Genomic DNA, 57,671 nt, shown 5'->3' on the forward strand with positions numbered 1-57,671 from the left:
CTATCCAATGACTGGAACTACAACGGCACAAATGATCAGGACGAAGACTGGGATGGCGACGGCGTCACCAATCTCCAGGACTCCCACCCAAACTCGAACACGCTCTGGTGTGACTGGAACGGCAACGGCGTGAACGATGACAGCGAAGGCGGCACGGCTGACAACGACGGTGACACTCACGCCGACAACTCCGACTCACATCCTTTTAACAACAGCCTCTGGGAGGACTGGAACAGCAACGGTGTCAATGACAGCCAGGAGCAGAACAACGCCGACGGCGATCCCGTGCCCGACTTCCAGGACTCTCACCCGAATGACTTCAATCTCTGGGAGGACTGGAATGGCAACGGCATCAATGACAGCCAGGAAGCGCCCCCAGATTTTGACCTCGATGATGATGGCTACAACGATACCAACGACTCCGATCCAGACAACAACACCCTTTGGAACGACTGGAACCGCAACGGCATTAACGACGATCAGGAGCCGCCGCCGATGGACAGCGATGGCGACGGCTACCCCGACGCCAGCGATTCTGATCCCAGCCTTTCCAGCCTCTGGGAAGACTGGAACCGCAACGGGTACAACGACAGCACGGAAGACCAGTTCCTCGACAACGATGGCGACGGCACCGCCAACGCTCACGACACGCATCCGAACGACAGCGCGCTCTGGAATGATCACAACGGCAACAACATCAACGACCAGGACGAGATCATCGTCACCGACCGTGATGGGGACGGCTACAATGATAATCTCGACACCCACCCGGATGACAACACCCTCTGGAACGACCACGATGGCAGCGGCGTCAACGACGAGCTGGAGGCTCCATTGGACAGCGATGGGGACGGCATCTCGGATCAAGACGATGAGTTCCCCGACGACCGCGACAATGACGGGCTCACGGACATCGAGGAAATCACCGCTGGAACTCTTTTCGACAACCCCGATAGCGATGGCGACGGCCTGCGCGACGGCGAGGAAACCTACGCTGGCACGAACCCACTGCATGTGGACACTGACGGCGATGGCCTGACGGATTTCGAGGAGGTGCGCGGCTCTTTCACGGACCCTTTGGTCTTCACTGAAACCGTGGCCGCTGAGGCGGACAACAGCGGGTCAGACCAGGGCGGACAGGGTTCTCCCTCAGGCCCGCCGCAAGATCCTGCCGACCCTGAAATCGAGTTGGAGGAGTCGCTCAATGGAGCCGTCAATTCGGGTTATTTCATTCCTGACGGGGCTACCACGGCCTTTCCCAGCAAGAGCATCAATGCCGGTGATCTGGTCAAGACCTACACGGTTCGTAACCGGGGCGGCCTTCCGCTCACCAACCTGACGGTCGCTTTGAACGGAACGCACAAAGCTAATTACATCCTCACCGGTCTGGGGACCAACACTCTGGCCGCAGGAGAAAGCACGATTTTCACGGTGACTTTCACCGCCCCTGCCGCCTATGTGGGCTCCAGCCGGGTCGCCGCCGTGCTTTTGACGAGCAATGATGCGGATGAATCCAGCTTCGACATCCAGTTGAAGAGTGTTTCCGGCTTCTGGTATCAAAACAATGGCTGCCTGCATTTTTTCGCCAATTTGCACGATGAAGATATGGACGGGTTGCCCGATTTGGTGGAGGCCCTGTATGCATCTCCAGCATGGAGCGAGGCCACTGCAAAGACATTCTTGACTGCTGATGGGGATCTCGATGGTGATGGCATCAGCAACTACCAGGAATACCTGTCAGGCACGAATCTCCGAGGGACAGTGAACAGCGACTTTGATCAGGACGGTCTGACTAACACGGTCGAGGACAACTGGGCGAAGGTATATCCCACATTCATCAGCAAGTTCCGCCCAGGAGACGCCTATGAAGATCCCGATGAGGACGGCCTGCTGACCATTGAAGAGCTCGATAAGCTGTGGGGTCCAGAAAAAGAAGCAGGGGCTGTAGCCACCCACCCCTTTAACATGGCCTCTGGGCCGAACAGCTCCACAGGAAGCACATACAATGTGACCACCCGCGCCCATCCCTTGAGTTCTGCTGCGGCGTACGAGTGGGCCAGACGCGAGAGCACCTATAAAGCCTGGATGACGGACGCGCTTCTGCGGCAGGCGGTTCGTGACCAAATCGGCTCTGGCGCGATGACGGCGACGGCATTCTTTGTCAGCAAATACAAATACCAAGTAGCACCGACTTCGACTGGCGAGGTGTGTGGCTACGATCACTTGCCAGCGGGTTATTTGCAGTGGCTGCGGTCTGAAGGCGTGGTTTTTGCCACAGACACAGATGCTGCTACGGGTGTGCTGCCCTCTCCCTCGGCCACGCAGGCGGCAGTCATCGCTCAGCTCCAGGCACAGTACATGGTCGATGGACCAGATCGGGATCACGATCTTTTTGCCTGACGACTGGGAGATCTTCCATGGACTGAGTTGGCGGCAGGCCTTCCCGGCAGACATTCCAGCAGCCCAGGCACAATTGGATCAGAAAGTGGCGGGACCGCCGGACCCTCACGGTATCAAAAGCATTTATGCTGCGGTCGGCTACATGGAATACGCTGGCCCGAACGGCATCATCAACGAATACCCGCTATCACCGCCTCCAGAGCCGACCGTCGCCGCCAATCCCACGCCCACCCAGGTAGCCGAGTATCACACAATAAACGCCACATTGCTGAGGTGGACCACCCTCAACGGCATGGACCCTGATCATGATGGCCTGAGCAACCACCGGGAGATGGCGGAGGGAAAGAACCCCACCGTGCCCGACTACGCCCCCACGGGAGACCGCGACACGGACGCAGATGGCTTTTCAGATGCCGCAGAGTATCTGGCAGGCACCAACTCCCAGGACAAAAATTCAACCCCTGCAATGAAAATCAGCCTCAGCGGCGGCGGGCAGGGTACGCCTGCGCATAATCGCAGCGGCAGCGACCTCGTGCTCAAGTCTGTGTATGACGGCCCCTCCAGACAAAACCTCGTTAAGGGCGCGCCACTGCCGGGGGTCACAGTCAAGATCAGCGCCCCAGACAACTTCACCCTCGTGGCTAAATCAGTCGGCTCGAATGAACCCGACTGGCAGCCCAAGACCTTCCAGATCACCACCGGGGCGGACGGGCAGGCCAGTGTGGCTGTCAAAGTGCCGCACAAGACAGGGAACTTCACCATCAGCGCCGCCGGAGTGTTCAGGACCGCCATCACCTCCTCTGCCACGCTGACCGTCACGGGCCTCGCGGGAGATACCGACAACGACGGTATGCCAGATGCCTGGGAGGATGCGGCCAATCTGCATGGCCCCGCCAGTCTGCAAATGCTCTACAAATCTATACCCCATGATGCAAAACCCAGCCCCCTGCACTTCGGCTACCACCGTGACACCCCCTTGAGCCGTCTGCCCGAAAACGCCAGACGCGTGCTGGAGGGGCTGCGTAGCTTGGATGGCTTTTTGATCGACTACCCCACCACCGCCTCGATCACCGCCTTCACTCCGTTGGTAGTTCCAACCACCGAAGCGGCCATCGTCACCGCTAGAAACAAAATCCTCGCCTTCACCGACCCCGACCATGACGGCTGGAGCAGCCTGGAGGAATATCAGCGTCTGAGTGGCAGTCTGCCGGGTGATAAAAGTGGTCCCAGGTATCCCGACAACCCTTACACCGCCGGGCGGGACTTGGACGCTGACGGCTTTACCAATGGCGCGGAGAACCTCTTGGAGACGGACCCCAGAGATCCCCTAAGTCACCCCACCTTCGAGCTAGAAATAGCTGGTGGAGATGAGCAGGTGGTGCCCGGTAACAAGCTCTTCCCCGCACCTCTCGTCGTCCGGGCTATGTGCGAAGGCTGGCCGGTGGCAGGAGCTGAGGTGGAGTTCGCCACAGAAACTAGCGGCCTTCTATTCCGTGTCGCCGAGCATCCCTCTTCTCAGACAATGGCCGCACCGCTTAAGCTGCGCACAGGCGCGGACGGCTGCGCCCGCGTCGTTGCCCTGGCACCAGGCGGGACGCAAGATTTCAACGCCAGCATCACATGCGGCGCGGTCCATCAGCAGGCCACTTTGACCAGCTTCTTAGCCAGGATCCTCGCTACAGGCACACCTGTCGTTAATTTTTACACAATGAAACATCTCAAGGGCAGTCCGCAGACAGGCTATGCAGGCAGGCTTTTGCATGATCGTCTAGCCGTGCAGATCTCACACAGCATCCAAACACTTTCCGGGGTCATTCCGTTGCCAGCCGCAGGCTTGCCCGTCACCTTTGCCTGCCCCACAGGTGGCAGCGTCCTGGATTCAAGTGGAAAGGCGGTACCGCTGCCCTACACCCTGAACACGGACCACACAGGCACCGCTGCTGTGCGCCTGCTGGCACCTGCCACAGCAGGGGCACACATCATCACCGCCACCTTCCAGGCGGAGCAGACAAACCTGAACACCAGTTTCCAGATAATCTCCGTGGCCGCTCCTGGCACTGGCACTGGCACTGGCGAGGCCAATCCTCCTTTTGTAATCGCTTGGCAGGCACCGTATCATAGTGCCCATGTGAATGGGTCCTTTACCGGCAAGCATCACTATCACTTCGTCAATTATAAGATAAGCACGATGGAGACCAACCCCACTCCTGTAAGCTTCTTGAAGCCGCCTGATAACGAACAAACCCATTACCAACTGGAAGGCTTGCGGCTTGATGGCACCGGCAAATACTCTTACTGCAGTTATGACCCGGAGTTTGCCATGCTCCCAGACGTGTCGTCCGGGGCGCTGAGCTGGCAGCAGAAGGTCAGCGATTCCGCAGCTCCCCATGCTGGAAATCTAGCCTCCTACGGGAGTGTCCCCAGCTTCAGTACACAGGACAAAGATCTGGTGGTCGGCGGCTTTCTTGAACTAGCCTCAGGAATGTACCAGAAAACGGAGGAACAAGATCCCAACAACCCACCGAAGACGGTTACCTATACGCAAACGCATGAAACCATCCGCAAAGCTCGCTTGGTCGCCCTGGCACCCGGCACCCAACAGCGGGTGTCCCTCCCTCAGGGTGTGACTATGTCCTTTTTGCCTGTGGCCATCACTCATGAAACCAACACCTCCCCACCTCAATCTTGGACCGAAGTCCTGGGACAAGGCACCATCACCGTCACCATCCCTCCGGGAGCCAGTGATTCGGGCTTCGATATAATCACCGCCCACATGCTCGCAGACTGTCCCCTCCCTGCCGCAGAAAACCGCAGTGTCAGCATTCGCCTCCTCCCGATGGAGTTAGCGCCTGAAAAACTCACTTCAAATGGTGACTTTGACGAGGGTGACACTGGAGGAACAGCAGCACAAGAAACCGGAGCCATCGCGGATAACCGCAATCATACACTCATCGCTGAGCGTGCTAGTGTTGATGGTCGTGTAAGTGCTGGAGACGTTGTCACGGATGATCTTCACCAGGGATGGTTCGGCCTTCGCCCAGGAGTCATGCCGGACGACTTCTTCAACGGTGCCACCGTGACCATTACGAAGAAGAACAAAACCGATCCTGACACTGGCAAACGAGAGCCAGGGCAGGTGCGGTTCTTCGCCACATGGGGAACCAATCAGGAACTCATGATCCAGCCTGATGATCCCTTCATGGATGGTGATCTCGCCAACAACCCAGCCCCAAGAAATCTGGTGGGGAAAGTGTATGGCATCAACAAGACAGTGCCGTCAGGAGCCACGTTCTGGATTGAAGGTATAGCCCCTGGGAAAATCACCCTTGAATATCGTATTCAGAAAGGCAGCACGGATATCAAGCACGAACAGACCTTTGAAGTCCGCACCGAATGGACCAAGGCTCAGTGGCTAGCGGTGGTTCGTGATGAAATCTACCTCGACAGCTTCACGAGCAGCAGCGGTGCGGGCAAGAATGGGTTCAACAACACCGGCATCGACATGAATCAATATGTCGTCGCCAACGACTTCCTGCTCAACCGACCCTATATCTATTCGGTTTACGAGTATTACGCCAAGCTGCACGATAAAGAGCGCGACAAGTTCCTCTGGGCTGGTCTGGCCAAGCTGGCTGGGGCGCCGATTTATGCAGGAATGAGTGATGCTCAATATGGGAAGGAGGGAGCAGCGATACCGCGTGGTGTTGGCATAATCGCTGCAAATGCTCTGCAAAGCATCCAAGACCTTCTCATTGATGCCAACATCAACATCTACAATGACCTTGCTTACCAGTTCGTTGCTTTCAGGACTGGAGGAATTAAGTCGATGAAATATCTCAAAGATCAGGGAACCATAGATGGCCCAGTTTACGATGCTTGGAAGCAGCTTGATGAGGACGGCGATGTATCATCCGCTAACCAGACATTGCTGCAACGTGAGCAACGGGACATTCTGCGAATCACATACCTAAACTTGGACGCGATGCTTGATGGTTGGGTAAGCTGGTTGTTTTCGATTATGACGAATAATCCGATACCGGGAGGCCCATCTTTCCAGACGGTAATACCCAACGGAAACATCGCGATTTACAACGACCGCTGGGCGTGGATTACAGACGCACAGCAAGGCATGTGGCCTCTTTGGGTAAGCAAGCCCAACACTCAACGTCAGGGTCTCGCCAATCAAAACCTCAGAAGCAACGCGGCAGGCTTCTCGTTCTGGTTGAATCTACTTCCGCTACGATGAACGCTTTCAACTGGCTCAAACACTTCGCTGTCTGGATATTGGCATTTGCAATGGTGCCAATAGTCGCAAGAGCGCAGACTTATTTAAATTTGGCAGACGGTCATTATCTAGAATCCGTTCTGGCAACCGGCCTAAAATACAAAGAGAGCAGCCGTGGAGACAAGCGAAGACACTTTTCGCTGGAGCCTCAGAATCTTGCTATTGCCCTACCCGGTGGAGCAACAATCCGGTCCAAAATCGACATTGGTTCCATGACTTCCCAGAACGGGAAATTGTTGTTCATCGAGATCACCGGGGGAGTACTGCCAGATGATGAAGCTTATCAAGTAGCACTCACCGTTCATAAGGCTTTCAGCATCCCTGTAGATCGTCTCAACGAGTGGAGGGACGCCATCAAAGGTAAGGGTCGAGATGCCCCTACGTTCTCAAACGCGCAGAACGGCAACTATCCCAACGTCTTCATTGAGATCCTTAGCAGTATGAACACGAAGTATCCTTGGATGATACACATGAGCTTCAGTTGGAATGTTGATGACGATGACAAGCGCGATGAATCATGGGGCAAGAGCAATAATCCAAAGCCGCCCTCCGGATTAATGCTGGTGTCATTGGACTCACCAACCGGGAAAATCTATGAGCTAAAGGATGCCTACGCACACTTGATCAAAGAGCAGGAGGAGCTTGATCGCCGCCTTGGTCAGGTTCGCGGTGCAGACGGCCAACTTATCAACCCGCCAACCCCATCGAAGCCAACTGATGCAAAGCTCCGCCCACCGTCAAGCGAGGAACCGACCACATCAACACCGTGGAGCATCATCGTTGTGTTGATCGTGGCGGCAACTGGCCTGCTGTTGTTGCTGGTGAAGAACCGCAAGTGATGCAGCCTGCAACGTGCATCGAGCCAACACCAGCGCTTCGCAAAGCTCGCGGCTCCGCCCATTGCCCACCACCGAAGTGCTCCGCCCGCTCCCGCCCCCTGCCGCAACGAACAGTGCGGCTTTCCGTAACGCCGCAGGTTGACTCGTTCGCTGCGCTCATCTCGCCCTTCAGGCTGCTCGTCCCTCGCAGTCTATCTCGGCTCGTTCCTCGCCTCCGATTCGCACCCGTTGAACCAACCGCCGTTCAGTGTGGCTCGCGCAACTCGCCAGCTCCGCACCCTGGACGGTAACCACGACACAATGCGGAGTAGTGTGCAGTAGGCCGCCACCCGCTCAAAGCAGCGGGACCTGCGGCCTACGGTGCGCTCGCAAAGCCTCGCCACACTACAGCGCATTGTGTGTAGTGACCTCCCTCCTGGTATCAGGCTGCTCTGTTCGTGCCTTACAGTGCAGCGGCGAGGCTCAGGCCGCATGACAGCCAGGCAGGCGAGATCCCAAATGCACGGGCTGCCGCTGAAGGGCGGGGCGTGAGAGGGAATGATGAAATCTGAATGACGAATGGCGAATCCTGAGGGAACCGTGGGCATGATGAAGAATGACCCGATCCACGCCGGTGCCGACTCTGGAGATTTCGTCATTCGTCCTTCGTCATTCGGATTTTCTCCTGACTGGGCGCGTCTCTATCCTGACGCCGACTACCGCCTGAGCATGGGCTTACGACCTGGTGATGCTGCACGTTTTTGGAGCACATGGGATGTATCGGGTCGTTTGATCCAGGAGCGTCAGCGGTGGCTCAGCGAGTCGCCTGAGTGCTATGAGGCTTGTCTTCCCGAGGGCGCTGAAGCGCGTGATGAGGCTCGGGCCTGGATGCGCGGATTCTCCGCCCAGCCTGAGCCGGACTGGGTGGTCATGTCTGCGGGGGTGGAGGCGGAGCCCATCGCGCTCGCTGGTGAGGTGGTGTTTCCCTCGGTGTGGTCTTTGCCGGAGAAGCTGGGCCTGCCGATGAGTGCGGTCCATGCCCCGGTGCCTGGCTTGCAAACGCAGATCGGCGGTGGCATCCACACCTTCCTTTCACGGCTGGATGTCGGTGCCGCCTGGGAGCGGGAGAACTGGGGGCTGGCGGCAGATGACGAGCTGAACCATCACCCCTCACGTGCTTTGCCCAAGCTGACTGCGGCGGCGCGGCCTGAAGGGACGTGGATCCGCCTGGAGCATCAATACCTCACCCGGCTCTCTGTGAGCCGCTGCATCCTCTTCGGCATCCGCGTGATTTGCCACCGGCTGGATGAGGTGGCCGCGCTGCCCGGCATGAGTGCCCGCATCGCCCGTGCTTTGAAGACGATGCCTGAGCCCGTGGCGCGCTACAAAGGCATCCTGGTGGCGCGTGATTCCCTGGTGGCTGCGCTGACATAAAAAGAGGGCGGACTCGCGTCCGCCCTCTCGAAGGTTCTTTGATGCTTGCCTGGATCAGATCTCTTCACCCACGGCGTAGCGCACGAAGCGGCGGACGACGAGGTTTTCACCGAGTTCGGCGATCTTGCTCTTCACAAAGTCGGCGATGGTGATGTCGGGATTCTTGATGAAGGCCTGCTCATAGAGGCACTGCTCGGAGAAGATCTTGTCGATCTTGCCCTGAACGATCTTCTCGGCGATGGCCTCGGGCTTGCCCTTGACCTGGTCGAGCGCGATTTCACGCTCGGTGGCGAGGAGTGATTCCGGGATCTCTTCACGACCGAGGAACCTGGGGTTCGCGGCGGCGATGTGGAGGGAGATGTCGCGGACGAAGGCCTGGAAGATTTCATTGCGGGCGACGAAGTCGGTCTCGCAGTTCACTTCGATGAGCACGCCGATGCGGCCTGCCATGTGGATGTAGGAGGCGATGATGCCTTCCTTCGTCTGACGGTCAGCTTTCTTCTCGGCCTTGATGGTGCCTTTTTTGCGGAGGATGACTTCGGCCTTTTCCAGGTCGCCATCGGCTTCCTTGAGTGCGGCTTTGCATTCCATCATGGCTGCGTTGGTCTTTTCACGCAGGGCCATGACTGTTTTAGCGGTGATTTCTGCCATAGGTCTATGAATGGGGGAAAGGGTTACTTCTTCAGCTCAGTAGTGGCGGTGATGACGGGGTCGATCAGCTTCTGCAGAATGATGCGGATGGAGCGGATGGCGTCGTCATTCGCGGCGATCGGGTAGTCGATCTTGTCCGGGTCGGCGTTCGTGTCCACGAGGGCCACGATCGGGATCTTCAGACGGCGGGACTCATGCACGGCGATGTGCTCGCGGGCGGCATCGACGATGATGACGGCGTCGGGGAATTTCTCCATGCCACGGACACCACGCAGGTTGCGCTCAAGCTTGATGCGCTCGCGGTTCAGGGAGGCGAGTTCCTTCTTGGACATCGCTTTGAACTCGGGCTTCTTCTCGATTTCTTCGAGGTAGGCGAGACGGGCGACGCTCTTGCGGATGGTTTCGAGGTTCGTGAGGGTGCCACCGAGCCAGCGGTGATTCACGTAGAACTGGCCGCAGGCTTCAGCCGCTTCGCGGATGGCTTCTTGAGCCTGGCGTTTGCAGCCGACGAAGAGCATGCGCTTGCCTTTGCTGGCAAGTTCCGCCAGGAATTTGGCGGCGACATCGATCTGCTTGACGGTCTCCTCGATGTTGAGGATGTGGATCTGATTGCGGGTATCGAGGATGAAGGGCTTCATCTTCGGATTCCAGCGTTTGGTCTGGTGACCGAAGTGGACACCAGCTTCGACGAGTTCGGCGAGGATTTGGGACATGTAGTTAGTTGAGGTGCTTGTCTTCCGCACGCGTCGCTCAGCGAGACGGGCGCTCAAGGCAGTGAGCCTTGATCCGGGAGACCGGCGGGTGGATGGTTTGCTGAAAACTCCCTCCCAGCCATAGGGCCGGGCGGAAGGGCGCGCATGGTAGGGGCGAAGCGCCCTGCGGCAAGTGGTTTTTCCGGCACATTCCGACTGGTTTGGCCGGGGGTGCCGCCGCTCTTCCTACGCCTCCGGATTGATGAACATGTACCCTGCGCTGCGCACGGTGCGGATGTAGCGGGGCTGGTGGGCGTCGTCGCCGAGCTTCTTGCGCAGGGCGGCGACGTGGACATCGACGCTGCGGTCGAAGACCTCGTACTGCCGGTCACGCAGGTTTTCGATGAGGGCCTCGCGGGACTTGATGCGGCCTCGGGACTTCATGAGCGCGGTGAGGATGTCGAACTCTACGGGAGTGAGCACGAGCACTTGGTCGTTCTGTGTGGCGACTCGGGCATCGAGATTCAGCCGCACGGTGCCGACGACGAGTTCTTTGATGGGTGCCTCCGCGGGCGCGGAGGTCTGGGCGATGGTGGAGCGGCGTGTGACGGCGCGCAGGCGGGCGAGCAACTCGCGGGTGGAGAAGGTCTTCGGCAGATAATCATCGGCTCCGATCTCCAGGCCGACGATGCGGTCCGCCTCCTCGCCACGTGCAGTGAGCATGAGGATGGGCACCGCCGACTTCGCGCGGATGCGCTTCAGCACCTCGAAGCCGTCGCAACCCGGCAGCATGAGATCGAGGATGATGGCATGCCAGGGCGCGGCGAGGGCGCGCTCGGCTCCCTCCGGGCCGGTGTGGATGAGCTCCACGGCGTAGCCCAGCGGCGTGAGGTAGTCGCGGATCAGCCCGGCGAGCTTGCGGTCGTCATCGATGACGAGGACATGAGTGAGGCCGTCTTGAAAGGAGGCGGGTTCGGGAGGCATGAGCTGGAGTCTAGCGGGGTAGGGGAGCTGATGGGGATTAGATTTACACAGACTTAACAAAAAAGGACCGCTTTGCACACACGGCATTTACAGGCCGCCGCTTGGATGCGGGTGTCACAGATGGAACTGGGCTTATCCTCCTTTAGTAGGATTGCCCAGATGTGAGACTGCTTTAGTCATTTGGCAGCCTTTCCAGGCTTCCTCCACCCCGTATCCCTCAGCATCCCCGCACGATGAACCTCAACGGCCCGACCTCAAACACGCTCGATTTATTTTGTCGGGCGCACTGGCGGCCTCTGCATGCAGCCGCCTGCCAGCGGGGCTGTGCGCCGGTCGATGCAGAGGATGTGGTGCAGGATGTCTTCCTCTCGCTGGCTCGCCGTGGATTGATCGAGTCTCTGGTAAATCGGCCCGTCGAGGCGCAGGCTTCCTACCTTTTCCTCCGGCTGCGTCATGTGATCATCAATCGTTGGCGCGATGCTCGCCGCCAGTGTCGAGGTGCTCTGGAAATGGCGGTGTCGCTGGAGGATGAAAATGTTCCCGAACTGCCCACCCACATCACGCCTGCTACTGAGGCAGATCGTCCCTGGCTGGCGCAGTGCCTCAGCGACGCGCTTGATCGGCTGCGTCTGCAAACTCGGGCTTCTTTGTGGAATGAGATCGGCCCCTGCCTGCTGGATGCGGAGCGTGAAAATGCACGTTCCGGGGCGCAACGCGTGGCTCTGCATCGCGCTCGCCAGAAGCTCCGAGTGCTGGTGCGTGAGGAAATGAATGGCTCCTTCAAAGACTGGAACGTGGTAAAGTCGCCTTGATTCGACTTGTGATTGCGGGCGGGCGCTCCACCTTTTTCGAAAGCGCATTATCTAGCCATGCCCCCCGCCTTTTCCATCCGCACCGCCGCCCGTCAGTGTGAAGTCGCTTGGTTCTCCGCCCTCTGTTCCGACGATTACGAGTTCCTCGGCGTGCCCGATGGCTCCCTGCGCTCCAGCTACGAGCACTGCGGCGACATCGTAAAAAAGGCAGATGCCCTCGGCTACCAAAACATCCTCCTGCCCAGTGGCTGGATCGCCGGGCAGGACGCGCTGGCCTTTGCCGCCGCTATGGCTCCGCAGACCCGGCAGATCAATCAACTCATCGCCCTGCGCATGGGTGAGGTCTGGCCACCGATGCTCGCACGGGCACTGGCGACGGTGGATCACATCGCCAAAGGCCGTCTGTGCATCAACATCATCTCCTCCGACATGCCCGGAACGAAGGAGAGCAACGAAGTCCGCTACGCCCGTGCCAGCGAGATCATCCAGATCCTCCAAGGCCTGTGGCGCACCGACGGCCCCTTTGAATGGAAGGGTGAGTTTTATCAGATCTCCCTGCCCAACACCGAACCCGCCAAGCCCTATCAACAAAACGGCGGCCCGCTCATGTATTTCGGCGGCATCTCCCCAGCCGCCCAGGACCTCTGCGCGAAGCACTGCGATGTCTTCCTCATGTGGCCCGAGACTGAGGACCGCATCGTCGAGACCATGCGCGTCATGTCAGAGAAAGCCGCCGCCTATGGCCGCCAAATCGACTTCGGTTTCCGCGCTCACGTGATCGTCCGCGAAACCGAAGCCGAAGCCCGCGCTGCCGCCGACCGCCTCATTTCCAAGCTCGATGCCGCCAAAGGTGCCGAGATCAAAGCACGCTCGCAGGACAGCCAGAGCGCGGGTGTGATGCGTCAGGACGAACTCCGCGCCCAGAGCAAGGATCTCTACATCGAGGATCATCTCTGGAGTGGCATCGGTCTCGCGAGAAGCGGCTGTGCCAGCGCCATCGTCGGTGATCCTGATCAGGTGCTCGCTAAACTGAACCGCTACATGGACATGGGCATGAGAGCCTTTGTCCTCAGCGGCTACCCGCACCTCGACGAGTGCGATCTCTTCGCCAAACATGTTTTGCCCAAGCTTCCCACCTGCCGCTTGAACGAACTCCAAGGTCGCCGCGTTCCCGACCCCGTCACTCCTCTCACTACCGCACCTCGCCGCTGATATGTCTTCCCCCGTTCGCTTCGCCCTCGCCGGATTCGGTGCCTGGGGCAAATTTCACGCCCAATCCATCGCTGGAAATCCGGACGCTAAGCTCGTCGCCATCACCGCGCCTTCGGAGGCTTCGCGTGAAGAAGCCCGCATGCTCTATCCTGATGCGCACATCTTCGCCGACAGCCTCGAAATGATCGAGCAGGCCGAGTTCGACATCATCGACATCGCCACACCAAGTCACACGCATCGAGAGATCGCCTTGGCAGCGATGGCAAAGGGCAAGCATGTGCTGCTGGAGAAGCCGATGGCCATCACGCTCGACGATTGCAAGGCCATCGTCGCCGGGGCGCGTCAGTATGGTGTGCATCTGGCGGTGGGGCATGAGCTGCGTCTTTCCAGCCAGTGGGGCCGCATCAAGGAGATCATCGACACAGGCACCATCGGCGATCCTCAATACGTGCTCGTCGAGCTTTCGCGGAAACCTTACCGACTTGGTGCATCAGGCTGGCGCTATGATCAGAGTCGCGTCGGCTCCTGGGTGCTGGAGGAGCCCATCCACTTCTTTGATCTCGCACGCTGGTATCTCGAAAGCAGCGGTGATCCGGTGGAGCTTCATGCGTATGCGAACTCGCGTGATCCGCAGCGCCCAACCTTGTTTGATAACTTCAGCGCCATGTTCAAATACCCGAACGGCAGCTACGCGGTCGTTTCCCAAACGCTCGCAGCCTTTGAGCATCATCAAACAGTCAAAGTCAGCGGCACCAAGGGCGCACTCTGGGCCGCCTGGAGTGGAGCGCTGGATCGCACGTTGGAGCCGGAATACTTCCTCAAGGTCTTTGATGGCGAGAATCTCGAAACCGTGAAGCTCGAAAAGCACAGCGGCGAGGTCTTCGAGCTGCGCGAGGAGATCGCCCAATGCGTGGAGATGGTCCGCACCGGCAAGAAGCCTGCCGCCACCGGCCTCGATGGACTCTGGAGTGCGGGCCTGTGCCTCGTGGCCGAAGAGTCCATCCGACTGAACAAGCCACTGCCCGTGGGCGAGATGCTGAGGTTCTGAGAAAAATGCGCCGTGATGTCCTGAACAGCACGGCTCGTTCGTCGTTGCTGTGAATGAATGCTGAAACGCCGCGTGCCAGTTTGAGTTTCCTTCGTCATTCCCCACCATGCCCATCATCGAGTTCACGGACAATCTCACGCGCCAGACCAAGGCTCCTCGCTCCAGTGTCGAGGGCGCGACGGTTCGCGAGTGCCTCCAGGCCGTGTTTGCCCAGTATCCCACGCTGCGTGGCTACGTGCTCGATGATCAGCAGGCGGTGCGGCAGCACGTCGTCGTGTTTGTTGATGGCACGGCCATCCGTGACCGGCGGATGCAATCCGATGTTGTCAGGCCCAAATCGGAAATCTTTGTCATGCAGGCCCTTTCAGGCGGATAAAACATACCTTTCATCATGAGCACCAAACTCTATCTCGGAACCCGCAAAGGATTGGTCGAAGCCGTCCGCAGTTCCAAAGGCTGGGAGATCAGCCGCATGTCCTTCCTCGGTGTGCAGGTGCCCATGCTGCTGCCAGATGCACGCGATGGCACGCTCTACGCGGCGGTCGAGCACGGGCACTTCGGCACGAAGTTTCACGCCTCTACCGACGGTGGCGCGAACTGGGAGGAACGCACCAGTCCCGCCTACCCACCAAAGCCAGAGGGCGCGCCGGACATCATCAACTTCGTCAACCAACAGCCCGTGCCCTGGGATCTAAAGAAGATCTGGGCGCTGGAGGCAGGTGCCACGGATGGCGAGCTGTGGTGTGGCACGATTCCCGGCGGCTTGTTTCACTCCAAAGATCACGGGGCTTCATGGCGGCTGGTGGAGAGTCTTTGGAATGATCCTGGCCGAGCCAAATGGATGGGCGGCGGTGCTGAGTGGCCAGGCATCCACACGATCCTCGTCGATCCACGGGATCGACGCCGCGCGCTGCTCGCCGTGAGTTGCGGCGGTGTGTGGGAATCCCGAGACAATGGCGAAACCTGGCAAAACATCGGCGAAGGCATCCGCGCCGACTACTGCCCGCCGGAGGAAGCCTACGACCCCGGCGGCCAGGACGCCCATCGCATCGCCTGGAGCACCGCCAACCCCGACACGATCTGGATGCAGCATCACAACGGCATCTTCCACAGCACCGATGGCGGCCAGAAGTGGCGCGAGGTCGCGAACGCCGCACCTTCCACCTTTGGCTTCGCCGTGGCCGTACATCCGCATGATCCGCAGACTGCGTGGTTCGTGCCCGGCATCAAAGACGAATTCCGCGTTGCCTGTGATGGCGCGTTGTGTGTCATGCGCACGCGAAACGGCGGCGTAACCTGGGAGCAACTCCGTACCGGTCTCCCGCAGCAGCACGCCTATCATCTCGTCTATCGTCATTGCCTCGACGTGAGCGGCGATGGACGCACTCTTGCTTTTGGCTCAACCACTGGCAGCGTTTGGATCAGCGAGGACAGCGGCGACACCTGGGGCCGTCTCAGCGCGGATTTGCCGCCGGTTTATTGCGTGCGGTTTGGAACATGAAATCTTTGCCTGATTGTCGTCGCGCATCGCTTAAATCAATCGAACATGTCTTAGCTATGTTCTTGATCAGCCCCTTTCAGGCGGCCACCACCTTGAGTTTCAAGGTGGTGGAGGCGAGGGGAATCGAACCCCTGTCCGAATGGCCATAAGCCGAGGCTTCTACATGCTTATCAGATGATTTGATCTCGATGAGGGACTTCCGTCTGCAGAATTCCTTTCACCCAGCGTCCTGTTTGATCTCGCTTTCGATCCGGTCGCCCGATCAGCCAGCCAGTCCGGTGGTGTCATCAGGGAGGCTACCAGACTTTGCCTCCGTGATGTCGCGGGGCTTAGGCCGCGAGAGCTAGCTCAGAAGAGTTTGCTGTTGTTTGTTTGATTCGATTTTTTACGAGGCCAACGAATCATCCTCGGCATGCCACCCCGACCGCAGACTACCCGTCGAAACCAGGACGCCCCCAGTCAGTGTTGACGAACCATGTGTAAGGCCGGGCGGGGGTGGGGTCAAGGCATGGTTCGGTTCCCATGCTGTTTTAACTGATGCTGATGACTGCTTTTACCACGCCGGTGCATGGTTTCACATACTCGGGCATTTGGGAGGGTAGTTCGTCCAAGCTACAGCGGTGAGTGATCCAGGGACGGGTGTCGATCTGGCCGCTGGCGATTAGGCTGAGGATGCGAGGGAAGTCGGAGGCGACGGCGTTTCGGCTGGCTAGAAGGGTGAGTTCTCGGCGATGGAAGAGAGGATCGTCGAGCAATACAGGCTCTTTGGTGATTCCGACGTAGATGATGCGGCCGGTGAAGCGTGCTAGTTTCAGCGCACGGGCCATGGAGCCAGGATGTCCTGTGGCGTCGAAGATGACCTGTGCGCAGGGTTCGTCGGGCAGGCATTCGACGACGCGGATGCCCGGATAGTACTTTTGTACAAAGGCACGACGAGCTTCATTCAACTCAAGCACGGTGATAGGTGCTCCTGTCAGGCGGGCAAACTCGAGGACGGTCAGCCCAATGGGTCCTGCGCCTATGATGAGCACATCATCGTCCGAACGAATGGTGGCTCGATTGACGGCGTGGCAGCCAATGGCGAGGGTTTCGACAAGGGCGAGTTGATCAAAGTTGAGCGCATTAGCTGGGTGCAGCTTGTGTGCAGGGAGGAGCATGCGCTCGCGCATGGCGCCATCCGTATGCACGCCGAGCACGCGGAGAGACTCGCAGCAGTTCGTTTTGCCCTGCTGGCAGGAATGGCAGGTGCCGCAGTTCAGGTAGGGCTCGACGGAGCAGCGGTCGCCTGGCTTTATATGGGTGACGCTATCGCCGACTGCGAGGACTTCGACACCGAGTTCATGACCCAAAATGCGTGGGTATTCGATAAAGGGCATTTTGCCCAGGTAGCCACTGATGTCCGTACCGCAGATGCCTATGGAATGGATGGCGACGAGCGCCTCGTTTGGACCAGGGGCCGAAGCCTCAGGCAGCCCGATCAACTCGAAACGCTCAGGTTGAGTTAGGCAGAGAGCTTTCATGGTGGTCAGATCACACTGCGCCGAACCGGCGATGCCGCTTGGCATAGGAGGCGATGGCATTGACGAGATCAGGTTTGCCAAAATCCGGCCATAGCGTCTCGGTGATGTAGAACTCGGTATAGCTAAGCTGCCAGAGAAGGAAATTCGAGAGCCGCATCTCTCCACTGGTGCGGATGAGGAGGTCGGGGTCGGGGTAGTAGCGGGTGTAGAGGTGTTTAGAGAAGACCTCGGTATCGATCATGCCTTTGTCGAGATGACCGCGCTCGATGCTCTCCAGCAGGCTCTTCACGCCATCGACGATCTCCTCCCTTCCGCCGTAACTGAGCGCGAGGATCAAGGTCAGGCCGGTGTTCTGAGAGGTCTGCTCGATGCTGCGATGAAGCTGCTGCTGACAGGACTGGGGAAGATCATGAAGGCGGCCAATGGCCTGGAGGCGGACGTTTTGCTCGATCATTTCGGGCGTTTTCGTTCGCAGAAAAGCCTCCAACAGTTTCATCAGTGCCTCGACTTCGCGCTTCGGGCGCTTCCAGTTTTCCGAGGAAAAGGCATACAAGGTAAGGAACTCGACACCCAGTTCACCACAGGCTTCGGTGACTCGCCGGACCGTGTCCGCACCATTTCGATGTCCTTCCGTTCTAGGCAGGCCGCGTTCTTTCGCCCATCGGCCATTGCCATCCATGATGATGGCGATGTGTCGGGGGATGTTTTTCAGGTCGTCGTTCACAGCGGGAGGCATGAGAGCCGCGAGAGTAGCCTCTGAGCGTTCTCAGGCAAGGCAGGACATTCCTCCTGGGTAAGCTTGAAGTCTGGTTTCAGGTCGAGCAGTAGCCTCATCCAACCTCGACGTTCGGTCATGAAGAATGAGCTTGCTGGGTAATCGATCTGATTTGGACTGTGGGAGGATGTCGTGAATTTTGAGAATGAGGGGATCAAGAAGTCTTCGACACAAACTTATCAGGGTGCCGTTGGATCTCAAAATTGAGAAGCGTGGATTCATGAGCGCCCTCTTATATCAAAGATGGTTTTTATGGAAAAGATAATAATGGGCGTGGTTGATGGGTCATAAATCACTGATAACCAAATAACTAAGTGGTTTATAAACGTCCGTTATGTGAGCTTCGATGATTACGAAAAACCGCAAAAGACTCTCAAATTACAGAAAATATACAAAATTATTATTTATAATTTGCAGTGAGTCTGAATATTGCTAAAAATACCATAGCAAACGAAACCACTGCCATGAAAAACATCGCCACCGCCCTCCGCTTCACGATCATCACTGCTCTTCTGATCGTCGCTTCTGTCGCCAGCGCCCAGACCGCACAGCAGGTCGCCGCCATGCGCCAGCAACAGTGGGCCGCCTACCAGCAGCAGGTGGCAGTGTATCAGCAGCAGATGGCCGTTTACCAGCAGCAGGTGGCAGCCTACAAGGCTCAGCAGGTCGCTGTGGCCCGCCCAGTGGCTCCTGCCGCTGCTCCCCGCGCCGTCAGTGGCAACGGCCTCATCCGCTTTGATGGAAACCAAGTTGCCTGCTCGGCCAGCCTGCCTACCCAGGTCCAGTATCTGATCAACGCTGCAAACCTTCTCCAGAACAGCCCTTATGTTCGTGGCGCGGGACACGGCCGCGTCGAAGACCGCGCTTATGATTGCTCCAGCTCGACTTCCTACACTCTGATCAAGGCTGGCCTTCTCAAGGCTCCTCTCACTTCGATCGGTTTTGCGAACTTCGGCCAGGCTGGCGAAGGCCGCTTCATCACCATCTGGGTGAAGCCTGGTGAACATGTTTTCATGACCATCTGCGGTCTTCGCTTGGACACCTCTGGTGGCAAGGTGGGCGAAGGTCCACGCTGGCGCACCAAGGGCCGCAGCTACGCTGGTTTCAGCCCTCGTCATCCTTTTGGCATGTAATTCGCAAAAATGCGACTCAGGGTGACGTTTCGCCGCTCTTTTGATAATCAGAATAAAGAATCAAGCCTCTCAAATCCGCCAACCTCTCAGCTTCGCAACTCTCCGCCTCTCAATCCTATGAAAATCGAAACCTTCTCCACCGCCATGAGAACCGCTACTCTAGCCACCTCCACCGTCTCCAAAGTCGAAACCAATCTGGGCTGGGCAGCGATGTCTTCCTTTCCTGAGGTGGTGAGTGCGCAGGAAGTGAGCCTCGGCTGGGACGCGATGCCTGCCTTTGGTAAAGCTGATATTGCCTCCGGCGATGCAGAGTTGGTGGCTAATTTCGTGCGCACGTCCCGCCTTGCCGACGCAGAGCCCAGCGCTCTGGCGAGCTTCTGGAGCCACATGAGCCTCCTTTACCTGAAAGCGTAATCAGGAGATGTGGAAGAAAGGACGAACCAGCAAATTGTAGCGCTGCCGGATTTGGAATCGAATGATCACCTCCCCATGTAATGGCGATGATCATAGTATGGCAGCTTTTCGAGTGCATAGCGGAGCATCATGCGGGGCATGTTCTTTGCGTCTAAAAAGCCGCGCAGCACGGACTCATTACGTTTACCTGTCTCTCGCGGCATCCAGCCGCATGCTTTGTGCATGAGGCCATGCGGTTGCTGGAGAAAGCGCGCGCACAAACGCAGGGTGTCTTCAAACTCACCCTTTCTGATGAATGCCTGAGTGGCCAGGATGGAGATGCGTTGTTCCCACAGGCTCTTTGAGTCAGCGAGTTTGTCTAAAATTGAGCGATCATGGGTCAGCAGCCAGTTGCCTAGCACTTGCGGCGCGCTGCTATCCACGAGATACCAGTTGTTGATCCAGGCTGTGTTGGCCAGATAGGAAGTCGCGATGAGCGCCTGAGCAGGCTCGTCCTTTCGAGATTTCTCAAAACATCTCACCAGAATCAGAAGTGCCAGCAGACGCTCCTCATGCCAGGGCGAATGCAGCAGGGTGATCACTTCCGCGTCACTCAGGAAATCCGTGTCTGGCAGGATGGCGCGGACCTGGGGCACTTTCAGCCCGAGGAACGGATCTCCCTCACCCTATTACCCCGGCCCGCTTTTGAAAAAACGTTGGCTGAGAAGCGCTTGTTCAGGGCTGAAGAGGGCGTGAAGCTGCTGGCTGAGGCGGGCGAGAGTCATCTTTTTCGGTAGGAGCTCGAGGTTGCGCTTGGCCTCTGGCTTTGCCATTTCAGATTCATGCCCATCTACGAGTTTTACTGCTCACAAAACAACACGCTGTACCAGTTCCTGGCTCGCAGTCTCGCGTATCGAGAGGTCGTTCCTGTTTGCCCTGACAATCCTGAGTTCATTCTGGAGAAACGCATCTCGAACTTTGCTGTCATTGGCAGAGCTAAGGAAGAAAGTGAAGATGATCCCTTCGCCGACATCGACGAATCCAAAATGGAAAGACTCATGACTAATATGGAGGGTGAGATGGAGGCACTCGACAACGATAACCCCGACCCTCGGCAGCTCGGTCATTTCATGCGCAAGTTCACCGATGTGATGGGGGACAAAGTTCCTCCTGTATTACGTGAAGTCGTCCGCCGTCTCGAAGCTGGGGAAGCCCCGGACAAGTTCGAAGAGCAGTTTGGCTGCTTGGATCAAGATGGCTCGGGTGCCGATACCATCTTCACTCAGGTAAAAAAAATCATTCGTAGTGCCCGCCAGCCCGTCCGTGATCCAAAGCTTTACGAGATGAGCGACTGGGTGCGTGCATGAACTGAAATCCCGAGTGGCTGACTGCCTGCATCTCTGGCATAAAGCCGCATGAACCCAGAACGCCCTCGCAAACCCACCGGCTCACGCACGCCTAACCGCTTCACGCCACGGCGTGATGGACCGCCGCGTGATTTACCTTCGCGTGGTGGACCGCCGCGTGGTGGCCCTCCGCGTGGCGCACCTCGGGGAGATCGCAGTGTGGGGGGTACGTCTTGGGAGAAGTCGGCGGACTGGTATGACGGCATCATTGGTGAACGCGGCTCCGAGCTGTATCGCGAGGTCGTCATCCCGCGCGCGCTGGATTTGCTCCAGCCCAAGCGCGGCGAGCGCGTGCTCGATCTCGGCTGCGGGCAGGGTGTGTTTTCCCGCGCCATCTCGGAGTGTGGCGCCCTCGTCACAGGCATCGATGCCTCCAGCACTCTCATTCAAAAAGCACGCACCTACCAGGGCCGCACACCCATCCGCTATTTTGATCGCGATGCCGCGCAGCTCGGCGGGCTCGGTGACTTCGATGCTGCCTCGGCCATCCTTTGCCTGCAAAACCTGGAACATCTCGACAAGGTTTGTTCGGCCGTGTCCAACGTGCTGAAGCCGGGCGGACGCATGCTCTGGGTGCTGAACCATCCCGCCTTCCGCATCCCGCGCCAGTCGAGCTGGGGATTCGAGGGCGAGGGGAAGCACATGTATCGCCGCGTGGATGCCTACAGCAGCACGATGAGCGTGCCCATCATCATGCATCCAGGGAAGGCTGACAGTGAGACCACGATCAGCACCCATCGCAGCCTGGAGTCACTCATGGCACCCGCCTTTGCCGCTGGACTGACACTGGCAGGATTCCAGGAATGGCACTCCCACAAAGAGAGCCAGCCAGGGCCGAGAGCGCGCGCCGAGAACAGCTCACGAAAAGAATTCCCCCTCTTCCTAGGGCTGTTGTGGCGGAAGGCGTGATACGTCGGCCAAGCCTAGTGCTTGCGAGGTTCCAGTCGCTCGGTTGACGCGGATTTGAGAGGGGCAAGACTGTCCCTGTGACAAGTCCGCCCGAAACTTGGCACGGGGGGTGCTTAGACTCTGGACTTGGAGACAATCCACCCTCGACACCCTATGTTGAAACACAACCCAACCCGAATCTGGCGCAGCCTTCTTTCCGCTGCGGTTCTCGCCACCACGGCCATCGCACTCACACCTGGTTCATCCTGGGCTCAAGATGCGGCGGCTCCTGCTCCCGCTGCCGCTCCGGCTCCCGCCGCTGCGCCAGCTCCTGCCGCCCCAGCACCCGCTGCTGAAGCTGCTCCTGCCGCCCCCACGACGGAGGCTCTCGAGAAGCGAATCGCGGATGTGGAGCAGTATTTCAACAACATGGCACCTGCCGCTGACGGCAAGCTCGCGAACCTCTCCGGTCCTGGCCACAATGGTTTCCTCATGATCTGCGCCGCCTTGGTGCTCTTCATGACGCTTCCTGGTCTGGCCCTCTTCTACGGCGGTCTCGTCCGCTCGAAGAACGTGCTCAGCGTGCTCGCCCAATGTCTTGGCATTGCGGGTCTGGTCACCATCCTGTGGTACTTCGTAGGTTACTCATTCGTCTTCGGCGAGCATCCGGCGGAAGGCGCTCCTTCGTGGGCACCCTACCTTGGCAGCTTCAAATACTTCTTCCTTGATGGCGTGGGCTCTGCACCAAACACGAACTACGCAGGCTGGCCGAGCCAGTCCGTGTTCTCCATGTATCAGCTCATGTTCGCCATCATCACCCCGGCTCTGATCGTCGGTGCCATCGCTGAGCGTATGAAGTTCTCCGCTGTCATCCTTTTCGTCACACTCTGGATGCTTGTCGTTTACTTCCCTCTGGCTCACATGGTTTGGGGCTTCGACGGCCTGATGAACGGTGTCTGGAACAGCGCCTCGGCGGTCCCTGCCATTGACTTCGCTGGCGGCACCGTGGTTCACATGTCCTCTGGCTGGTCCGCTCTCGTGCTCTGCATGCTCCTCGGCAAACGCCAGGGCTTCGGCAAAGAGAAGATGGCCCCGCACAGCATGGTGCTCTGCATGGTCGGCACCGGAATGCTCTGGGTCGGTTGGTATGGTTTCAACGCTGGTTCCGCTCTGGCTGCTGACGGCCTCGCCTCCAACGCCTTCATGACCACCACCCTGGCTGCTGCCACCGCCACCTTCGTCTGGGCCTTGGTTGAGAAGCTCCACAAGGGCAAGCCTTCCGTCCTCGGCTTCTGCTCCGGCGCTGTCGCTGGTCTGGTCGTGATCACTCCTGCTGCTGGTTTCGTTGACGCAAAATCCGCCATGATCATCGGTGTCCTCGCTGCTGTGGTTCCTTACTTCGCCGTTGTATTCCTCAAGGGCAAACTCGGCTACGATGACGCCCTCGACACCTTCGGTATCCACGGCGTCGGTGGCACCATGGGTGCTATTGTCACCGGCCTTTTCGCTAACAACAGCGTGAACGCCAATCTCACCACGGTGAACACCTACGTGAACAAAGACTTGGCCAAGCTCATCGTCGATGCCGGCGGTGAAGGCGGCATCGTGATGAATCAGCTTAAAGCCTGCGCCATCACCATCGTCCTGAGCGTGGTCGCCACAGTGGTCATCACCGTCATCGTGAAGATCATCGTCGGCCTCCGCCCAACGCCAGAAGAAGAGTCCATCGGACTCGACCTCTCCGACCACGGCGAGGCTGGTTACGAGCACTAATTCAAATCAGGTCATCGCCTGATCAAACCCAAGGCCGGAGCGCTCAAACGCTCCGGCCTTTTTCATGCCCAGGCCACCCATTCGTAAACACGACGAGCCCTCTTCGGGAGGTTGATCGAACTCGGCTTCAAGCCCCGCGCGCTTGCGTATCCTAACCCACGGGTTCGCACCCACCTGAGCAGCCGTTCATCCCCATGTTTTGTCCCGCTCGACGCCCTTGGGATCGCAGTCTCAGACACCACGATGGTCAGTGGAGGTGTTTCTCAATTCCCGGCGACTCGTGAGGCAGGTCCGACGGGCGAAGGGGAGCTGCAGGACCAGAGGATGACTTTTGAGCGCGGGTAGGGCAGGCTGGCTGGGATGCGGCGGACGGTTCGGCCAGGGCAGGGGAGGATGGCTTGGCAGAGAAAGACTTTTGACCAGGGGGAAAGGAGGCTGCCAGGGCTCTGGAAAACTCTTTTCCAGACCGAAGGGAGTCTCCCCATTCTAGAGAAAATAGTTTTCCAGAGGCAGGGGAAGGTACCCTGGGTCTGGAAAAGAGTTTTTTGAGGGGTACCCAAAGTGGCAACACGCCGCAAAACTCTTTTATGAGGGGTACCCAAGTTGGTCACCCCCTGGAAAACTCTTTTCCGAGGGGTTCCCAAACTGCCAACAAGCCGCAAAACTCTTTTCTGGGGGGTACCCAACTTGGACACCCGCTGGAAAACTCTTTTCCGAGGGGTACCCAATCTGCCAACAAGCCGCAAAACTCTTTTCTGAGGGGTTCCCAAGTTGGGTACCCCTTGGAAAGCTCTTTTTTGAGGTCGGGGTACCTTCCCCTCGGTCCAGAAAACTATTTTCTCTAGAATGGGGAGCTTGCTTTCCCATCGCTTGACGCTGATTTTCAACGAATTAAGTTTTTTCCAGGCCGGTTTTTAGAGTCTCGGCCACGAGAACTGCGATGGACCCGCTAACGGCGAGGAGGCCTGGGATCTGATAAATTCTAGAAGGAGCCGGGATGGAGTGCCGGACGGCTGTTGGACAGCGTAGCACCGCGATCTAAGCCCTCAAAGGAGCTGTCGCCCGACCCTCTCCAGGACGGCTTGGGTTCCGTCTGAGCTGCCTTGCCACGCCCCTTGGTTAGCCTTTTACAAGAATAAGAACCCCACCGGCAGCAGCACTGCCACATCGGCCAGAACGCGATACGCCTCTGCGGACATCGACTTCCGCCGCCAGTCCAGAACCATCAAAAGTACAAAGCCCGCCCCGCAGGATGCAGCCAGCACATTCATGGAGTCGGCAAGATTGCCACGGAGGACCAGGGCCACGGCTCCCACGGCTGCGCCAAACCCAGCCGCCAACCAGCGATGATGAATGCTGCGGGTGGAGATGCCGGTCAGATTCGAAACGAAGAGGCAGCTCAGCAGCACGAACTCCACAAAGCCTCCCACCGGGTCTGAGCCATCGCGGATGAAGCGACTCCAGGCCGTGCAACCCAGCGCGAAGAGCACGCCTCCCGCCACATCTTTGCTAAACGCCGACCTCACCCGCTCCTGATAGCGGCGAATCATCAGAAGCAGCAAGACCGACACGATCAGGCCCATCAGGTTGAGTTTGAAACCTGTCTTCAATGGGGCTGTGCCGATGAATGTCAGCATTCCCAGCCCACCCAGCGGCAGGATTCCGCGAAAGAAAAGCTGGCTCTCACCTCCTGCATAGATCGCCAGATAAAACAGGATCGGCACGGACAGCATCACGCAGTGCCAGGTCAGATCCGCAGGCACGATCCAGAAAGCCAGCCAGATCGCCACGACCGCGCCGACCAGCACCGCAGCCAGCAGCGCCACGCGATGCCGCCGATGAAACCGATGCCGGGCATCCAGCTCCGAGTCTGCCTTCCCCCGCGTGTCCAGCAGACGGTCCAGCACATAGATGATCCACACACAGAGCCCCAGTCCGGCCAGCACACCCGGCATCACTGGCACGCGATTCAGATGCGCGATCCCCAGCATCCACGCCATCGCGATCAGCGGCGCCTCCAGGCTCAGGAGGTGCAGGCGCAGCCAGATCGGCGGAGAGGTAGGCGGGGAAGGCGGAGGCATGGGGGCGCGGAGGAGAGAGCGAAAGCCTGAGCTTTGCAAGCCTGCCCGCTATCACACGAATATCTCATCTCATCATCACACCCCGATGGATTCCCTCCCGCCTTTCGTACTCTATGCCGTCATGCGCCGCGCTCTTTTCGTCCTCTTTGCCCTCTCCACCCTCCCTGCCTCCGCTCAAACCGATGTCGCAGGCAACGAAGCCGTGCGTAAGATCATCGAGACACGCCCCGGCCGCGGAGTGATGCGCGATGACACCCCGCCCACCGCGCCGCAGGACGCGGTGAAGCTCTTCAAAACACGCAGCGATGTCTCCATCGACCTCATGGCCTTCGAGCCGGACGTGGAGCAGCCGCTTTATGTGAGCTGGGACTCCAAGGGGCGCATGTGGGTCACGCAGTATCGCCAGTACCAGTTCCCTGCTGGCTTGAAGATCATCAGCTACGACCAGCACCTCCGGGCGAAGTTTGACAAAGTCCCCCTGCCACCCCCACGCGGCGAAAAAGGCGCCGACAAGATCACCGTCTTCGAGGACACGGACGGCGACGGCTTCTTCGACAAGCACGAGGATGTCATCACTGGCCTCAACATCGCCAGCGCCGCGCTCCACGGCATGGGCCGCATCTGGGTGCTGAATCCGCCTTACCTCCTGAGTTACCCCGACGCCGACTTCGATGCCAAACCGGATGGCGATCCCGAGGTCGAACTCAGCGGCTTCGGTCTCGAAGACACGCACAGCGTCGCCACGAATCTGCAATGGGGCATGGACGGCTGGCTTTACGGTGCCAACGGCAGCACCACCACGGGCAACGTCAGCAGCGCGAACACCAAGAACGTGAAATGGGAAGGCCAGTGCATCTGGCGCTACCACCCGAAAAAGAAGACCTTCGAAATCTACGCCGAGGGCGGTGGGAACACCTTCAGCCTCGACTTCGACAGCAAGGGCCGCCTCTTCTCCGGCACCAATGGAGCCACCCGAGGCATGCATTATGAGCAAGGCAGCTACGGCATCAAAGGTTGGGGCAAACACGGCCCGCTCACGAATCCGTATGCCTTCGGCTGGTTCGAGCACATGCGGCACGAGGGCGACAACAAACGCTTCCCGCAAGCCTTCACCATCTATGAGGGCGGCCTGCTCGGCAGCGCCTACGAAGGCAGAATCATCGCCCCGAACGCCTTGCACAATCTTGTCTATGTCAGCGAGCGTCTCCCCGACGGCTCCACCTTCCGAACCAAAGATGAAGAGCAACTCATCACCACCACAGATCGCTGGTTTCGCCCCGTGTGGGCCGGCGTCGGCCCCGACGGCGGCTTCTACATGGCCGACTGGTATGACACCCGCCTCAGCCACGTCAGCCCTGTCGATGACTGGCACAAAACCAGCGGCCGCATCTACCGCGTGAGACCTGCCAGCGGTGCGCCGAAGCTGAAGCCCTTCGATTTGAGCAAGGCGAGTGGTGAGGAGCTGCTGGGCTATCTCAGCCATCAAAACGAATGGTTCCGCAAACAAGCCATCCACGAGATCGCCTGGCGAAACATGACTGATCTCGTGCCGAAGCTCAAAGCGATGCCTCTCACCCTGGAAACCCTTTGGGCGCTGGATGCACTCAACGCCGTCGAAGCTCTGCCGATCAATCATAGCGATCCCTACATTCGTCGCTGGGCTTGGAAGATGGCTGGCGAGAAGCAAATCCTGCCTCCACTCGGCGAAGAAAAACATATCGAAGTCTGTGCTCAAATCCTTGCTTCAGCAAAGAAACTGCCCAGTGCAGGCGCGCTCTTTCTTCTGCGTGCTGGCGATATTGAAGACGAAAGCGGTCATCTCCCATTGCTCGCCTGGTGGGCACTCGAAGCGAAAGCCGAAAAGGAACGCGATACTGTCTTCAAATACTTCAAAGCCGATCCAGCGTTCCTCCAAACCAAACTCTTCCGCGACCACCTCGCCGAAAAGCTCGCGAAACGCTACGCACTCGCCGGTGGTGAGGAAAATCTCAATTCCTGCGCTGACCTGCTCGCCCTTACCAACGATGAAACCCTGCGCGGTAAGTTCATCGCAGGCATCGCCTCCGCCTTTGAAGGCGCGGAGATGCCGAAGCTGCCGGATTCGCTCACCAAGGCCCTCAACGACTACATGGCGAAGCAAAGCGGCGGCGACCTCACGCTCGCGCTGCGCAGCGGAAACGCCGACGCCCTGAAAAAAGCCCTCAAACTGCTCGGTGATGCCAAAGCGACCAATATCGCCCGAATCGCCATCGCGAAGACTTTGGCCGAACTCGGCAAACAAGAGGCCGTGATGCCCATGGTGGCCATTTTAAAAGCCACCAACCCGCCCAGCCTCAAACGCGGAATCCTCCAGGCCGCCGCCAAGTTCGACGACAAACGTATCCCCGAAGCCCTGCTGCTCGGCTGGGAAGGTCAAATCGCCGGCGACAAAGCCCTGCGCGAAGATGCCCTGCGTGTCTTGGCCGGACGCAAGGAGTGGGCGCAGATCCTTGTGAGCTTCGTCAACGACTGGAAAGTGCCGGTGAAGCACTTCACCATCGACATCGTCCGCCAGCTCAGCCTGCACAAGGACGCGGACATCGACGCCGCCATCGAAAAGCACTGGCGCGGCCTGCTTGTCACCGGCCCTACGCCCGAAAAGAAGAAGGAAGCCGAGCGCATCAAAGCCGTCATCAAAACCGGCCTCGGCGATGTCGCGAAGGGCAAAATTCAGTTCATGGCCCGCTGTGCCATCTGCCACAAACTCTTCGACGAAGGCGGCCAGATCGGCCCCGACCTCACCGGCTACGACCGAGCCAATCCCGACTTCTGGCTCGACAACATGTTCACCCCCAGCCTGGAGATCCGCGAAGGCTTCGGAGCCTACATCGTGAAAACCAAGGGCGGCCAGATCCTCACCGGCCTTATGGACGCCCAGGACGCCAACGGCATCGTCATCAAAGACATGGCCAACAACAAAACCGCCGTGAAGCAGGCCGACATCGAGAAGATGGAGGCGTCACCGATCTCCCTCATGCCCGAAGGCCTCACCGCCGGCATGAGCGACGCCGATCTGAAGGACTTCTTCGCGTATCTGATGCGGAAGTAGAACGAGCTTCCAAGTTCGTTCTACGAGTAAAAACCCGCTTGGACACAGTGCCCACGGCATGGCATCATAGCTGCTGGCTAACCTGCCACACCGTTCATGCTGACCTCCCGCCAACCCAGCTTCCCGCCCACACGTCCGTCGTGTTCTGGGCGCGTGGCCCCTATTTTGATCATTCTGCTGGCCCTCGTCGTCAGCGGGCTGGCCTTCTTTTTCATCACCAAGCCAAAGCTGGATGAAAAAGCCGCGACTAAGACCGAAGCGGCACCTGCCAGTATCCCTGCCAAGCCTGCCCCTGGCACCGTCGATCCCGCCAAGCCTGCCATGGCGGCGCCGACTCCAGCACCAGTGCCTGTGGCACCTCCGGCACCCGCCAGCTTTGGCTTCGCTCGTCCGCTTGATCTTGGTAAAGAAATGGTCCGCAGTCTCGCGGCCGGTGAGTTTGCCCGTGCTGGCAGTCTGGCAGCCGCTGCCGATCCCGGCCAGGTGCCCGCTGCCACGGCCATGCTGGAAAAGATGGTGAAGGAACTCGGAGCCAAAGTCGGCGGCGAGGATCAGGTCGAGATCCTCGGCATGGTGGAAAACAAAACCCGCATCGCCATCCCACTCACCCTGCCGGGCAGCCCCACTCCGATGCGTCTGCAAATGGACCTCGAACGCGATGAACGCATGGGCTGGAAGATCACCCGCCTCGAACTGCCGAAAGAACTCGCCGCCGCCATCCCCGCCGCGCCACCTGCACCGATGGCTGCCGCAAACCCACCTCCTGCGCCAGGCTCTGCTCCTCCAGTTCCAGCATCTCCAGCCACGGCTGGGATGCCCCCCGCGAAGAAGCTCTTCGCCGTGACCGAGGGAATGGACGCCCTCACCTTTGGCAGCGACTTCGTCCGCGCGCTGCTAAAGCACGATTTCGTCGAAGCCATGAAGTTTGTGGATGAGAAAAAAGTCCCCGCCGAGCGTCTCGCCGGTCTCTGCATCGTCTTTGAAGAGGGCAAATATGAGTTCAAGCCCACGAAGCCCCTCATTATCACTGTGGCGAACCCGGAAGTCTCCTGGGTCATTGCTCAAGTGCAGTCCCCGAGCCTCCAGCAGAGCACCGAATTCGGACTCGAACTCCAGCGCCCAGGCATTGATCAGCCCTGGCGCGTGGTCGGCCTGAATCTTTCCGAAATCCTCGGCTCCTATGCCGCTTCCGCTGCGAAGCTCGGTGTGCCTTACACACCCATCGTCAGCAACCCATCGGGCGGTGAATCCCTCGCGCTCTACTTCGAATATGATCAGGCCCAGCTTCACCCGCGCGCGCAGAAGCAGTTGGAGATCGTCGCCGGTCTGCTCAAGTCCGACGCCAATAAAAAGCTCCACATCGCCGGTCACACCGACGCCAAAGGCTCGGACGACTACAACCTCAGCCTCTCCCGCTCCCGCGCTGATACGGTGAAAACCCAGCTCGTCGCCCTCGGCGTCTCCGAAGCCCAGATCATCACCACGGGGCTCGGCAAAGCCCAGCCCCTCGGCCCGAACCAAAAAGCCGACGGCACCGACGACCCCGCCGGCCGCTCGAAGAACCGCCGCGCTGAGATCTATCTGGATTTCTAGTAGAACGACTTTTCAAGTCGTACACGGGTGCAGCGCGTTTGTAACCCGCTGAAAGGAACAGGGCGAGATACAATCTCACCCCACCAGTTTAACGAGTTTAAAACTCGTTCTACCTCTGCACCTTCGCGTCGCCGCCCTCGGCGAGCTTCTGCACCTCGATCAGTGTGGCCATGCTCGTGTCGCCCGGCGTCGTCATCGCCAGCGCGCCATGGGCCGCACCGAGATCGACCGCCTTCTGCGGATCTTTTTCCACGAGCAGACCATGCACGAGCCCTGCCACAAAACTGTCCCCGGCGCCGATGCGGTCCAGGATGTCGAAGCGCGGATAGTTCCGGCTGCGGTAAAAGCTGCCCTGGTGATAACACAACGCGCCCCAGTCATTCACCGAGGCCGTGTGTACCCGACGCAGCGTCGCCGCCACCGTTTGCAGATTCGGGAACTCGGCGAGCAGCTTCTGGATCATCGGGCGCAGCTTTGCGTCCTCAGCGGCGAAGATGTCGCTCGGGTCCGTCGGCGTCGTGCTCGACACCGGTGGATCATCGCTCAGCACACCGATCATCACATCAATGTAGGGCGCGAGCTTGCGGTTCAGCGCCTGCGCTGCCGGGAAACCGCCACGCTCCTGCCAGAGGGAGGGCCGGTAGTTCAGATCGTAGCTCACGGTCACTCCGTGGCGCTTCGCCGCTTCACAGGCCTGCACCGTTAGTTCGGCAGTCGATTCCGAAAGCCCGGCAAAGATGCCCCCGGTGTGCAACCAGCGGCATCCAAGCGTGCCAAACAAATGATCGAAGTCATAGTCGCCCACCTTGAGCTGGGATGCCGCACTCCAGCCACGATCCACGCTGCCCTTCGCCCCGCGCACGCCGAAGCCGCGCTCGGTGAAGTTGATCGGATTCCGCACGCGCTTGCCCATGCCATCATACGGCACCCACTTGATCAGAGAAGCATCCACACCGCCTTGGAGGATCAGGTCTTCGGTCAGCCTTCCGATCTCGTTGTCCGCAAACGCCGTCAGGATACCCGCGCGCAGGCCGAAGCAGCGTCGTGCGCCACGCGCCACATTGTATTCGCCGCCGCCTTCCCAGGCCGTGAACTGCCGCGAGGTCCGCACCCGTCCCTCACCGGGATCGAGACGCAAAAGAACTTCGCCGAGGGAAAGGAGATCGTAATGGGGCTGGCTGGACATGGGCCGGTAGGTATGCAGCGCCTCGGCAGAGATGCAACTGACCTCCCGTTCCTCGATAGCCCCAAGTGCTTGCCGTCTGGGGCGAGCGTGTTATCTCCGCCGATGCGCATCCTCCTCGCCAGTGACAAATACAAGGGCTCACTCACCGCCGCCCAGGTGGCGCAGACTTTGCGGCGCGTCTTTGAAAGCGAGATCCCCGGTGTGGTCTGCGACATCTGCCCCATCGCCGATGGTGGCGAAGGCACCACCGAGGCCATGATCACCGCGCTCGGCGGCGAGTGGGTGGAGACGCCCAGCTTCGATGCCCGGGGCCGCCCGATCATTGCCCGCTACGGCCTCATCTTCACCGAGGGGCAAACCGAAGCCATCATGGAAATGAGTGCCGCCTCAGGTCTCGCCATGGTCAGCGACCTCCCGCTCGACCCCACCACCGCCAGCACCTACGGCACCGGCGTGATGATGCGTGACGCCATCCAGCGCGGCGCTCATAAAATCCTCATCGGCATCGGCGGCAGCGCCACCAATGACGGCGGCACCGGCATGGCCCAGGCTCTCGGCTATCACTTCCTCGATGCTTCCGGCGCTGCTTTGGAAACCCTGCCGCGTGACCTCGATCAACTCGCCCGCATTGAGCGCCCCGCCGCCACTTCCGTTCCCATCAAAGTCGCCTGCGATGTGAACAATCCCCTCCTCGGCGAACACGGCTGCACTCGCGTGTATGGCCCGCAGAAAGGCGTCACCTGCTTCGACTTCTTCGAGCATCGCCTCGGTAAACTCGCCCAAGTCGTGCAGCACGACCTCGGCGTGAATGCCGCCGACATCCCCGGCGCGGGCGCCGCTGGTGGGCTCGGCTACGGCCTCATCGCCTTCGGCGGCGCGCAGCTTGTCAGCGGCTTCGACCTCGTCGCCGAGGCCATCAACCTCCGCCAGCGCATCGCCGAAGCCGACCTCGTCATCACTGGCGAGGGCCGTCTCGACGCCCAGACGCTCCACGGCAAAGGCCCCGTCGGCGTCGCCCAGATGGCCCGCGCCCACGGCAAACCCGTCGCCGCCTTCGCCGGAGCTATCGACGACTCACCTGCGCTCCGCGCCCACTTCGATCTCGCTCACGCCATCAAGCCCGCTGACATGCTCCTCAGCGAAGCCATCGCCCGCGCCGAAGAACTTCTAGAAATCGCCGCCCGCCAGGCCGTGCCGGAGATCAGGAGGATGCTTGGCCTTGCGTGAACTCGGCGTCTGTTCAAATACTGCCCCGCTTATTCTCTCAGAACCACTCGTCTCCCCATCCAATCATGTCTAAATCCGTCGTCCTCCTCTTCGCTGGTCAAGGTGCTCAAAAAGTCGGCATGGGCAAAGACCTGGCCGAGGCCTTTCCCTCGGTGCGCGCCATGCTGGATCAGGCGGACGCGACGCTGGGTTACTCGCTGAGCCAGATCATGTTTGAAGGGCCGATGGAGGAACTGACGAAGACCAGCCGCTGCCAGCCAGCGCTTTATGCCCACGGACTCGCCATTCTGAACGTGCTGAAGGAAAAGGTGCCCGGACTCCAGGTCGCCGCCACCGCCGGACTTTCGCTCGGGGAATTCACCGCTCATGCGGCGGCGGGTACCTTTGATTTTGCCACGGGGCTGAACCTCGTTTTCCAGCGCGGCAGCTTCATGGAGGAAGCCTGCCTCAACACCCAGGGAGCCATGCTGGCGATGCTCGGAGGCGAAGAAAGCGCCATCCGCGAGCTCGCCGCCGAGTGCGATGTCGATGTCGCCAATCTCAACGCCCCTGGCCAGATCGTGCTCAGCGGCAGTGTGGAAGGCATCCAGTCGGCTGCGGCGAAGGCGAAGGACAAGGGCATCAAACGCGCCATCCCGCTGCCGGTGGCCGGAGCCTATCACAGCCGCCTCATGAAGAGCGCCCAGGACAAGCTGGCCGCCGTGCTCGCTTCTTCCACGATCACGGAGCCCGCTGTGCCGGTGGTGTGTAACTTCGAAGCCCGCACGGTGAAGACGCCCGAGGAGATCCGCGCCACGCTGACCGCGCAGGTCACGGGCAGCGTGCGCTGGGTGGAGTCCATGCAGGCTCTGCGCGCCGCCGGGCACACGCTTTTCATCGAACTCGGACCCGATGCCACCCTGGCGGGACTCTTTGGCAAGATCGACAAGGAGGCGAAGGTCATCTCCATCAAAGATCTGGCCAGCCTCGACGCCGCTGTCGCTGAATTGACGGCCTGATTACTTCCCGAAAATCTGCCGCCGGGCCGCGATGAACTGGCGGCGCGCGCCACGCGGCTGCTCGCGGAGGTAGTGACGCCAGAACGTGGCTAGCACGCCGGGGGCAGGGGAGGCCTGAAAGCGGGCGAAATTCCGGTAAAGCGCCCGCAGATCCCGCAGCACGCGGTTCGGGCGCGGAAGCAACTGCACGCGGATGCCCTCCATGTCGATGAACCAGGTTTTGCCCTGCTCATCCTCCAGCAGGTTTTCGCAGCGCAGATCGCGGTGGCGGAGGCCGTTTCCATGCACTCGACCGATCAAAGTTCCCAGCGTGCGTGCATGGTCGAGGTCTCCGCCAGCGGCGAAAAAAGGCCGGTAGGTCTGCGCGCCCTGCACTCGCTCCATGATCAGGTAGCAGTGCTGCACCAGTCCACGCCTCGGCGCATCCCCCGCCGCAATGGCGGCCGCCACCGGCAGGCCGATGTCCTCCAGCAGCCGTGCTTTGCGGAAAGCAAAGGTGGCCTTTGAGGGGCGGATGAGGTCAAGAAGCGCATCCGAGGGCTTGCGCACATTGTAGCGCTTCACCACGAGGCGCTGGTGATAGACGAAGTCCGATTTGCTGCCGAAAAGTCCACGCTGCCGACTCACGATGCCCTGCTCGGGAGACTCGAGGATGCCTTTCAACTCGGGATACTCGCCCGCCTTCGGGTGCACCCGCCAGTTCACCGATCCCGCACGACTCCTCTGGGCGGGGATGCCCAGGCCGGTGCAGAGGCGCCAGCAGGTGGAGAGGGTTCGGGAAAGTGGGTGCTCGGCCATGAAGACGGGATGCCGCCGAGATAAACTCAGCCCAAGGGTCAAACAACAGTTTCTTCACCATTCGAATTTTCAGACTCGCCAAAACCAGTAAGTGGCCTCAGATTTCCGGCCATTCCTCATGCGTAACCTGCCACGGGCCTTTTTCTGTCTCCTGCTTTTCGGACTTTCCGTGTCCGATGCGTGGGCTCAACGGGCAAGGTCGAAACCGCCTTCTTACACACGGGAGACATTGTGCGCGGACCTGAATGCCTCCATTCAAAAGCATCCTGAACGGCTCGTAATGTGGCTGGAGGATGCTCTCGTCATCAATGAGTCATGCGCGGGTGACATCGTCACCGCCGCGATTGATGCGGTGAACAACGACCCCGCGCAGGTGCGGGTCATCTTGGACACGGCACTGCGTGTCACCCCGCATCGCGCCAGACAGATTCAAGTGGCGGCAGATAACTTCAGTGTCCCCTCCGCCGTGGCCATGAAGGAGCCGGTGGAGGAAATCCGCCGGGCGGTGGTCACGAATACGCCTGCGTCCGAGCCCGTCTTCGAAATCCGCCGCGCGCTCTCCGCGAAGGTCGAGGAACCGCAGCCTATCGAGGAAATTCGCCGGGCCGTCGTGCCGGAGAAAGTGGTGTCGCAAGTCACGCCAGCACCGGCTTCACCACGTCGCCGTGTATGTCGGTGAGGCGGAACTGACGGCCTTGGAAGCGGAAGGTGAAGCGCTCGTGGTCGATGCCCATCAGGTGCATGATCGTCGCCTGGAGATCGTGGATGTGGACTTTGTCCTTCACGGCATTGAAGCCGAACTCATCACTCTCGCCATAGCTCATGCCGGGTTTCACGCCGCCGCCCGCCATCCAGATGGTGAAGGCATACGGATGATGATCGCGGCCCCACTGCTTGGTGTTCGCGATGTCGCCTTGTAGGAACGGCGTGCGGCCAAACTCGCCGCCCCAGATGACCAGCGTGTCTTCCAGCAGCCCGCGTAGCTTCAGATCTTTGATCAATGCCGCGCTCGGAGCATCCACGTCCTGGCACTGGATCTTGAGCTGCGTATTCAGATTCCGATGCTGATCCCAGCCTGCGTGCATGAGCTGCACAAAGCGCACGCCACGCTCGGCCAGACGGCGAGCCATGAGGCAGTTGTAGGCATAGCTGCCCTGCCTCAAAACATCGGGGCCATACATATCGAGGATGTGCTTCGGCTCCTTCGAGAGATCCGTCAGCTCCGGCACACTGATCTGCATCCGATACGCCATCTCATACTGCGAGATGCGCGTGGCGATCTCGGGATCGCCATGATCACGCAGCTTGATGGAGTTCAGTTCGTTCAGGCCATCGAGCATCGTGCGGCGCACCTCGCGGCTCATGCCTTCGGGATTGCTGATGTATAAAACTGGATCGCCACTGCCGCGAAACTTCACGCCCTGATACTTTGAAGGCAGGAAGCCGCTGCCCCAGTAGAAATCATAGAAGATCTGTCCGCAGGACGCCTCTTTATCTCGGCTCGTCATCACCACAAACGCGGGCAGATCCTCGCACTCACTGCCGAGACCATAGCTCAGCCACGAGCCCATCGCCGGACGCCCTGCCTGCTCCGCACCGGTCATGAGGAAGGTGATAGCGGGCGCGTGGTTCACCTGCGTGGTGTGCATGGATTTGATGAAGCACAGGTCGTTCGCTATCTCGCCGATGTGCGGCAGGAATGAACTCACCGTCGCACCACTTTTGCCATGCCTGGAGAACTCCGTGATCTCGCCGAGCACCGGACGCGCCGTCTGTCCGCCCGTCATCGTGCTGAAGCGCTTCCCACCCACCACGCTGTCGGGGATCTGCGTGCCGTGCATCTTTTTCAGCATCGGCTTATGATCAAAGAGATCGACATGCGAGGGCGCACCGTTTTGCAGCAGATAGATCACCCGCTTCGCCTTCCCCATGAAATGCGGCAGCGTCGGAGCCAGCGGATCAGGAGCCTGCGCCGAGTAGCCCTGCTTCGTCATCAGCGATCCGAGCGCCAGTCCACCCAGCCCCATCGCTCCCTGCCCGAACAAAGCGCGGCGGGTGAGATTTTGAAGAGGATGCGTGGTGTCGGTCATGCGTAGTGAGAACATGAACGTCATCTGCGCCCCGGAACTTTGCCGATCAGTACAGACATCGGCAAATTGTCCAGCCCAAGGAGCTTGCCACTTATGATTCAAGCACTACCAGAAACACACGCATGACTCCCACACCCGCTTGGCGGCTTGAGCACACTTACACCCGGCTTCCTGGTTTGTTCTTCACCGAGGTGGAGCCCACGCCCGTCGAGAAGCCGCAGATGGTGATCTTTAATAAAGCGCTCGCGGCTGAACTCGGCCTGCCTCAGGAAGACGCGGCTGTGTATGCGGGAAACGCGCTGCCGCCTGGAGCACGGCCCATCGCGCAGGCTTATGCGGGGCATCAATACGCGAACTTCACCGGCCTGGGAGATGGCCGCGCGATCTTGCTCGGCGAGCAGATCACGCCTGAAGGTGACCGCTTCGACATCCAGCTCAAAGGCCCTGGCCCCACGCCCTACTCGCGTCGTGGCGATGGCCGCGCGGCTCTCGGCCCGATGCTGCGCGAATACATCATCAGCGAGGCGATGCACGCGCTGGGCATCCCGACGACTCGAAGTCTGGCCGTAGTGACGACGGGGGAAAAAGTCTGGCGTCAGGACGGCGGTCTGCCCGGTGCGGTGCTCACTCGCGTGGCAGCCAGTCACATCCGCGTGGGCACTTTTGAGTGGGCGGCAGCGCATCGCGATGTGGAGGCGCTGCGAGCGCTCGCCGAGCACACGCGACAGCGGCACTATCCCGAGATCGAAAACAACCCTGTGGCACTTTTTGAAGCCATCTCGGAACGGCAGGCCAGGTTGCTCGCTCAATGGATGCTCGTCGGCTTCGTCCACGGCGTCATGAACACGGACAACATGGCGCTCAGCGGTGAAACCATCGACTATGGTCCCTGCGCCTTAATGGACGCTTATGATCCCGCCACCGTGTTCAGCTCGATTGATCGCAACGGTCGTTATGCCTATGGCAATCAGCCGCCCATCGCCCAGTGGAACCTCGCACGGCTTGCCGAGGCGATGCTGCCGCTGTTTCACGACGACGAAAAGCAGTCCGTCGAGATCGCCAACGAGCTGATCCCAAAGTTTGAAGAGCGCTTTAAAAAGCACTGGCTTGCTGGCATGAAGTCCAAGCTCGGCCTCTTCACCGAGGAAGCCGAAGACGCCGTCTTGATCCAGGATTTGCTCGATCAGATGAAGGAATCCGACGCGGACTTCACCAATACCTTCGCCGACCTCACCACAGGCCGCTACGAGCCCGATGTCTGGCATGAACGCTGGCAAAACCGTCTCACCCGACAGTCACAATCCCGCGATGAAGTCTCGCAGCTCATGCGTCGCAGCAATCCCGCCCTCATTCCGCGCAATCACAAGGTCGAGGAAGCTCTCGCCGCCGCCAACGGAAGTGATTTGAAACCGATGTATGCCTTGCTGGAAGTCATCACACGACCCTGGGAGCATGATCGTGATCTGCCGGACTACTCGCAGCCAGGTTCCAAAGCTGGCTACAAGACTTACTGCGGGACTTGAGGCGATGCCGCACGCATGTGGGGCGTGAGTCATCATCTCTTGCGCACTTGTTGACCGCAATTGTCACATTCGGCCTGCCGCGCAACACAATGGATCAGCCCTCGTAGGTTCGCTCTGAACCTCGAACTGATTCTCCCCCAATGAAAATGCATCGTCTCTGCTCCGGCAACCATACCAACCTCTTCAATACCGCTCAGGGTCGTCGTGACTTCCTGCAAGTCGGTGCCATGGCGGGTTTGGGCATCACGCTGCCACAGTTGATGAAGCTTCAGGCGGCGGCGATCAACATGCCATCGGTGGAGTCCTACAAGCCCATCGCCACCTCCATCATTCACATCTATCTGCCCGGTGGCATGGCCCAGCACGAGTCATGGGATCCGAAACCCTTTGCTTCGCCAGACTATCGTGGCCCCTACAGCCCGATCAAAGGTGTCACCGGAGAGTACGTCGGTGAGAAGTTTACCAACATCGCCAAGATCCTCGACAAAATCAGCATCATCCGCGCCGTGACGCATGGTGAAGCCGCTCACGAGCGTGGCACGCACAACATGTTTACCGGCTATCGCCCCAGCCCGGCCATCAAGTTCCCAAGCTTCGGCACCATCATCTCCCATGAACAGGGATCGCGGAACAATCTGCCGCCCTATGTCGCCATCCCCAGCGTCTTCGCTCCCGAGCAGGGCAGCGGCTACCTGAGCAGCGCGTTTGGTCCCTTCGCTCTCGGCAGTGATCCTGCGGACAAAGGCTTCACTGTGCGCGATCTCGCCGCACCGAAGGATATCGACGAGAAGCGCTTTGACCGCCGTCGGGGTCTGCTCGCCGCCGTGGATGAGCACTTCCGCACCACCGAGAAATCCGACGGCCTCTCCGCGATGGATAGCTTCTACAGCGCTGCCTACAATCTCATCAGCTCCACGCAGGCTCGCGAAGCCTTCAACCTCAATGCCGAGTCGGACAAACTGCGCGACGAATACGGTCGCAACTCCGCCGGTCAGCGCTTCCTGCTCGCTCGCCGCCTTGTTGAAGCTGGTACGCGCATGGTCTCGGTGAACTACGGCAGTTGGGATCATCACTCGAACATCAAAGGTGCCTTCGACAGTCAGGCACCGAATTTCGACATGGCCTTCGCCCGCCTCATTCGTGATCTCGACGAACGCGGCATGTTGGACACCACACTGGTGCTCGTCAGTTCCGAGTTCGGCCGCACACCGAAGATCAATTCCACCAATGGTCGCGACCATTACCCGCGCGTCTTCTCCGTGGCGATGGCGGGCGGTGGCGTGAAGAAAGGCTTCGTTTATGGCAAGTCCGACGCCCTCGGAGCTGAGCCGGATGAAAATCCAGTCGGCCCCGAAGATCTCGCCCGCACGATGTATCGCCTCCTCGGTATCAACTCCCAGAAGCGCCTCGTTCTCGAAGGCGTCCGCCCCATCGACATCGTCAACGGCGGCAGGCTCCTCAACGATCTTATAGCGTAATTCGCCGCGTATTTAGCTTCGTGGTCTGGTGGCATCATTGTTTTGATTTTGCAGGCAGAATCAAAACAAGGTGATCTTCGCATCCAAACGATGCGTTCTCTTCACATGCCCTCCAACGTACTCGGAACTCCCCTGCAAGGCTGCTGCAACGACCCCATCACCGGCTTCTACCGCGACGGCTACTGCCGCACCGGCCCGGATGACAAAGGCCTGCATACCGTCTGTGCCGTGATGACAGAGGAGTTCCTCACCTTCAGCCGCTCACGCGGCAATGACCTCTCCACGCCTGTGCCCGAGTTCGACTTCCCCGGTTTAAAATCTGGAGATCGCTGGTGCGTCTGCGTGGGCCGATGGGCCGAAGCTCTGGAGATGGAAAAAGCGCCGCCTGTGGTGCTGGAGTCCACCCATGTTCATGCGCTGGAATTCGTCTCGCTCGAAGACCTGCGCGCTCATGAGGCGGTTTGATGAGAGCGCATCCATTCGCGTGCCCTTGGGAGCTTTCTGACAGAGGCCAGTGTGTCTATCCAGCGTTGGGCCAGTTCTGGCGGCAGCCAGGGCTTGCCCGCGGGTAGCTTGCTGAACATGGAATAGCACTCGGAGCGGTGTTCCGGGCCGATATGCCTCTCGATCCATCTTTCATAATCCGCGAGCCCGCCCGCGAAGATGCTTCCTGCATGGCTCAGCATGGAAAGATCTCCTGAGCTGAGCTTTTCGTAATCGTAGCGGCCTGGGATGACGGCCTCGGTTTCATGATGTGCGTAGCAGCGACGATCTGTGCGGATGAAAAGGAAGCCTGGAGTGCTTTCGGGATCGGTGGGATACCACCCGGCGCAGGCTCCATGCAGCTCGATGTAGCCTGAACGCCAGGCTTTGCGATAGCAGCTCGTGCCTTTCAGCCCAGGTGACTCGGTGCGGGTGAATCCGTATTTCACGAGAAGGTTTCCTTCACGTGCCAGCACGTCACGCCCCCAGAAAAACATCTGCTGACCGAGCGCTGCGGTGAGGTCGTTGAGATGACCTCGGGAGAGTGTCGCAGGCTTTCCAGCCTGCTGGTTTGGTGAACGGGTAGAAATGCCCGCTTCATTTGGCTTTTTAGGCGACCACAGCTTCATAATTTTCCACCTCGGGGTTGTTGGTTTCTTCGGCTTCGACAGCGCATTGGCAGTCCAGGCAGCAGCTCAGGTCATCCATCATGAAGCCGCGTTCTTTCCAGAGCTTCAGCGGCTTTTCCCACTCGTGACCGAGACGTTCCGCGATGGTTCGTGCGATGATTCCAAATCGAGCGCGGAATTTGTAGATGAAGCAAAAAAGCATCCCGCGATGGCTGAGCGATGGACCACTGTAAAACAGGCCTGGTAAGAGGGTGGATTCATCGGCCTCTTCGCTGATCAGAGGCAGACCTTTTTTCCATGACCAAAGATCGTGAATGGGTTCCAAAGCATGGCGGAAGCCTGTGGCGAGGATGGGCGGTGTGGGGCTGTGAAACGGTGTCTGCTCATCGTCCAGCAGTTCGTAGCCTCCGCTCGTCTTCCGCACTTCCTGGATATGTGCGTTCTTATAAAACCGCACCTGTCCCGGCGCTTGGGTGAGCGCTTTTTTCAGTCGGTCATGGGTGCGTGGACTCAGGCTGCGGCTGGGGTCGGGGTTCTCGCTGCCCCAGGGTTCACCACGGGAGAGCACGTGCACCTCTTTCCCCCGCTGCATGAGGTTTACCACCGCGTCGATCCCGCTTTCGTAACCTCCGATGATGGCGAACTTTTGCCCCTGCAAGGCGACCTGATCCCAGTCCTGGACCTTGCTATTGTGCAGACAGAGGTCAGCTCCACGGATGCCGCCATCATCTGGCCTGCCAAACTCACCGGCTGCCCAGATCACATGCTCGGCGGTGTAGCTGCCCTGATGGGTCTGCACCTCGAAGGTGGCATCCGCCAACGGTGTGATTTTCAGCACCTTCGTCGGAGCATCCACGAGCAGTTGGTAGTGAATGACGAGCGCCTGGAGGTAGCGGGCATACTCTTCACCCGTCGGGTGTTCTGTGTGCAAAAAATCCGCGCAGGAGGTCTGCGGCGTCAGAGCGTTCAGGTCCACACAGCCAAAGGAATTGCTGTGAAATGAAGGTGTGATCAGCCGCATCTGTCGGGGCCATTTTTTAAACGAGCCCCCGATTCCCTGCGCATCCACGATCTGGGCTTGGATGCCACAGGCATTCAGTGCCAGCGCACAGCCGATGCCTGCCGGACCTGCGCCAATGATCAATACCGGGATAGGTGCTGTATTCATGACCAGAAGGAGAGCACCCATGCACTGACGAAAGAGGTCACCGCCTGCCTTCCTGCGATGAGCGCCGCGGCTCTCCAACCAAGCTCGCGGCGCACGGTCCATAGAGTGACCAGGCAGGCGGTGAAAGTGGATGCCAGCCAGACAAGCACGAAGACCTGCCCGACTGACAGTGACGAAATCAGGCTGCCATCGCCGCTGTTGAGCGTGAGCAGGCCGTCTTTTCGCAAAATAGAAAACAGGATGCCTGGGGCTGCTTCACCCGGGAGGTGAAACAGCCCCAGCAATGGAGCCACGCCTGCCGTGAACCAGGCGATGATTCCAAAATGCTCCAGCAATGCTGCGACGAGGCAGATGGCGATGAAGATCGGCATGGCCTGTTTTAAAAACTGACCCAGCGCCGCCTTCACGCGCCACCAGACGGCTAGGAAAGTAGGCTTCTGCAAAAACGCACGCTCATGCAGCGGCAATGCGGCCTCCTTTGCCAGTGCCCCATGCCAGATCCGCGTGTGCAGCGCACCGACCACAAAGAGAGCGGCAAGATAGGGGAAAAACAAACTCGGCTGACCCGCCGCACCAAAGATGCTCAATGAAGCGCCGATCTGGTAACTGCACGCGCTGCCAAAACCGATCATCGACACGCAGGCGCCGCGACTGCACTTCGAGCAGGATCTCGTCTGAAACACCGCCACCACATTGCAGCCGAAGCCGCTGAGCACCGGGATCAGATCACGCCCGCTGAGGCCGATGTGCCGCAGCCAGGGGTCGAGCGCTGCCGTGATGCGGTCCTTCAGCCCCGTTTCCTCCGCCAGCGCCACGCTCGCGCTGATCAGCAGCACCACGGGGAAGGCCCAGAGGAAGGAATACCAACCCAGCGTGATGGCTCCGTAGCCACCCGTGAGCATCACCTGAGCGAGCTTTGGCCAGCTTTCAGCCACTGCCTTCAGGGGCGAGATGGCCAGCTCATCGACCAGCGGCTGAGCCCAGCTCGCGAAGACATAGGCCGCATACACCGGCAGGGCAAACATCAGCGCCATGCAGGCCAGAGCCAGCCACGGACCGGCGAGCTTGTTTTCAAACAGGGTGGTTTGGGGATGCACCGGAGTGTGGTGCAGTCCTCTCGACTGCGGAACCTGCCCTGAGGGCTGGACCACCTTCACCTGCGCAGCGCTTACAATAGCTCCGAGCACGCGCGTGCGCCCATCTGCATCCAACTCACGCGCATTGACCACCACCACGGGGATGCCCAGACGCTCGCGATACACCTGCGCCAGCGCCTCGATCTGCTCGGGGGCTTTGTCCTGGAAGGTGATGGCGAGCGCTGTCTTCCTTTGCTGAAGATCCAGCTCACGAAGCAGCGTCTCCACTTCGCTCACCGCATGAGTGCCACGCGCCACCAGCAGCACCACGTCTGCCGTATCCATGGCTGAAAGTGCCGTTTGCGTGGTCTGTGCATCTCCATTCACGCGGATGCCCGGCGTATCGACCACGTCGCAATGACAGTCAGCGACACGACATTTCCGGCAAACAGTGGTCGATCCACGGAAGTTCGCCTCATCGCCAGTCGCCTGTCCCGTAAGCCCCCGAAACAACGCGGATTTGCCAACGGATTCGAGTCCGGTGAGGACGACTTGGGGAGCAGAGGTGAGCATGTTGATTGGTAGTTAATACAAATAAGTTGCGATTAATATATCGGATGTTAAATGCAACTTGTTTGCACTTCAACCCTTGAGAGCTTGTTTCTCCATCTTCATTTTTCTTGGACTCGTCGTGGCCGCTTTGGGGCAAAACACGGTGCCAAGCATCACGAGCATCACCGGTGTGGGCGTGGATGGTAGCGGGAATCTCACGCTCAATGAGGATGGAGATGTCACAGTGAACTTCACAGTGAGCGATGCTCAGACGGTCGGCGGATCACTAACAGTTACTGGCACCCGGACAAATACGACGCTGTTTCCGAGCATCGGCACCAGTAGCTCACATCGACTGCGGCTGGCCACGGTGAGTGCTGGCCTGCGCAGTCTTCGCGTGCGTCCGGCGGCGAATCTGCATGGCAGCACTTCCGTCACGCTCACTGTGACAGATGCGGGTGGACTCACGGCATCGGTGACTTTCACCATCACAGTGAACTCGGTCTATGATCCTCCTCAGACGAAACCGGACCACTTGTTCGCCGTAACGGATCGCACCAGCACCCTGGATGTTCTCATCAATGACGCTCCCGGTGCGGAGCCGGGCCAGACTTTTTCAATACAGGGCATTACCCTGCCCTCCAGGGGCCTGCTCACGTTTGGCAGCACTCCGGGCCTGCTGAGTTACACCCCAGATGCAGGTTTCACGGGGGCTGATAGATTCACTTACACTGTGATGGATCATTTAGGAGTGCAGGTGACCACTGACGCCTACATCACGGTGGGGCAGTCTTTGCCGGTGGATTTGGTGCATACCGATCTGCGGGTGCTTTACTCAGGTGGGCAGTGGGGCAGCCGTGTGCAGGCTGACTTACCCTTTGGGACTCCCAATGTCGGTGGTGGCAGTAATCCTACACTACTGGATTTCGATGAAGCGCTGCTGTTGGTGAACGGGGCATCGCTGCTCGCCCTGCCAGGCAATTTGGACCCTGTCGCTTACAGTTTCCTGGGTCGGGCACCGGGTCAAAGCCTGTACTCTCTTCCGCAAAGCCAAGACCCTGAGCTTATTTGGCCCGGCATCAGCACAGAGTCCATCCCCTCGGGCACCTTTGCCAGCTACACCCCTTCTGGTGATCCCCGTGCTACGGCGAATGCCGCCTGGATGCGCTGTGAGTTGGTGGCTGTCCGTGTCCCTGCGGATGCGGTATTTTCCATGTTTTACAGTGGCAGTCCCCCGGTGGTCCACTGGGACAACATTGATGGCATCAATGGCCCAAACGAGGCCTCTCATGGCAACAACGTCAGTGATACCTTTTGGCTCACACCCGGCACTCATGCGCACATGAACTGGACCTTCACGCACACTGGCCGCTACGAGTTCGATGTGCGCTGGAAGGCCTTCATCAATACAGGCAGTGGCTTGGTGGAGGTGACCAGCCCGGTGAGCACACTGCACTTCTTGGTTTTCGATGGGCTGACTCCACCTGTGACCGGACCCATGACCGAAGCGGCACCCTTGGCCGTGAACGACAGCCTCATGGTGAACGAAGATGGCTCTGTCAGTGCTGACCTGCGCACGAACGACAGCAGTTCACCCGATCTCCACGAAGCTCTAACTGTCTCTGCCGTCACTCAGGGCACGAATGGCAGCGTCGTGATCACCGGCGGCGGCAGCGGGGTGAGCTACACGCCACTGGCGAACTTCAATGGCAGCGACAGCTTCACCTACACCATTACCGATGAACACGGTGGCACGGTCACAGGCACGGTGAATGTCACGGTGACGCCGGTGAATGATGCGCCGTCCTTTGTCAAAGGAGCCAACCAAGGTTATGCGCCCGGCACGACTGGAATGCAAAGTTTTGCCAACTGGGCCACTGGCATCTCCGATGGTGATGCGGGCGTGGAGCAGGCACTCACCTTCAATGTGAATGTCACCAGCGGGAGCGAGATTTTCTCCACGACTCCGTCTGTCAGCAGTGATGGCACGCTCAGCTATGCGCTCAGCGGCACCGCTGGCACGGCGCAGGTGGAGGTGACGCTCACAGACGATGCCACAGCGGGCACAGCGGCACTGACCACGGCGGCGCAGACCTTCGCCGTCACTGTTTTTGCCACGCCTCAGGCTCCCACGATCTCGAACATCTCGGATGCCACTATCGCCGAAGACGCCACGCTGGGGCCGGTGGCATTCACCGTCGCGGATGCGGATCTCGGCACGGGATCGCTCACACTGTCCGCCACCTCTTCCAATACCACGCTGGTGCCGAACGCCTCCGTCCTGCTCGGCGGCAGCGGGGGAAACCGCACACTCACGCTGACGCCGGCTTTGAATCAATCCGGCACGTCCACCATCACGGTGACGGTGACTGATCCGCAGGGCCAGCAGGCCAGCGACAGCTTCGTGCTCACGGTCACGGCGGTGAATGATGCACCCACAGTTTCACTCATCTCAGGCGCTGGAGTGGATGGTTCCGGCAATCTGACGATGAACGAAGATGGTGATGTCACGGTGAACTTCACCATTGGCGATGTCGAGACAGCAGCGTCCTCTCTTGTGGTCACACGCACCACGGCAAACGCCACGCTGCTGCACACCAGCAGGCTCACCCTCGGTGGCAGCGGTGCAAACCGCACCCTGCGCATCCGGCCCCAGCCAAATCTCTCCGGCACGGGCAACATCACCGTAAGCGCACGGGATGCGGGGAATATCACCACCACGCGCACCTTTACCGTGACGGTGAACAGCCTCTGGGACCCGCCGGTGGCCAATGCGGACAACTTCTTCGCCAAACAAGGCAGCACCTCCACGCTCGATGTGCGCTTCAATGACAGCATCGTCGAAGCCACCTCGACGGTGACGATTCAATCCTTCACCCAGCCCGCGAATGGCACCCTGGTGGCAGGCACGGCCCCCGGCACACTGCGGTACACGCCCAACAGCGGTTATACCGGGCCGGATAGCTTTAGTTATACCCTGCAAGACAACACCGGAGCCACCTCCATCGCGCCCGCCTTCATCACCGTTGGCGCTTATCTGCTGGTCGATTCACCCACGTCGAAGCTTCACACCGATGTGCGCTTCAATTTCAAAGATGGGGCGTGGCACATGAAGTATCACGCCGACTTCCAGTTCGGCCCGAGCCTCGAATACAGTCGCTCCACCGTGCTCGACACGGACGAGGGTGTGCTCTTCCTTGATCCCACCACGAAGGTCACCAATCCCGGCACGGCAGGCTTTGAGTTTATCGGCGTCCCTGCGGGAGCGTTCATCTGGCTTGCGCCGAGAAGCTCCGTCGGCGGACATAAGCTTGATCTCGGCTTCAACTCCGAAGAGACCTCCTCAGGCTTGCTGGCCAGCTTTCCTGGTCCGGCGAATGATCCGCGTGTGGCCGGTCTCTCCACCGAATGGATGGTGCTGGAAACCGTGGGCTTCACAGGGCCTGGGCACTTCTCCCTTTATGAAAACTCCGACTACCAGGGCAACATCAGTTGCTGGGTGGACACGGCGGATGGTGTGAACTCCGCTAACGATATCGCCGTGGGTAGCAATGCGACGGACAGCTACTGGTATTACCCCGGACAGCACACGCATATCAACTGGGCCTTCACCGCTGCCGGACGCTACACCTGGACCGTGCGCCCCGTCGGCTGGGTGAATGTGGGTGGCAACCTCACCCGGGTGGAAGGTGGCCTCACCACGCTCACCTTTGACGTGGACACTGAGACAGCCCCCGGCGTGCCGCTTCAGGACAATGCGCCGACCGCGAGGATGGACACGATCACGCTCGCCGAAGATGCGCCGGTCACGTCTGTGCCCGTGCTCGGCAATGATCTCTCGAATCCCGATCTACACGAAGCACTAACTGTCTCTGCCGTCACTCAGGGCACAAATGGCAGCGTGGTGATCACCGGTGGCGGCAGCGGGGTGAGCTACACACCGGTGGCGAACTTCAACGGCAGCGACAGCTTCACCTACACCATCACCGATGAACACGGTGGCACTGCCACGGCCACCGCCAACGTCACCGTGACGCCGGTCAATGACATGCCATCCTTCGTCAAAGGCGCGAACCAAGGCCACGCACCTGGCACGACTGGTGCCCAAAGCTTCACCAACTGGGCCACCAGCATCGCCGATGGCGACGCGGGCGTGGAGCAGGCCCTCACTTTCAATGTGAACGTCACCAGCGGAGCCGCGATCTTCTCCACCGCGCCAGCGATCAGCAGCGATGGCACGCTCAGCTATGTGCTCAGCGGTATGGCAGGCACGGCGGTGGTGGACGTGACGCTCACGGATGATGCCACCGCTGGCGGCACGGCTCTCACAACGGCGGCACAAAGCTTCATCGTCAATCCTCTGGGATCAGGCCTGCCGCCAGTCACCACGAATGACGTGGTCGGAGTGCAGCCTAGTGGAACAGCCACTGGCAATGTGTTGGTGAATGATCGCAGTCCAGAAGGGCGAGCCCTCACGGCTGTGTTGAAGACAGGCCCGACCAATGGCGTGCTCACCTTGAATGCGGATGGCAGTTTCATTTACACGGCAAATGCTGGCTTCACCGGCAGCGACACCTTTACCTACTGGGTGCATGATGGCCAGGGCGGCTGGACCGAGGGCACTGCCAATATCTTCAATAACTCACCTGTGGCCTTTAGCCGTGCCAAAGTCGCAGGCGCGGGTGGCCTGGGTGGTGTCTCGTCAGTCAATGCCGTGGACTTCGATGCCGATGGCAAGCTCGACATTCTCGCTGGTGCTTACGGCTCGAATAAGGTCGTGTGGTATCGCGGTAATGGCGATGGCAGCTTCCAGAATGAGCAGGTCATTGATGCCGCTGCTGCAAGTGTGTGGTTCACCCTGCCCGGCGATCTCGACATGGATGGCGATCCAGATGCACTCGCCGGCATGTATTCAGGCACCCTGGCCTGGTATCAAAACAATGGGGCGGGTGTCTTCACGCGTCATGTTCTGGCCACCGACATCTCGGGGCCGAACATCCGCATCGGCGATCTGAATGGCGATGGGCGCAATGACATCTTCGCCGGGCAGGATGGCGGCACCACGCTCTATTACTTCCAGGGCCAGCCGGGCGGCTTCGCGGCACGGGTGGTTATCTCCAGCAGCTTCAGCGGCATCGGCGGCATCTTTCTGAACGATCTCGATGCTGATGGTGACAACGATTTGCTGGTCGGGGACTACTTTGCCAACGAGATCTCTTGGTTCACGAACACCGGAGGTGGTGTGCTCAGTCCGCGTCAGTTCATCAGCACCCAGGATTTCGGCTCTCTGGATAACATGAGCGATGTCAATGGTGATGGCCGTGTGGATCTGCTCTCCGTGGAGTATGGGACCTCAAAAATCAGCTACTATGCCGGGCAGGCCGGGGGTGGTTTTGGTGCGCGGAATCTGCTGCCTTTTGCCTCACCAGCCTATGCGAACACGACGGGTGATCTCGATCATGACGGGGATCATGATGTCGTCATCGGTGCTTATGCCAGCGCTCCGGCGCTTGCGGCGGTCATAAACCAAGGAGGCGGCAGCTTTGGCTCGGAGCAGATGATCAGCTTGATGGAAGGCCAGACTAGCTCGGTGCGCCTCGCTGACCTGGATGCGGATGGGGACAATGACTTGATCGTCGGCAGCTTTTCCGAAGGGCGGGTCGCCGTATATCTGAACCGTCTGGGGCAATCGGCAACGGAGGTGGTGCCGCCAGCCTCTGGGCGCTATCTCCTCGGACAGCATTTGGATGTCATCATCCACTTCGGCTATCCAGTCACCGTCACGGGCACACCGCAGATCACGCTGAACTTTGGCAGTGAGCTGATCACCGCCTCGTATGTCTCAGGCAGTGGTCAAACGGAACTCGTCTTCCGTCATGTTGTCACAGCTCTGGATGAGAGCCCCGGGGTGCAGCTCAGCAGCTCGAGCATCGCACTCAATGGTGGCACCATCACATCCCCCAGTGGTGCGGCCGCGCCGCTGAGTCTGCCTGCCACGCCATTCACAGGCGTGTTGGTGGATGGTGATTTGCCTTTTGTCACGCAGATCACCCGGCTTGATGCTGCTGTGACGAACGCGCCCAGCGTTAAGTTTCTGGTCAGCTTCAATGAAGCCGTGCAGGGCGTGGACGCGGCCGATCTGGAGATCATCACGACAGATGATCTCGCCGGGGCGTCGCTGCTTGGCGTCAGCGGCAGTGGCAGCACTCGTGTGGTCGAAGTCAGCACCGGCACGGGCAGTGGCGTCATAGCACTGCACATGAAGAGTGATGCCAGCATCACCGACCTCGGCGGTGCGCCTCTTGGCAGCGGTTATCCTGGAGGAGAGGTTTACACACTGAAACGCCAGGCAGCTTTCACCATCACGAACTTCTATGGAGCGGGCCATGGCGACCTGCGCCCCGTGTATGAGGACAATCGGCTTGAACTCCAGGTGCATCCTGATGAGGATGCGTATGAGAATGAGGAGGTGGTGATCACGGGTACACCTGACGCAGCGATCACTCGGCCCGCAGGCGCGGCTTGGGATTTCATTGGTGTGCCCGCAGGCCAGACCTACTTCCGCTGGGATGCGAGCGGTAGCATTTCTTCACTCCCTGAGCTTGGCATCAGTGGTGAAGGCATCCCCGGAGGCACCCTGTCAGCCGTCGCAGTCAGTGATCCACGGGTCAATGCTACGGGAGCATACTTTAAGTTTCAGATGGTGGCGGTGCGCAGCAGCACGGGCGGCCAAGTCAGTGTGTTTGAGGTGGACAGCTTTGGCGTCCCGAAGGCATGGATGAGCAGCGCGGACGGCCTCAGCGGCAGCGACGCGGTCTGGCTCCTCCAGGGCAGTCACCAACACTTTGATTTCGGCTTTTCCACCGCAGGCACCTATGAAGTGGATTTCGTCACCAGTGGTTATCGCGATCTGAATGGCAATGGAGTCTATGATGCAGGTGCTGACCCCTATATCGAAAGTGGTGTGGAGACACTCTATTTGCAGGTCGGTCTCCCCGGCGGCCCTTCACCCTACTCCGTGGCCGCTGGCATGACGGGTCGCGCCCCCGTAGCTGTGAACGACTTCTTTACTGCCCAGGCTGGCGGAGTCATCACCGGCAATGTGCTCACCAATGACAGCGATCCTCAAAACGATGTTTTGACAGCCTTGGTGAATACTCAAACCACGCACGGCGCACTCACGCTGAACGGCAACGGCAGCTTCAGCTACACGCCCACCAGCAGCACCTACATCGGTGGCGATAGCTTCAGCTACTGGGTGCATGACAGCACAGGTGGCTGGGCTATGGCCACGGTCAATCTTGGACTCACTCAGGCTCTGACCAGTTGGCGCACGGTTCACTTCGGTAGCAGCGCGAACACTGGTGACGCCGCAGACACGGCAGATACCGATCGCGACGGCATCCCGAACTTCCTCGAATACGCCTTCGACATGAGTCCCAACTCCAGCAGCACTCATCAGCTCCCGCAGGGAGAGATGAACGGCAGCTTCTTTGAGATGAACTTCACCCAGCCAGCAAGCGTCAGCGGTGTGAGCTACGGAGCCGAATACTCCACCTCATTGGCCCCCAACGACTGGCACCCCGTCACCAACAGCGCCACCCCGCCTCTGCATAGCTACCGCGTGCCCACCGCCACCGGGCAGCAGGTCTTCATGCGCATTAAAGTCAGCACTCCCTGAAGCGAATGATCACCACCGCCGAAAACGCCATCACCGCCTGGCTGCACCAGCGTGATCAAGCTGCCGCCGCGTGGCTCGTCCACGAGCACCGCAGCCTCGTGCTCGGCACCGCCCGCCGCTGGGGAGTCCCCGCCGAGATGGAGCAGGATGCCGTGCAGGAGGTCTTTCTGCGCGTGTTCAACAAACTGCATCTCTTCCAGCCCGAGAAGCCCTTTGCCCACTGGCTCAGCGTCGTCGCACGCAACACCTGCGCCAAACTCCGCCGCCACTGGTGCCATCGGCACAAGCTCAGCGCCGTGTTTGAAGGTGCGGCGGTGGACGTTGCAGATGTGGAACTGACCCACAGCCGCAGTCCAGACCATGAAGCCATGCACAAGGAGCAGGGCTCAGTGCTTGAAATGGCCCTGGCCGATCTCCTGCCTCATGAGCGTGAACTGGCCGAGCGCCATTTCATCCAAGGAGAGGCCACTGAAGAAACTGCGGCTGCTTTGGGAATCACACCGGGAGCGCTGCGTGTGGCCTCACATCGCCTCCGCAAGAAGTTGCAAATGAACCTCTGCGGAGGGTGAGATTGACTCAGAAACTCCAGCGTACGCTGGCGGTGACGCCGATGCCTGGGAGAGGGGCAACGTCTTTGCGGAAGCTGGTATGCACGCGGGTTTCTTCGTTGAGGAGGTTGGTGGCTTGCAGGGTGAATAAGACATCGTGACGATCCTTCATCAGCCGCCAGGAGGCATCGGCATTGATCATGGTGTAGGCATCGGTGGGCAGCTCGCCGCGTGGTTCGGGTTTAAGGCGATCTTGCTCCAAGCTGTGACGCGCCTCGATGCCGCAACTGAAGCGCCCGGTGCTGTATTCCAGCCGTGCGCCGAAGCGGCCCGGCGGCATCCTCGGCAGAGGCTCGTCATCGGTGACGTTGTGGCCACTCACACTGTCTCCCATGAGCGTGAGTTTCACCTGTCGTTCATTGTTTTGCCAAACACGCCATTCCAGCTCGGCCTCCCAGCCGGAGATCATGGCTTCACGCTCAATGTATTGCACGGCACGGTTGATGAAGTTGGTGATCTCCTGGAGGAAGATGAAGTTCTCATACTCGTATTGGAAGGCATTCACCCGCAGGCTGACCTTCTCCAAATCAGCGGCCAGGCCGAGTTCGTAGCCGAGAGATTTTTCCAGACTCAGCGGTGTACCGTCCATGTCACCGCCGACGAGGAAACGCCCCATCGCAGCATTGTTCCAAAAAGCGTAGCGCTCTGTGGCGGTGGGCATGCGTTGAGTGTCGGAGACGATGCCAGTGAGGGAGAGTTTCTTCAGCCCGAGAAACTTTTCCCGTGACCAAGTCAGTCCCAGGGAATGGCTCTGAGATTCTTCCTCCAGCAGGCGTGCTTCGACGAGTCCGGCGAGGCTGTCGTCGATGATCCGCTGCTGTTCCCAGCGGGAGCCCCACTGGAATTGCCAGTCGCCGAGCTTCAACTTCTCCAGCAGAAACAGGCCGAGGTTTTCCGTGGAGTAATAGGCAGGCACGCGGAACTCCGTCGGTGGTGGCACGACGAGACGGCTCGCATCAAAATCCTCCACAAAACTCTGCATGCCGATCACGCCCTCCAATCGGCCACCGATGCCGCCATGCAGCAGGTCGATCCGGCCTTCGACGGTGTTTTTGGAAAGAGCGGTCTCATTAAAAAAGACGTCTGAATCGGCTCCACTGCCCTGGAAGAGTTCGTCATGCAGGTAGTCGCTCTGAGCCAGGCGGACTTGGATTTTCTGGAGCGGGCCGAGTTCGAGATCCAGCCCCATTTCCAGATCAAAACGGCGCTGCCGCATGTCGATCACCGAGTCCCCCAACGGGTCTGTGGCATCTCCAGAAAAGATGTACGGCAGGCCGTAAAAGCTGTCGAAATACGAATAGGAGACGCCCATCCAGAAAGGCCCTTCGGGGAGAAAAGAAAGACCGATGGAGTAGCTATGACTTTGGTGAAAAGTGTTCAGCAGATGGCCTTCAGGATTCTCTACGGGCACGCTTCCGGGACCTCCTCCTGGTGGGCGGGTGCGGGGGCGCTCGCTGGCATCATAAGCCTCCGTGCGCGCCTTGCCTGGGATGCGGATATTCTCTGATTCGCGGATGCTGCCGGTGAGCTGCAGCACCCACGGCCCTTGCTTTACGCTTAGCCAGCCAGTCTCTGCCCAGCCCTGGGAAACGCTGTCGATTCGTGAATCAAAACTGCCATTGAATCGCTCCAGCGGCAGTTCCCGTGCCAGCGTGCGGCTGCGGGTGTTCACCGCGCCGCCGATGGCGGAGTTTCCATAAAGCAGAGCTGCGGGACCGCGATGAATCTCCAGTGACTCTGCCAGCAGTGGGTCCACCGTCACACCATGATCCGGGCTGGTGTCGGAGAGGTCCATCGTGCTCAAGTCATCGCGCATGAGCTTGACCCGCACGCCGTCAAAACCACGGATGACCGGGCGGCTGGCCGCTGGGCCGAAGTAGTTCGAAGTCACGCCGGGCTCCCAGGCCAAAGTTTCCCCCAAAGTCCCCTGCGCTCGCCGCATGAGTTCGTCACCACTGAGCTCTGTCACCGGCTGGATGGAGATGCCCGCGATGCGCAGGGACCGCCCGACGGTCATAGCACTGGATGGCCCATCGCGGTCAGCCTCAATGACGATCTCATCCAGCATCTGAACCTCATCATTGCCAACGGCCTGCGGTTCCGCAGGTGCTTCTGAGGATGCCGCATCCACGACGTTCATCGCCGTTTCCGTCACCACGGATTCAGGCGCGGGAACCACCTCCTGAGACAGGAGCGGACCTATCTGAAGCAGAAGCAGCGCTGATAAATGGAGGTGAGGAGCAGAACCAAAATGCATGGCGAAAGGAATGCAGAGCAAAGGGTTTACATGCAATCTATTTGCATCTAATAAAGCGCCAGAAACATCATGTCACGCCTCACCTGTCTCAGCCTGTTTGCCGCCCTTTTCATGGGGCATGCCCTGGCCCAGACACCACTCACGGATTTGCTTTATGGCCATATCGAAATCCATGCCGACTATGAGCTTCCGCCTGCATCATCCAATGTTAACACAGGCTGGAAACTGAATGTCTCCTACAACAAAAACGACGACTTCAACGACCGCACTCAGATCGTGCGCATGGACCCTGAGACCACCGTCATTGTCGCATCGCCGCGCACCACGCAGCAGACAAATGGGAATGCTATCACCATTACCACGGCAGTTTCACGCCTCGGCACTGTGGGCTCGCCGCTCTGGTTCTTTCCACAGGCGAATGTGCTCGGCACACCTTTCCTCGGCGCTCGTGCCGTCATGGACCCCGGCATTTTTCAGGTATTCTTTATGGGAAACTACACCGCATCAGCCACCGGCAGCATCGGTCTGCGCCTGGTCAGCATGACGGGCACTGGTCCTGCGGCGGGCGGACGTTTCGGCCTTTGGGAGAGTGATGGCAGCACACTGCTGTGGTATCTCGACACCTCCAACGGCATCACCAGTGCGGACAGCATCCCCACGCTGCCGCCCAATGCTCACAGTCATTTCAACTGGGGTTTCACCAAACCCGGCACCTACAATCTCACCATCGAGGCCTCTGGAAAAACTAATCCAGGTCTGAGCAGACACGCCAATAAACTCACTTCGGCGCAGAAGACCTTTCGCTTCTCCATCCCCTTCAGCAGCAGGCTTCAAGCCCAGGCGACGATCCGCTTCGGGCACAACGCGACTAGCGAGCGCTGGCACAGCCTGCTGGAGGACAGCACCAACGCCGTCGCTTATGTCCCGACGCAGGGCTTTCTGGAGGCATCCACCACAGCCACCAGCCCTGTCACCACCACCCTCTCGGGAGCTGTGCGTCAGATGCCGCTGACCTTCACCACCGCAGGCAGCAGCGTGGCCAACATCGTCGGGCTTGATCCAGCGTTGGCCTCCGCAGGTCTGCCGACGGGCATTCTTCAAAGTGATCAGCTCATCTTTACCCTGACCAGTCACAGTGGTCCTGGAGTCTTTGCTCTTTTAAACAGCGCAGGAACAGCCGTGCTCATGAACACCGCAGATGGCATCACCAGTGCTGACAGCTTCACCCTCACTGGCGCGGCTGCGCTAAGCACCATTGCCGCCTTTACCCAGACCGGCATCCACCGCGTCACCGGCACACTCAGTGGCTTACCCGTAGGCGGCGGAACAGTTCGTGTCAGCGAGCCCTTCACCCTCGTCTTTGGCTCCGGCGTCACGGCCAATCACAGCTATGCCACATGGCGTGACAGCTTCGAGCGCACCCATGGTCTGGCAGCCAATACACTGGCCTCAGCCTCCGCCGACTATGACAAGGACGGCCTCGTCAACGGAGTCGAGTTCCTGCTTTTCTGGCACGGGGCAGACCCCGTGCGCCCAGGTGGTCACACTCTGCCGATGTGCGACCGCATCGGGACGGCGGCAAACTTCGACTTCCTCAGAGACACCTACAAAGACGCGATCATGGAAGGCAGCTACGAGATCAACGCCGCCACCAGCACCGATCTCATCAACTGGACTGTCCGCAGCCCACGCGTGATCGGCCTGCCGCTGGAAAGCTACGAAACCGGAGCCGAAGCAGGCAATGCCCACGGACGCATCATGCAGCGTCGTCTGCGCATTCTCACCGATCCTGGGGAACGACGTTTTTTTCGCTTCCAGCCAACATTCCGCTAGTTAAAGCAAAATATTTGCATTAATAAGCTCTGACGCTTATTTACCTTTCCTCTCACACGACCATGAAATCATACTTCTCCAGCATCCCCGCGCTCGTCCTGTTAGCTCTCGCGCTTCCAGCCCAGGCAGCCGTCACATTCACGGCAGGCCATGGTGACATCGGCATGGAGTACACGGGCCCAGGGCAGCTAGCCCTCCATGTTCATGCCCACACCGGAGCTACTGTGGACGGTGTGCCTCTCCCGTCTGACACCGAGTATGAGCCGGATGAAATTGATGTTCATGTCTCCACGAGCGCTTTTCACGTCCAGTCGGATAGCTCTCTTGTTTCTGGCACTGGAGTCATGCTCGGTCAGGGCCTCTGGCGTCTGCCTGAGAGCAATAACCCGCTTATCCCCTTCCTAGGTTTCGGAGCTGAAGAACTCAACGCCGCCGACTGGCTGGGCAATTTGTCCTTCAGCCTCGCCAGCATCTCTTCCCCCAGCGGCACAGGCCACTTCTCCGCCTATCAAAGCGATGGGCTAGGCGGCTGGAATTTCTTCATGTCCACGGCTGATGGTATCGGAGCTGGTGATAAAATCGACATCGCTGCCGAAGGACACGACCACTACAACATGACCTTCAGTGAAGCCGGAACCTGGACGATTAACCTCTTTGCTTCAGGCAACCACGCCACTGACGGCTTGCAGACCAGTGGCACCCATTCCTTCACTTTCCAGGTCGCCCCAGAGCCCAGCCGTGCCTTGCTGATGGGACTTGGTTTGATGGGCCTTTTCTTCCGTCGTCGCAGGTAGTTGAAGCCGCCGATCAGGGAGCGGTGTTGGAGATTGTGTTCCTCGGCCGGATTTTTCCTCAGGCTGCGTCGTTCCCCGTTTGAAAAATTGACCACGATTAAAGGCTACATTGCGGGCAGGTGCCAAAAAACTCCAATTGCTGTCTGACGTCCCACCAGCCTGTCTGCTGGGCGATGAATCCTTCCACGTTCTCGGACGGTTTCGGTGGATGAACCTGGCAAACCTCCCCGCATGAGGTGCATACGATGTAGTGACGCTGCTCTCCGGGCAAGCCGAGACGGTAATGAGCTGCACGCGTATGCAGGCCGATCCTTCGCACCACGCCCACCTGTTCCATCTTGGTGATGAGGCGATAGAGCGTTGTCGGATTGAGCATCTCAAGTGTGGGCAGTTCATTGAGTTCCGAAATAGTGATGGGTCTCTCATGCAGCAGCATCTCATCCACTAGGGCAGCCATGGCCTTGGTCGTCTTTATGCCGCATTCCCAAAGCTGGTTCAGCACTTGCTCCCGCATCTTCAAACGCTCTGCATGAGTCACTCCGGCGAGTGGAGTATCCAGAGTTTTTACTGCTCTATGGTCCATGGACAGAGGAAGATGCGTGTTCGTCGTTCTACGCTGATTACCAAATGGAAGCAGGATGCACTTTACCCAGCCAAGGGGGCACCGTAGGTCGTCTCAGCACCTGGAGATTTCCTGGCTTAGCGAGGCGCTCGTAGCCTATGCTACAGCTCAGATTTTCGAGCATAAATCCAAGCTCTTTCCAGTGAGGCTGTAACTCTTTCCCGTCGTACTTAAAGGACTC

At 59.3% G+C, this 57,671-nt stretch carries 39 protein-coding genes, 1 other RNA gene and 3 pseudogenes; 27 read left to right on the plus strand and 16 right to left on the minus strand.

Annotated features, from left to right (window positions below; genetic code table 11):
- The 5 genes and pseudogenes from AC6FTP_RS06120 to AC6FTP_RS06140 all read left to right on the plus strand — a co-directional run.
- A pseudogene (locus AC6FTP_RS06120) lies at positions 1–2,400 on the plus strand (hypothetical protein); the annotation flags it as partial.
- Between the two features lie 331 nt (positions 2,401–2,731).
- A pseudogene (locus tag AC6FTP_RS06125) lies at positions 2,732–2,845 on the plus strand (hypothetical protein); the annotation flags it as partial.
- A 99-nt stretch (positions 2,846–2,944) separates the two neighbouring features.
- Positions 2,945–6,646 carry a hypothetical protein gene (locus AC6FTP_RS06130; protein ID WP_497206061.1) on the plus strand — a complete coding sequence of 1,234 codons (3,702 nt, stop codon included), beginning with the start codon at positions 2,945–2,947 and terminating at the stop codon, positions 6,644–6,646.
- Positions 6,643–7,524 (plus strand): hypothetical protein, encoded by an 882-nt coding sequence (locus AC6FTP_RS06135; RefSeq protein ID WP_497206021.1) that lies wholly within the window; start codon positions 6,643–6,645, stop codon positions 7,522–7,524. The genes AC6FTP_RS06130 and AC6FTP_RS06135 overlap by 4 nt, the downstream gene beginning before the upstream one ends.
- Positions 7,525–8,082: 558 nt before the next feature.
- Positions 8,083–8,937 (plus strand): heme-dependent oxidative N-demethylase subunit alpha family protein, encoded by an 855-nt coding sequence (locus tag AC6FTP_RS06140; protein ID WP_497206022.1) that lies wholly within the window; start codon positions 8,083–8,085, stop codon positions 8,935–8,937.
- Between the two features lie 54 nt (positions 8,938–8,991).
- On the opposite strand, the gene tsf is transcribed toward AC6FTP_RS06140, so the two are convergent.
- The 3 genes from tsf to AC6FTP_RS06155 form a co-directional block, all read right to left on the minus strand.
- Entirely contained in the window at positions 8,992–9,588 is a 597-nt protein-coding gene (tsf, locus tag AC6FTP_RS06145) for a translation elongation factor Ts (protein ID WP_497206023.1), read from the minus strand.
- 23 nt (positions 9,589–9,611) lie between these two features.
- Positions 9,612–10,301 carry a 30S ribosomal protein S2 gene (gene rpsB, locus AC6FTP_RS06150; RefSeq protein WP_497206024.1) on the minus strand — a complete coding sequence of 230 codons (690 nt, stop codon included), beginning with the start codon at positions 10,299–10,301 and terminating at the stop codon, positions 9,612–9,614.
- 225 nt (positions 10,302–10,526) lie between these two features.
- Positions 10,527–11,264, minus strand: coding sequence for a winged helix-turn-helix domain-containing protein (locus AC6FTP_RS06155; protein ID WP_497206025.1), 738 nt, complete (start codon positions 11,262–11,264; stop codon positions 10,527–10,529).
- Between the two features lie 233 nt (positions 11,265–11,497).
- Here AC6FTP_RS06155 and AC6FTP_RS06160 point away from each other — a divergent pair, with 233 nt between their 5' ends.
- From AC6FTP_RS06160 to AC6FTP_RS06180, 5 genes are all read left to right on the plus strand, one after another.
- Entirely contained in the window at positions 11,498–12,076 is a 579-nt protein-coding gene (locus tag AC6FTP_RS06160; protein WP_497206026.1) for an RNA polymerase sigma factor, read from the plus strand.
- 57 nt (positions 12,077–12,133) lie between these two features.
- Positions 12,134–13,288: an LLM class flavin-dependent oxidoreductase gene (locus tag AC6FTP_RS06165; protein ID WP_497206027.1), complete on the plus strand. Its 1,155-nt coding sequence runs from the start codon at positions 12,134–12,136 to the stop codon at positions 13,286–13,288.
- Between the two features lies 1 nt (position 13,289).
- Positions 13,290–14,336 (plus strand): Gfo/Idh/MocA family protein, encoded by a 1,047-nt coding sequence (locus AC6FTP_RS06170; protein WP_497206028.1) that lies wholly within the window; start codon positions 13,290–13,292, stop codon positions 14,334–14,336.
- Positions 14,337–14,442: 106 nt separating this feature from the next.
- Positions 14,443–14,712, plus strand: a complete 270-nt coding sequence (locus AC6FTP_RS06175) for a MoaD/ThiS family protein (RefSeq protein WP_497206029.1) — start codon at positions 14,443–14,445, stop codon at positions 14,710–14,712.
- 15 nt (positions 14,713–14,727) lie between these two features.
- Positions 14,728–15,837 (plus strand): WD40/YVTN/BNR-like repeat-containing protein, encoded by a 1,110-nt coding sequence (locus tag AC6FTP_RS06180; RefSeq protein ID WP_497206030.1) that lies wholly within the window; start codon positions 14,728–14,730, stop codon positions 15,835–15,837.
- Positions 15,838–15,942: 105 nt separating this feature from the next.
- On the opposite strand, the gene ssrA is transcribed toward AC6FTP_RS06180, so the two are convergent.
- The 3 genes from ssrA to uppS all read right to left on the minus strand — a co-directional run bounded on the left by ssrA (position 15,943) and on the right by uppS (position 18,093).
- Positions 15,943–16,294: a transfer-messenger RNA gene (gene ssrA, locus AC6FTP_RS06185) on the minus strand.
- 73 nt (positions 16,295–16,367) lie between these two features.
- Positions 16,368–17,357, minus strand: a complete 990-nt coding sequence (locus tag AC6FTP_RS06190) for a zinc-binding alcohol dehydrogenase family protein (RefSeq protein ID WP_497206031.1) — start codon at positions 17,355–17,357, stop codon at positions 16,368–16,370.
- A 10-nt stretch (positions 17,358–17,367) separates the two neighbouring features.
- Positions 17,368–18,093, minus strand: coding sequence for an undecaprenyl pyrophosphate synthase (uppS, locus tag AC6FTP_RS06195; RefSeq protein WP_497206032.1), 726 nt, complete (start codon positions 18,091–18,093; stop codon positions 17,368–17,370).
- A 503-nt stretch (positions 18,094–18,596) separates the two neighbouring features.
- Between uppS and AC6FTP_RS06200 the strand changes: the two genes are divergently transcribed.
- Together AC6FTP_RS06200 and AC6FTP_RS06205 are read left to right on the plus strand one after the other, a co-directional pair.
- Positions 18,597–19,265, plus strand: a complete 669-nt coding sequence (locus AC6FTP_RS06200; RefSeq protein WP_497206033.1) for a hypothetical protein — start codon at positions 18,597–18,599, stop codon at positions 19,263–19,265.
- Positions 19,266–19,382: 117 nt separating this feature from the next.
- Entirely contained in the window at positions 19,383–19,679 is a 297-nt protein-coding gene (locus AC6FTP_RS06205) for a hypothetical protein (RefSeq protein ID WP_497206034.1), read from the plus strand.
- A gap of 65 nt (positions 19,680–19,744) precedes the next feature.
- Here the strand turns inward: AC6FTP_RS06205 and AC6FTP_RS06210 are convergent.
- Positions 19,745–20,329: pseudogene (locus tag AC6FTP_RS06210) on the minus strand (DNA alkylation repair protein); the annotation flags it as partial.
- Between the two features lie 171 nt (positions 20,330–20,500).
- Here AC6FTP_RS06210 and AC6FTP_RS06215 point away from each other — a divergent pair.
- From AC6FTP_RS06215 to AC6FTP_RS06225, 3 genes are all read left to right on the plus strand, one after another.
- Positions 20,501–21,025, plus strand: coding sequence for a cytochrome C (locus AC6FTP_RS06215; protein WP_497206035.1), 525 nt, complete (start codon positions 20,501–20,503; stop codon positions 21,023–21,025).
- Between the two features lie 48 nt (positions 21,026–21,073).
- Positions 21,074–21,973, plus strand: a complete 900-nt coding sequence (locus tag AC6FTP_RS06220; protein ID WP_497206036.1) for a class I SAM-dependent methyltransferase — start codon at positions 21,074–21,076, stop codon at positions 21,971–21,973.
- 153 nt (positions 21,974–22,126) lie between these two features.
- Complete coding sequence (locus tag AC6FTP_RS06225) at positions 22,127–23,725, plus strand: ammonium transporter (RefSeq protein WP_497206037.1); 1,599 nt, start codon at positions 22,127–22,129, stop codon at positions 23,723–23,725.
- Positions 23,726–24,852: 1,127 nt separating this feature from the next.
- Here the strand turns inward: AC6FTP_RS06225 and AC6FTP_RS06230 are convergent.
- Positions 24,853–25,806 carry a hypothetical protein gene (locus AC6FTP_RS06230; RefSeq protein WP_497206038.1) on the minus strand — a complete coding sequence of 318 codons (954 nt, stop codon included), beginning with the start codon at positions 25,804–25,806 and terminating at the stop codon, positions 24,853–24,855.
- 121 nt (positions 25,807–25,927) lie between these two features.
- Here AC6FTP_RS06230 and AC6FTP_RS06235 point away from each other — a divergent pair, with 121 nt between their 5' ends.
- Positions 25,928–28,894: a DUF7133 domain-containing protein gene (locus tag AC6FTP_RS06235; protein ID WP_497206039.1), complete on the plus strand. Its 2,967-nt coding sequence runs from the start codon at positions 25,928–25,930 to the stop codon at positions 28,892–28,894.
- A gap of 96 nt (positions 28,895–28,990) precedes the next feature.
- Positions 28,991–30,487, plus strand: coding sequence for an OmpA family protein (locus AC6FTP_RS06240; protein WP_497206040.1), 1,497 nt, complete (start codon positions 28,991–28,993; stop codon positions 30,485–30,487).
- Between the two features lie 109 nt (positions 30,488–30,596).
- Here the strand turns inward: AC6FTP_RS06240 and AC6FTP_RS06245 are convergent, their stop codons facing one another.
- Complete coding sequence (locus tag AC6FTP_RS06245) at positions 30,597–31,673, minus strand: sugar kinase (protein WP_497206041.1); 1,077 nt, start codon at positions 31,671–31,673, stop codon at positions 30,597–30,599.
- A 102-nt stretch (positions 31,674–31,775) separates the two neighbouring features.
- Here AC6FTP_RS06245 and AC6FTP_RS06250 point away from each other — a divergent pair, with 102 nt between their 5' ends.
- Entirely contained in the window at positions 31,776–32,900 is a 1,125-nt protein-coding gene (locus AC6FTP_RS06250) for a glycerate kinase (RefSeq protein ID WP_497206042.1), read from the plus strand.
- 65 nt (positions 32,901–32,965) lie between these two features.
- Positions 32,966–33,898 carry an ACP S-malonyltransferase gene (fabD, locus tag AC6FTP_RS06255; RefSeq protein WP_497206043.1) on the plus strand — a complete coding sequence of 311 codons (933 nt, stop codon included), beginning with the start codon at positions 32,966–32,968 and terminating at the stop codon, positions 33,896–33,898.
- On the opposite strand, the gene AC6FTP_RS06260 is transcribed toward fabD, so the two are convergent.
- Entirely contained in the window at positions 33,899–34,696 is a 798-nt protein-coding gene (locus AC6FTP_RS06260) for a lipopolysaccharide kinase InaA family protein (RefSeq protein ID WP_497206044.1), read from the minus strand.
- A 118-nt stretch (positions 34,697–34,814) separates the two neighbouring features.
- On the opposite strand from AC6FTP_RS06260, the gene AC6FTP_RS06265 reads away from it, so the two are divergent.
- Entirely contained in the window at positions 34,815–35,375 is a 561-nt protein-coding gene (locus tag AC6FTP_RS06265; RefSeq protein ID WP_497206045.1) for a hypothetical protein, read from the plus strand.
- Here the strand turns inward: AC6FTP_RS06265 and AC6FTP_RS06270 are convergent.
- Positions 35,332–36,786 carry a DUF1501 domain-containing protein gene (locus AC6FTP_RS06270; RefSeq protein WP_497206046.1) on the minus strand — a complete coding sequence of 485 codons (1,455 nt, stop codon included), beginning with the start codon at positions 36,784–36,786 and terminating at the stop codon, positions 35,332–35,334. The two genes, AC6FTP_RS06265 and AC6FTP_RS06270, sit on opposite strands and share 44 nt — an antisense overlap.
- A 122-nt stretch (positions 36,787–36,908) precedes the next feature.
- On the opposite strand from AC6FTP_RS06270, the gene AC6FTP_RS06275 reads away from it, so the two are divergent.
- From AC6FTP_RS06275 to AC6FTP_RS06285, 3 genes are all read left to right on the plus strand, one after another.
- On the plus strand, positions 36,909–38,309 hold the full coding sequence (locus AC6FTP_RS06275; RefSeq protein ID WP_497206047.1) for a protein adenylyltransferase SelO: 1,401 nt from the start codon (positions 36,909–36,911) through the stop codon (positions 38,307–38,309).
- A 140-nt stretch (positions 38,310–38,449) separates the two neighbouring features.
- On the plus strand, positions 38,450–39,787 hold the full coding sequence (locus tag AC6FTP_RS06280) for a DUF1501 domain-containing protein (RefSeq protein WP_497206048.1): 1,338 nt from the start codon (positions 38,450–38,452) through the stop codon (positions 39,785–39,787).
- A 105-nt stretch (positions 39,788–39,892) separates the two neighbouring features.
- Positions 39,893–40,252, plus strand: coding sequence for a DUF2237 family protein (locus AC6FTP_RS06285; RefSeq protein WP_497206049.1), 360 nt, complete (start codon positions 39,893–39,895; stop codon positions 40,250–40,252).
- Here AC6FTP_RS06285 and AC6FTP_RS06290 read toward each other — a convergent pair.
- From AC6FTP_RS06290 to AC6FTP_RS06300, 3 genes are all read right to left on the minus strand, one after another.
- On the minus strand, positions 40,237–40,719 hold the full coding sequence (locus AC6FTP_RS06290; RefSeq protein ID WP_497206050.1) for a hypothetical protein: 483 nt from the start codon (positions 40,717–40,719) through the stop codon (positions 40,237–40,239). The genes AC6FTP_RS06285 and AC6FTP_RS06290 overlap by 16 nt on opposite strands.
- Positions 40,720–40,879: 160 nt before the next feature.
- Entirely contained in the window at positions 40,880–42,067 is a 1,188-nt protein-coding gene (locus tag AC6FTP_RS06295) for an NAD(P)/FAD-dependent oxidoreductase (RefSeq protein WP_497206051.1), read from the minus strand.
- Positions 42,064–43,716, minus strand: a complete 1,653-nt coding sequence (locus AC6FTP_RS06300; protein ID WP_497206052.1) for a nucleoside recognition domain-containing protein — start codon at positions 43,714–43,716, stop codon at positions 42,064–42,066. Before AC6FTP_RS06300 ends, AC6FTP_RS06295 begins: the two co-directional genes overlap by 4 nt.
- A 76-nt stretch (positions 43,717–43,792) precedes the next feature.
- Between AC6FTP_RS06300 and AC6FTP_RS06305 the strand changes: the two genes are divergently transcribed.
- Positions 43,793–51,376, plus strand: coding sequence for an Ig-like domain-containing protein (locus AC6FTP_RS06305; protein WP_497206053.1), 7,584 nt, complete (start codon positions 43,793–43,795; stop codon positions 51,374–51,376).
- Between the two features lie 5 nt (positions 51,377–51,381).
- Positions 51,382–51,945 (plus strand): RNA polymerase sigma factor, encoded by a 564-nt coding sequence (locus tag AC6FTP_RS06310; RefSeq protein WP_497206054.1) that lies wholly within the window; start codon positions 51,382–51,384, stop codon positions 51,943–51,945.
- Between the two features lie 7 nt (positions 51,946–51,952).
- Here AC6FTP_RS06310 and AC6FTP_RS06315 read toward each other — a convergent pair whose 3' ends face one another.
- Complete coding sequence (locus AC6FTP_RS06315) at positions 51,953–54,241, minus strand: TonB-dependent receptor (protein WP_497206055.1); 2,289 nt, start codon at positions 54,239–54,241, stop codon at positions 51,953–51,955.
- Positions 54,242–54,310: 69 nt separating this feature from the next.
- Between AC6FTP_RS06315 and AC6FTP_RS06320 the strand changes: the two genes are divergently transcribed.
- Both AC6FTP_RS06320 and AC6FTP_RS06325 read left to right on the plus strand, forming a co-directional pair.
- Complete coding sequence (locus AC6FTP_RS06320; protein ID WP_497206056.1) at positions 54,311–56,074, plus strand: choice-of-anchor M domain-containing protein; 1,764 nt, start codon at positions 54,311–54,313, stop codon at positions 56,072–56,074.
- Between the two features lie 62 nt (positions 56,075–56,136).
- The gene (locus AC6FTP_RS06325) at positions 56,137–56,868 is read left to right on the plus strand and encodes a choice-of-anchor M domain-containing protein (RefSeq protein ID WP_497206057.1); all 732 of its coding nucleotides are present in this window, start codon (positions 56,137–56,139) and stop codon (positions 56,866–56,868) included.
- Positions 56,869–56,965: 97 nt separating this feature from the next.
- Here AC6FTP_RS06325 and AC6FTP_RS06330 read toward each other — a convergent pair whose 3' ends face one another.
- Positions 56,966–57,406 carry a Fur family transcriptional regulator gene (locus tag AC6FTP_RS06330; RefSeq protein ID WP_497206058.1) on the minus strand — a complete coding sequence of 147 codons (441 nt, stop codon included), beginning with the start codon at positions 57,404–57,406 and terminating at the stop codon, positions 56,966–56,968.
- Positions 57,407–57,671 lie beyond the last annotated feature (265 nt).

Source organism: Prosthecobacter sp., assembly GCF_044378005.1.
Taxonomy (GTDB): domain Bacteria; phylum Verrucomicrobiota; class Verrucomicrobiia; order Verrucomicrobiales; family Verrucomicrobiaceae; genus Prosthecobacter.

What these genes read in the sequence shown, in the direction of transcription:
- rpsB (WP_497206024.1), bottom strand. Translation starts at nt 10,301, where the DNA reads ATGTCCCAAATCCTCGCCGAACTCGTCGAAGCTGGTGTCCACTTCGGT.
- AC6FTP_RS06200 (WP_497206033.1), top strand. Translation starts at nt 18,597, where the DNA reads ATGAAAAACATCGCCACCGCCCTCCGCTTCACGATCATCACTGCTCTT.
- AC6FTP_RS06285 (WP_497206049.1), top strand. Translation starts at nt 39,893, where the DNA reads ATGCCCTCCAACGTACTCGGAACTCCCCTGCAAGGCTGCTGCAACGAC.
- AC6FTP_RS06140 (WP_497206022.1), top strand. Translation starts at nt 8,083, where the DNA reads ATGGCGAATCCTGAGGGAACCGTGGGCATGATGAAGAATGACCCGATC.
- AC6FTP_RS06240 (WP_497206040.1), top strand. Translation starts at nt 28,991, where the DNA reads ATGCTGACCTCCCGCCAACCCAGCTTCCCGCCCACACGTCCGTCGTGT.
- fabD (WP_497206043.1), top strand. Translation starts at nt 32,966, where the DNA reads ATGTCTAAATCCGTCGTCCTCCTCTTCGCTGGTCAAGGTGCTCAAAAA.
- AC6FTP_RS06225 (WP_497206037.1), top strand. Translation starts at nt 22,127, where the DNA reads ATGTTGAAACACAACCCAACCCGAATCTGGCGCAGCCTTCTTTCCGCT.
- uppS (WP_497206032.1), bottom strand. Translation starts at nt 18,093, where the DNA reads ATGCCTCCCGCTGTGAACGACGACCTGAAAAACATCCCCCGACACATC.
- AC6FTP_RS06165 (WP_497206027.1), top strand. Translation starts at nt 12,134, where the DNA reads ATGCCCCCCGCCTTTTCCATCCGCACCGCCGCCCGTCAGTGTGAAGTC.
- AC6FTP_RS06220 (WP_497206036.1), top strand. Translation starts at nt 21,074, where the DNA reads ATGAACCCAGAACGCCCTCGCAAACCCACCGGCTCACGCACGCCTAAC.
- AC6FTP_RS06190 (WP_497206031.1), bottom strand. Translation starts at nt 17,357, where the DNA reads ATGAAAGCTCTCTGCCTAACTCAACCTGAGCGTTTCGAGTTGATCGGG.
- AC6FTP_RS06280 (WP_497206048.1), top strand. Translation starts at nt 38,450, where the DNA reads ATGAAAATGCATCGTCTCTGCTCCGGCAACCATACCAACCTCTTCAAT.
- AC6FTP_RS06325 (WP_497206057.1), top strand. Translation starts at nt 56,137, where the DNA reads ATGAAATCATACTTCTCCAGCATCCCCGCGCTCGTCCTGTTAGCTCTC.
- AC6FTP_RS06235 (WP_497206039.1), top strand. Translation starts at nt 25,928, where the DNA reads ATGCGCCGCGCTCTTTTCGTCCTCTTTGCCCTCTCCACCCTCCCTGCC.
- tsf (WP_497206023.1), bottom strand. Translation starts at nt 9,588, where the DNA reads ATGGCAGAAATCACCGCTAAAACAGTCATGGCCCTGCGTGAAAAGACC.
- AC6FTP_RS06170 (WP_497206028.1), top strand. Translation starts at nt 13,290, where the DNA reads ATGTCTTCCCCCGTTCGCTTCGCCCTCGCCGGATTCGGTGCCTGGGGC.
- AC6FTP_RS06260 (WP_497206044.1), bottom strand. Translation starts at nt 34,696, where the DNA reads ATGGCCGAGCACCCACTTTCCCGAACCCTCTCCACCTGCTGGCGCCTC.
- AC6FTP_RS06245 (WP_497206041.1), bottom strand. Translation starts at nt 31,673, where the DNA reads ATGTCCAGCCAGCCCCATTACGATCTCCTTTCCCTCGGCGAAGTTCTT.
- AC6FTP_RS06180 (WP_497206030.1), top strand. Translation starts at nt 14,728, where the DNA reads ATGAGCACCAAACTCTATCTCGGAACCCGCAAAGGATTGGTCGAAGCC.
- AC6FTP_RS06135 (WP_497206021.1), top strand. Translation starts at nt 6,643, where the DNA reads ATGAACGCTTTCAACTGGCTCAAACACTTCGCTGTCTGGATATTGGCA.
- AC6FTP_RS06270 (WP_497206046.1), bottom strand. Translation starts at nt 36,786, where the DNA reads ATGACCGACACCACGCATCCTCTTCAAAATCTCACCCGCCGCGCTTTG.
- AC6FTP_RS06295 (WP_497206051.1), bottom strand. Translation starts at nt 42,067, where the DNA reads ATGAATACAGCACCTATCCCGGTATTGATCATTGGCGCAGGTCCGGCA.
- AC6FTP_RS06320 (WP_497206056.1), top strand. Translation starts at nt 54,311, where the DNA reads ATGTCACGCCTCACCTGTCTCAGCCTGTTTGCCGCCCTTTTCATGGGG.
- AC6FTP_RS06310 (WP_497206054.1), top strand. Translation starts at nt 51,382, where the DNA reads ATGATCACCACCGCCGAAAACGCCATCACCGCCTGGCTGCACCAGCGT.
- AC6FTP_RS06300 (WP_497206052.1), bottom strand. Translation starts at nt 43,716, where the DNA reads ATGCTCACCTCTGCTCCCCAAGTCGTCCTCACCGGACTCGAATCCGTT.
- AC6FTP_RS06160 (WP_497206026.1), top strand. Translation starts at nt 11,498, where the DNA reads ATGAACCTCAACGGCCCGACCTCAAACACGCTCGATTTATTTTGTCGG.
- AC6FTP_RS06215 (WP_497206035.1), top strand. Translation starts at nt 20,501, where the DNA reads ATGCCCATCTACGAGTTTTACTGCTCACAAAACAACACGCTGTACCAG.
- AC6FTP_RS06275 (WP_497206047.1), top strand. Translation starts at nt 36,909, where the DNA reads ATGACTCCCACACCCGCTTGGCGGCTTGAGCACACTTACACCCGGCTT.
- AC6FTP_RS06230 (WP_497206038.1), bottom strand. Translation starts at nt 25,806, where the DNA reads ATGCCTCCGCCTTCCCCGCCTACCTCTCCGCCGATCTGGCTGCGCCTG.
- AC6FTP_RS06265 (WP_497206045.1), top strand. Translation starts at nt 34,815, where the DNA reads ATGCGTAACCTGCCACGGGCCTTTTTCTGTCTCCTGCTTTTCGGACTT.
- AC6FTP_RS06175 (WP_497206029.1), top strand. Translation starts at nt 14,443, where the DNA reads ATGCCCATCATCGAGTTCACGGACAATCTCACGCGCCAGACCAAGGCT.
- AC6FTP_RS06155 (WP_497206025.1), bottom strand. Translation starts at nt 11,264, where the DNA reads ATGCCTCCCGAACCCGCCTCCTTTCAAGACGGCCTCACTCATGTCCTC.
- AC6FTP_RS06205 (WP_497206034.1), top strand. Translation starts at nt 19,383, where the DNA reads ATGAAAATCGAAACCTTCTCCACCGCCATGAGAACCGCTACTCTAGCC.
- AC6FTP_RS06315 (WP_497206055.1), bottom strand. Translation starts at nt 54,241, where the DNA reads ATGCATTTTGGTTCTGCTCCTCACCTCCATTTATCAGCGCTGCTTCTG.
- AC6FTP_RS06250 (WP_497206042.1), top strand. Translation starts at nt 31,776, where the DNA reads ATGCGCATCCTCCTCGCCAGTGACAAATACAAGGGCTCACTCACCGCC.